Raw genomic sequence first — 57,671 nt, forward strand, 5'->3', positions numbered from 1 at the left:
TCATTGACTATAAAGAAGTAGTACAAATACGCTCTTGAGTTCTCAAACCACCACCACACCAGCAGACCGTCCCGAACCTCAGGAGCGGAACCGCCGTGCTGAGCAGCGAGATGTAAACTTACACGTCCTTGCCGATCCACGCAAATCGACCTTCCGTAAACACCGTGCAAACCGTTGAAAAATAACGTATCTCCCGGCGTGTCGAAAACACGGGAAAATCGAGTGATGAGCACCATTTCACAGCACAATCCCGCTGGAAAAACCTCAACATACCTCGCGACAGGTCAACATCCGGGCGTGTCGCACACGAGACGAACGAATGACAGAAAGGTACAAGACAAACAGCGGGCAAAACATCCAGCGGGAACAGACACAACACGACTACGCCTGACACACATCCAGCAACGTCAATTCGTCCGACCAACTTACGCCTTGCCACACAACCTGCGAGCGACTCCGTCTACCAGCGCTTGCCACAGCGCTTGCCACCATTGCCGGGCCTGCCACCGGCGCCCCACGGCCCGCGCCCCTCGGCATGCAGCACACCCAGATGATGCTTCATGGCGACCAGCATGATGTGCGTATCTTCCAAGCCAAGATGTCGTTCGCTTTTGGATGCATCCAACGCGCCCTGACGTTTGGCATACGCATCCAACGTATTGTTGCCGTGCGGATGCTCATCATCGGGAATCGACCCCTCATCCCAACGACGGCTCATCGGCAATGTGTCGATGATCGTGATATTGCCGGCACGATAGCTTTCCGCATATCCGGCGACGTTCAGCATGAAAAAGCTATGCTCGAACCGGGCGTTATGCGCAACATATGGCTGCTGTTCGAGTCGTTGCAGCAATCCGATCTGAGCTTCGGGCCATTCGTCGAACAGACGAAAGTCCGCGCTGGCGCGATCGCGCACGTCAATACCGGTAAGGTCGAGAATCAGAGGATTGCCAAGCAGCGCATTCTGCGCGGGAACGCCGAAGGAAAGACGTGCTTGGCCATATGCATCGCCGGTCTCGTAATAATCCTGTTCGTAGCGGTAGCCCGCGGGCTCGCCGGCAGGACGAGGCGAGATCATGTTCATGAATTCGAATCCGGCATCGATGATGTACACGCGAGCCGGATCCGTACCCGTAGTTTCGATATCAATGCCCATCACCGTGTCGACGTCACGGCCGGGAAGGTAGGCGTCACGCCAATCCGACTTTTTGTAATCCGCCAAACGTCGGTCCTGCGCGGCTTCCGCCGAGTCAGCGGAACCACCAGCGGATCCGAGGGAGCCATAGTCGAACACCTTCGAGCCTCCCGGACTCGTCACCCCGCTCAAATTCGCGCGTGACATGGCGTAATCGCTGGCACGCTTCTGCTCACGTTCCGCGGCACGACGTTCGGCACGGCCATTGACGATCTGCGCGGTACGATCCTGAATATCGTTAAGATTCACGAGGCTTTCCGCTCCGGCAACAGACTGCAGCACGGGCACTATCACCCGCTCCCGCCGCTCTTCGGCAATCGTCCACAATCCCATCGCAACACCAATGCGCCGCAACACGGCAATTTCGTCGCACAACCTACGGTTCGCATAGGCGAGCGCGCGAGGCAAACGGTATGAAGCGATCAGACGGTCGAAATCCGTCATGAAGGTGGTATTGCATTGCGCGATGATGGATTCGAGCCGGTCACGGACCGCTAAATCCTTTTTCAGCAGATTATGCAACTGTTGGACGGATGGTACCGAATCCTGCATGGGATCCGTTTTCTCCGAGGTCGACGAAAACGTGGTATCCGCGGCATTCAGAACGGCGATCAGGTCGATGCCTTGGCTTTTGGCGGCTCCGATGCCGTGTTCCAAGTCGAGAGACATGACCCAATGCCAGTCGATGCGCTCATTGTCGGCGTTTTTCGGCATCGATGCCGACCATTGGCTGATGTCTTGTTTGGCTTCGGTAAGCCAGGAACGGCCCGTCTTTGCTTCGTTCATACTTTGCATGGTAGCCGAGAGGGGGCGCAGTACACGTCGGCGCGTACAAAAAAACCATGATGCTTCTCGGATAGCGCAATCTTAAGTTTTTTGAGATTCGAAAGGTTATCTTGGGTTCGTTTTATTTCGTTGATTTTCGGTAAGAGAAAGAACAATGCTACGAAAAACGATTATGTTCACCAAGCATTCGTCGTCAGGATACGATCATGCGCGTTGCAGACGGAGCACGACGTCGCGTACGAAATCATTCCATCGCAACGCGAACGCCGATATTGTCGATAATGCTGCGAAATGCAAACATGGTTACGCTCATACGTGCGTCTGCCGTGGGGAGTGTGATGCGTGCGCGCGTTGCACTGGTTATGCGCATGGTGGTATGACGAAAAAATGACGGTATGACAAAAAGGGAGAGGCCTGTGGGCCTCTCCCCCTGCAGGATATTCCGCGGATTGCGCAACGATAGGATTCCGTGACAATCGGATTCCGCAGCGTTTTTCGCCGCGCATGTATGCGATTTGCGGCGTGCGCTCCTGGTTTACAGTTCGAATCCGAATTCGGCGGCGGCTTCGGTGGGAACCGGATCGTCGCACCAGAAATCCTCAAGATTCTCGTTGGTGGCGAGGCTGCGGATTTCCGCCTTGTCGATATACAGTTCGCCGCTCAGATGGTCGGTTTCGTGCTGGAAGATGCGGGCCGGCCAGCCGTGCAGATGTTCCTCATGCTGTTTGCCATCTTCATCCTGCCAGCGGGCGGTGATGTCGAGCCAGCGCTTGCGTACCGCCTGATAGCCGTCGAAGCTCAGGCAGCCTTCGTAGAAGCTGCGGGTTTCGGTGCCGATCGGCTCATAGCTGGGGTTGATGATGACGTGGAATGGGAATTCGGCCGCTTCGCGCGGGTCATCGTCATCGTCGTCGCGCACATGGTCTTCCACCACGGCAAGCGCCAGTCCGAGGCCGATCTGGGTTGCGGCGAGACCTACGCCCGGCGCTTCGATCATGGTGACGCGCATGGTTTCGATGAGCTTGTCAAGTGTCTTGCGGCTCAGTTGGCCTTCGTAGGCTGCGGTCTGCTGGCGCAGTACCGGTTCACCTGCCTGCACGATGGGAAGCAGCTGTTCCTTGCCGCCGGTTTTGATGAGTTTTTCGACCTCGCGGTTGAGCTCGAGGTTGACTTTCGAGTTACGTCCAAACATGGGGTTCCTTCGCGGATTGGTTCGGGATTTTGGATTGCCAAATACTGTGTATCGGCGGTGTGATTACAAGGCGAGTTCTTCGGCCACGACTTTGGCGAGACGGTCGCAGACCTCGTCGGCCTGCTGCTGGGTTTCCGCTTCAGCCATGACGCGCACGAGCGGTTCGGTGCCGGAGGGACGCAAGAGCACGCGGCCGGTGTCGCCGAGCATTTTCTCTTCGCGTTCGACGGCCGCCTGCACTTTGGCGTTGGTTTTGGCTGCGAGCTTGTCGACGTTTGGCACATTGATGAGGGTTTGCGGCAGTTGCGGGAAGTCGGATGCGAGTTCTTTGAGACTCTTGCCGGAGTTGACCACTTCGTTGCACAAGGTCAGTGCGGTGAGTGTACCGTCGCCGGTGGTGGCGAATTCGCGGTTGATCACGTGGCCGGACTGTTCGCCGCCGAGCGAATAGTCGCCGCGCAGCATTTCCTCAAGCACGTAACGGTCGCCCACGCCGGTTTGCACGGTTTTGATGCCCATGGAACGCAGGGCGAGCTTCAGGCCGAGGTTGCTCATCACGGTTACCACGAGGGTGTCGTGGTTGAGTTTGCCCGCGTTTTTCTTGGCACGTGCAAGAATGCCCATGATCTGATCGCCGTTGACCATATTGCCTTCGCCGTCTACGGCAAGGCAACGGTCGGCGTCACCGTCGAATGCCACGCCCAAGTCGACTCCGGAGGCTTTGACCATGGCCTGCAGCTGTTCGGGGTGTGTGGATCCGGCGTTCTTGTTGATGTTGTAGCCGTCTGGCGAAGCGTTGATCACGATCACGTCGGCTCCTGCGCGGCGCAACGCTTCCGGCGCGACCACGGAGGTGGCGCCGTTGGCGCAGTCAGCCACGACTTTCAAGCCTTTCAACGGTGTCGGCTGGGACTTGTCAGGCCCGATGGGGGCGATTGTGGATACCAGATGGTCGATATACAGGTTGGTTGCGGTTGCCGTGTCGTGGCTGATACGTCCCACGCCTGCACCGGTCGGGCGTTCCCAATCCTGGCCGAGCACGTTTTCGATTTCGTCTTCTTTGGTGTCAGGCAGTTTGAATCCGCCGCGTGCGAAGAATTTGATGCCGTTGTCGGGCATGGGGTTATGGGATGCGGAAATCACGGCACCCATTTCCACGTTCAGCACGGAAGTCAGGTATGCGACACCCGGAGTTGGAATAATGCCCGCGTCGATCACGTCGAATCCACCTGCGGACATGCCTGCGGACAGTGCCGCTGCAAGAAAATCGCCGGAAACGCGAGTATCGCGGCCGACCAGTGCACGGCGACGACCGTCGAATTCGCTTTTGTCTCCATCATCGCCAAGCACGCGCACCGCAGCATCGCCCAAATCCAACGCAAGCTGTGCGGTCAAAGCCCTATTCGCCAATCCTCGAACACCGTCTGTTCCGAACATACGTGGCATGAGTCTCAAGTCCTCGCTATCTCAAGTTATATTGCCGTGCACCATCGTACTCAACGGGTTCACCATTCAACGAAACAGTCGAGAGCATGTTGCGATACCTGCATACTGCGGTACGTAATGTTGCGCAAACCGCAGTATGCAACGGCGCGGGCTTTTCCGCAATCTCACGTTTTCGCAATATCGCGTTATTCGCGCAATACCGCATTCGACAGTTGCGCCACGAACAGGCCTTGGTCTCGAGTGACGATTTGGGCGCGACCGGGCGCCGCCTTCTTCGGTTTGACTTTGCCGATCAGCTGGCCTTCGTTCGAATCTCCGGACAGCAGAATGCCGGTCATGCCGAGATCATGGAACGTCTGCAATACCGGATCGTACATGGCTCGGCTCGCACCGCCGGTTCTGCGGGCCACCACCACATGCAATCCCAGATCGGAGGCCTGCGCCAAATATGGCACCAACGCACGCAGCGGGTTGCCTCGGCTGGTGGAGACCAAATCGTAATCGTCGACCAGCACGTAAACTTCCGAACCCGTCCACCAGGAACGGTCGCGCAACTGTTCGGCAGTCACGTCCTGGCCCGGAATGCGGGTTTTCAGGAATTCCGCAAGCGCGTCGAGACTTTCCGTAGCCTGTTCGTCATTGGTCAGGTACGCTCCAAAATGCGACTGCGGAATCTGCGCAAGATTCGCACGACGATAATCCAACATGAAAATTTTTGCTTTTCCATCCGGATAGCTTCGTACGATTTCGTTGATTATCACGCGAAGGAATGTAGATTTCCCCGAACCGGCGTCACCGAATAGGTAACAGTGCGGTTCGGTGTTGAAGTCGAACACCACTGGAGACAGTGCGTTCTCGTCGATACCGACCACCATGTTGCCTTTGGCGAGCTGGTTGGATGCCTTTTGACGCATGACGGAAGCCATCATCGCCTCGTACGGCAGGTTTTCGGGCAGCAACCGCAGCTTCGGACCATGCGGATGGCCTTGCCATGCGGAACGTACTTTGGCGATGAGATCGTTGATGCCGTCGGACACCGTCGCCGCATCATGCCCGCCATCGATGCGGGGCAGCGCTGCGAGCGTATGCAGTTTGTTGGCGCTCAGGCCACGGCCAGGCGCGCCCTTGGGCACGGTGTCGGCAACGTGGCGGTCGATTTGCGAATCGCTCGGATCGCCCAAACGCAGTTCGAGCTTGGTGCCGATAAGGTCGCTGATATTGGCACGGATTTCCATCCAACGGTTCGCGCTGAACAACACGTGCACGCCGAAGGTGAGACCACGGGCAACGATCTGCTGGACTTTGGTTTCCAATTCGTCATAGTCGCCGCGGAATACGCCCCAACCGTCGATGACGAGGAACACGTCGCCATATCCGTCGTCGACCTTGCCTTCGGCGCGACGGCGACGATACGCGTCCATGCCGTCGATGCGCTGTTCTTTGAAGAATCGTTCGCGCGCGTCGATGATGCCGCTGACTTCGGCAAGCGTACGACGGACTTTTTCATCCTCATTGCCTGCCGCGATGCCGCTGACATGTTCCAATCCATCCATGGAGGAGAACGCGCCGCCACCGCAGTCGATCACATAGAACTGCACTTCGAGCGGCGAATGCGTGAGCGCCAACGATGCGACGATGGAACGCAACATCATGCTTTTACCGCTCAACGGGCCGCCCACCACTGCCACATGGCCTCCCGCACCGGCAAGATTGAGGGCCATGACGTCTCGCCTCTGCTCGCGTGGCTTGTCTTCCAACGCGCATGGTACGACAAGCGCTCCGGCATTGCGCCACCTTGGCGAAATCAAGCCATACTCCTTGGTGACGGTCAGGTCCGGCATGAAATCGTCGAGCGAATTCGGCGTGACCAGCGGAGGCAGCCACACCACGTGCGCGGGATTGCCTTTGCCTCGCATCTGTTCCACCGCATACTGGAAGGTGGTGGTTTCGCCGTCCAACCCCTTCGGCACGCCCGACACGTAAGACGCGCGGAAGCGGGTGATGGTGCCGTCAGGCGATTTCAGATAGCCGATGCCAGGCAGGCTTGGCAGATCGTACGCGCCCGTAATGCCCAGCACGGCACGGGATTCGGTTGCGGAGAACGTTTTCAGACCGATACGGTATGACAGGTGCTCGTCAAGACCACGCAGCTTGCCTTGTTCCAAACGCTGCGATGCGATGAGCAGATGTATGCCCAGCGAACGGCCGACCGCGCCAATGCGAACGAACGATTGCACGATCTCGGGTTTCGCCTTCAACAGTTCGGAGAATTCGTCGACCACGACCAATAGTGACGGCAACGGTTTAAGATCGCTACGCCCGCCGTTGACACGCATCTCCTCATATTCGGTGATGTTGGCAAGGTTGCCCGCATCTCGCAGCAGCTCCTGACGTCGGTTGACTTCGCCATCCAGCGCGTCTTCCATACGGTCGACGAGCGACGCTTCCTTGCCGAGATTCGTAATGATGGATGAAATGTGAGGCATGCCGTCCATACCTGCGAAAGTGGCGCCGCCTTTGAAGTCGATGAGTACGAAATTCAACTGGTCCGGGGAATGGCTCAACGCCAACGACAGTACCAGGGTTCGCAGCACTTCGGATTTACCCGAACCGGTGGCGCCGACGAGCACGCCATGCGGGCCCATGCCATGCTGGCCCATCTCTTTGATGTCAAGGAACGCGGTACTGGTGTCGTCGAATAGGCCGATCGGCACGCGCAAACGCTCCTTGCCCACACGATATGCCCACAGTTTCGCCAGATCGATATGACGAATATCGCTGATGCCAAGCAGATCAGGCAATTCGGGGGATTTCTTGCGATTGACGGATTGTGAGGAATCGTCTCCGGTTTCGTTAACATGCACGCTCTTCAAGCGTTTCGCTATGCAGAGCGCCTCTTCCACAGTCAATTCGTCCGGTTGGATTTCCACAGGCTTGAGTGCCGTGGAAAACACTTCAACCATATTGATGTCGCGCTTTTCGAGAACGTTCAGTCCTTCCTCAACCACGGTCTGCGAATACAGCACACGAAGCACGTCATCTTCCTCGAGCTCCCCCCAATCATTCGGCATGTCGAACACGGTCACTCCACCGAGGCCGTCTTCAGCGAACAATCGGGACTCTCGAGACAATACAGTCCGGTCGAATCCATCATTGATCACCAAAACATGAGGAGCAATCTCATTATCTCCGGTACGCCTGTTGCGGTTCAGCACTTCCTCGCCTATCAGCGCATCAACTTCGCGCACGTTGCTCGTCAGCATAAATCCATGACCGTTATACGTGCCTTCCAAGTATTTCTCGTTCAGCACACGGTTATGAGGCAGCAACCGTACCCATTCCCACTGCCCCATGCGATCAGCGGATGCCAGTACGAGCACTCTGCAGCATTCAGCCGGATGCCAAACCGCCGCTTGACAGATCATGGCTCTTGCGAGCGCCTGCGTCTGGCTTTCGTCTCCAAGCAATTCCACACGCTTGTATTTCCTCAGGTCAATGCCGTAAGGCATATTGTGCAACGTTTTATGTGCAAGCATGAAACGATGCGCCGCCGATGCCGAAACCGGGTCGAGCTGCGCGAGTGGAGGCAATTCAGGTGATTCAAGCTGCAGGCACAATGGCACACTATGCGTGCCGCAACGTAATATCATGAAATCGTCGTCTGCGGGAACACGTTCCCAGCAACGTTCCGGTTCCTGGGCGATCGCCGTCAACGAGGATGGGGATGGAGCGTTCCACAATGCGGCATTGCGTTGTTTCCTTCCCGCGGTGCGCACGGTTTTGCGTATGCCAGCCAAATAAGTGAGATATTCACGTCTTGCCGCCGTGAGGTTCGCCATGCGTTGCGAACGTTGGCGGAAGCCGTTGACCGCCACGAATCCCAATGACGACACCATGAACATGCCGCCGGTAAGCATGCCGGTGAGTCCCGAATTGGTCATCAGCATCATGACCATGGCGCTGGCGGTGCCCAACAATGGCACCAACGATGTGAGCAGCGTGTTGACACCGTCGCTGGGTTCAAGCTCGGGTGGTGCCTGCAATACGATTTTTCCTTTTGGAGGTTTGGGACCTTCGAGCCTGCTGTTTTGTTGTTCCGCAGTAATAGCCATCAACGCCTCCTGCTTTTCGATGTGATGATGCTGCAGCCCATGTCTCCCAGTCCGATGCGGGATCCGACATGCATACGCGTTCGGACGTTCGGTTCAAGTTCCGTCTCTTCGCCGCTTTCGTCAAGCACTCGCGTACCGTTGGTGCTCGCTAAGTCAGTGATCCAGATTTGGTCGTCCACCAATTCGATCCGAGCATGGTTTCGTGAGACCGTACCAGTATGGTCAGGCACAGCCAACGCGATGTCCCCTGTCTGCTGCGGGGCTGGCTTGCGCCCGAGAATCAATGAAGAAGGCACGCTGAGAGTTCGCTTGGAGCCATCTTCAAAGAAGAGAAAGGTTTGGGGTTTCTCAGGAGGTGTCACTGGCACCGAGGCCGTCTGTTGTTCAACCGTTGTCCGAACCGGATACATCGGCTTTTCCGAAGGCATGGGTACAGGAGAAACCTGTTTTGCCGTTGGCATGGGAACCGGTTTGGACACGTCCGCCACTGTTTTGGGAAGAGGCACGGGAGGAGTGGGCTGCATCCGAGGCATGGGAACCGGAGGAATTTGCCTCGATACGACCGGTTGTTCCTCCAACGCCTCAACACGTTGATGAATATCGACGCATCCCAAAGATGCCAGTCTGTCTGCCCATCCCTGATGCAAATCATCCTTGGCGAACAACGGTGAGCAAATCACCGCAATCAGACCTATGACCAACGCAAGCGTGGATCCGATAAGCACACAATACTTCACAAGAATCCGGCCCATTCCGGCGGGCAAAGTTCCCGCCGTGACGTCACGCATGCCTTCCACGCGAACCGTACGCAAACCGAACATCATATTCCCCGGAGTCAGACCGCGCGAACCTTCTCCAATAGCCAGCACCGCAACCGATTCGAGCATCACCAGGAACGTGACGGGAATATTATGTCCGAGCAAAGCCGCAATCACGCCGCAAAGCAATACGAAACCGCAATCGACGAATGCGGCCGCACATTGTTTTCCGGCTCCTGCCGGACGACATCTCATTACGGAATTCGAATCCGACATCACAATCCCCTTATGTACTGCAACGCGCCAGCTGCGAAGAAAGCCGCCACAGGCGTGACCATCATGGACAGGAAGCACAACGCATCGCCGGCGCGAGACAATACAAGCGAATGAAAACCGCCTTTTTGCACAGGAATGGCATATACCAGCAGAACGCCAATCAGGCCAATCGCGCATACGCCGAACAGCCTCATGTTTTCGGTTGTCATGAAGCCCCAGGCCCTCACGCAGGCCATAGCCATCACCATCACCGCAGACAAACGCATGCAGTACCGTTCGAAAGGTCTGCCCGACCGGCGCGGCTTAAGGGTGAGAAAGAGAAACAGGGCCGCGGTAAGCACGAGAAAGCCGACAGCATCATACATCCGATGGAAATCGCAGAATGCGACCAATGCCGCGTACGGCAATACCAGCAGCGCCAAGCAAAGCACGAAACCGGTCGCGTATCGGGCCTGAAACGTCTGCATATCTTCACGAATATCAACTTGGGTCAATACACGGGCCTCTTCGGGAATGCCACCGCGCACCGTCCAACGACGTGTCATGTAGGCACGCCATTGCACAAGATAACGGTCCGGCACATGCACCACGATGTTCGGCAGCATTTGCAGACAGCATATGGCAGCGGCAAGCACCAAACCGGCAAGCAGCCGTACGTCCAACGAACACATCAGCGTTCCCGTACTGGCGAGCAGCAACAGCAACGATACGGCAAAGCATGCGGATATCACGCCATTAAGCACCGGCTGATCAATGCAAACCGTCATTAACGACATATTGAGGCATACGCAAGAAGAAGATAGGAAAACCGCCGCCGCGATCGGCTGAGCGCAAGGTTCAACGCAGCTCGCCGCCACACCGGCACACACCGACAGCAGCACAGCGCAAGCCATGGCAACCAGCGCAACGGTTTGCTCGTGTGAGCGTATGCTCACCACGCATAACCGATCACAAAACAGCATCAGCAATATGAGGCTTGCCACAAGCAGCACAGGCAATCCTCGCATCCGCTCGTCGCCACCGGGAAGCAACACGCTTTCGGACAGCACCGTAACGGCAATACCAGCAAAAAGCACTGCGCAGACGAGCGATACAATGCATATCGCCTGTAAGTCAGCTGGCTTGGTTTCTTTGTGCCGCATATTGGCTTTCCCACTCACGCAGACGAGTCATTCCTTTATCGAGCGCAACACGAGCCTGGGCCGCTTCATTATCTTCGTCGTCCGCATCCTCCACGCTATCTCGCACATAACTCATATTCTGCGCGAGGTAACCACGTACTTCACGCGCTTCCGGAGACTTGTCAATGCCAGCAAGGATGTCTTCCTCACAGGTTTTCCCCATGTCGATACGCTGCTGCAATACTTGCCAAGCGCGCCCACATTCACCTTTACGCCGCTTATTTTCAAGTTCTTTCGTTTTTTCGGCTATTTTTTCATCTATTTGAACTTTCTCTTTTTCGAATTTCGCCCGCTGCTTGTCAAGCCGGGCAGACAGTGAATCCATTTGGTTCATGAAAGCTTCGAATTCCGCTGATGTCATTCCACTTCTCTTTTCTTCGCACATAAAATTGTCGTACCGAGGTCATCGTCCGTTTCGCAATGCAAGTCATAACGATGCGGTTGGAAGGACATGACGATTATCTTCCATCGGACGATCCACCGGATGCCCCGGCAAACGCTACGTCATTCGACGTACTGCCAGTTCCACCGTTCGACGTGCCTCCGCCAAAAACGCTCAGCATGCCCTCTGTTTTTACGGAAAGCCGTTGCATAACCATGAGGCATACACACAATCCGTTAAGGGCTTCATACAGATTGTTAAGATATTCCACGATATCGGATGCCCATTGAATCGCCTGGGTGACTTCCGCAGCGACAGTGACCGTAGCGAGCACCGGACCGGCTCCAGGAATAATCAGCTCACCCGCAATAAGCTTCAACAGCGAAATGATTTCACTCAACGTGTCGAATATCAGATTCAATGTTTTTTCCGCATTGTCCGCCAAAGCGTTCAACGCCTGGGCCATTTCCGAACATGGCTCCGGAGCTTCCACAAGCGCGTCGGCCACCGCCTCATTGCGAACAACATATATGTCCGCGGCCTGCCCAGACCACACTGTCTCGTCGAGACTATTGGAAATTTCCAATAACGCCGTCTGCACTTCAGGCAGTGTTTCAGCCAGCGACTGCCATTTTCCCGCAGTATCGCGAAGCTCATCCCAATCGCCGAAGAATGGTTTCCTGACCCACTCATCTATAGGACTGACACCAAACAATGCCTTGCAAATGAAGTCAACACCTGAGATGGCAATGCGAAGCGTAGTAATCTTGCTATCCAGCGTTTTCGCCAAATCATGCGCACTTTGACGAGTCAAATCCCCTTCCAAAGATTCTGTGAACCTTTTTGACGCATCCTCGAACTTCTGGCTTTTCCTTCCGATGTCTTTCTTATCAAATCCTGTTTTTTCCAGGATTCTCCCAACCACTTTGTCGGCTGACGTGTAGCCAAATTTCTGCCCGGAAAGGAGGGCTGAGGCAGCCTTTCCCACTTTCCTACTGTCATAGGCCTCGCCGACTTTTTGATAAAACTTCAAGTCGCGTTTAATGTCGCTTAAATCGTCTGGAACATCGATGGTAATCGGGCCGAAATGCAAGTCGTTGGCAGAGCCATCATCTTCTTTTGCAGCCATACTCTTCCCCTTGTGTATAGTTTGAATGTGATATTTACCCGGTTACGGCCGGATATGCTTTGCACAGCATCCTGTTTTATTGAATCGTCGTGCGTTCAGGTAGCTGAATGGTTTCTCTGTCTTCGTACAAGGCACGAAGCTCATCCGCCGTTCTTCCCAGAGGATCTTTAGCTGCGATGCTTTGCCAGGCTTCATCCTCGGCTTGCTTACGCATGGCTTCCCTTGCCGCTTCGGAATCTCCGACGCGGACGGCGACATCGTAATCGCCGTCATTGTCGTAGTCGAGGGCAACGTACCGCGAATCTTCATCCTCATATACGCTGAAACGGGCATTCGCGCCTGAATCGGAGTTCATGGACACGTCATCCACGCCATCGTTGTCCGCATCCAGATCAAACGAAGCGGATCCTGTTTTGCTTGCATCAGAAGGCATCGGAATGGTGGAATTGTCACGCTTTGTCAGAATAACGGAACCATCCGCCCCAATCACGGCATGCGTATTGCCATCAATGAGATTCAGAGAGTAGTCGTCTTTGGCGTTTCCATCCACATCCAATCCAATCGTGGTTGGTCTTGTTGGAAGTGGAACCTCATTGAAAATCGGATAAGTGTTCGATTCCGCCGCATCACGCGCACCATCAGATGTTGTTTTTTTCTGATCATGGCCGAATTCTTGCGATCCCGACGCCATTGCACCAGAACCTGTCGCAGATGATGCCGGACTTCCTGCCGCTTCGGAACCATCGTCGGATCGACCATTAAACTGATCCACTGGCTGATATTGCTTGCTTTGCAAGGAATCAGCTCTTGAGCCACCACCATTGCCAAAGCTGCCGCCATAGCCGGAATTGCTGCCTATTCCGCCATTTCCCTCGGACCGTGCGTTATGAGGATCCGAGGAATCCAACTTGTCATCCACCTGCTGAAGCAGTTGCAGAATCTTCTTCAGCGCTTCAAGTATCTCCTCTTCAGTGGTGGTGGAATCTTCTACGGTCCCCTGTATGGCCGAAGCAATCAATTTCAGCATTGCTTCAACGTTGGCCAAGTATTCTTGCGTAGACTGCTTCGCCGCTTCATACGCCGGTTCCAGGCATTTGAGAATCAGCCCGAAATTCGGGGTTCCCGCAGACACAAACTGCGCTTTTGCCATAGCGAACTGTTGTGCGGCCTGTTCATAGTTTTTCGCCGACGTTTCCAGATCGGACGGGTCAACGCATATGCATGAGGAAGACACTGCCTTCGCTCCTTTCCTGTTCAACAAGAGAACGTTTTGTTCAACGACGTGCGGTCATGCGCATAGCGCATTCCGCCCATGCCTCATTCACCGGGACGCCTGCGGTGACCTGCCATGGCCGCCAACGGCTTGGGCTGGAATTCTTCTTCCTCTTCAATGGTCGGAGCAATGTAGCCCAAGGAGTTGCGTCTCTTATCCTTGCTCTGAGACGCACCGCCACGCCCCATACCCATCATTCCCGGAGTGTTTGCACGAGATGACGCCGCAGCTTCGGCACGCGCAATTTCTCCCTTGCGCAATCCCGCAGCCATACCGGTTGCACCTTTGATCGACGAGGATGCAATGGACGCCTTGACCGGATTGTTCGCATAATACGAACCGACGCCGGAGCCAGAAACCGCTGCCATGGAAGCTTCAGACAGTGCTCCGGAACTTGAACCAGCTCCACCTGCGAGCTTGGATACGGCTAACGCTCCACCGGCACCGATGCCAGCGCCAGCGCCAGCCGCCACCGCAGTACGCCCGATTCCGGAACCCGATCCCGCAGAGCCTCCGGACATGCCGCCATGGGCGGAACCGGAACCGTTATAGCTCATATCGCTATCCACGGCCATGTGGTTCCGATACACGTAGCGGCCTGTCGCCGGATCGTATACGTATAGGTTACGGTCAAGCCAACGTCCGCTTGCCGGATCATACACGTATTTGCTTGTGTCGATCCATTCACCGGTGTTCGGGTCAAACACCCGACCATTATGGCTATTGTTATTGTCACCGCCCGTATCGGCAGCGTCCGTAGGGTTGTTACGTGGAGGAAGAGGCGGCGTAGGGCTCACGTTGGGCCGGGAGATTGAGGCCGAACCTGATTTGGGGGTATTGGAGAATTTCGATGATGCGACAGCCGCACCGCCAGCGGCCGCGAGACCAGCGCCACCTGCTACGGCAGCTGAGATTCCAGTGTCGCCAAACGAGGTGGGATACACACCATCGTTTTCCGAAGAATTGTTTTCACCATCCTGTGCTGGCCACAGGCCGTTGATATCGACAACGGGAGCAGACGGTAAATCATTTCTAGGACACTTCTGCTTACATTCTGACTTAATTCGCTGGTATTCCTTCTTTGCAGTCTCCTCTCGTTTATCGGCAAGCATGTTTGAGATCAGGCTGACGCCGGCATTTCCAATTATCCCGGTTAATGTTCCTAATCCGGGAACGACAATATTCAATGGCGTTTCAGCCGCTTTAATAGCTTGTTCAATATCACTGGTCAACCTAGTGCCGGGCAGCTCCACATTCCTCGCATCGTCGATCGCCTGATTGTATGCGTCAACAGTCTTAAATAGTTTACGCAAGGCTGTTGGTATGTCCACATCCTCAATACCTTCGGAAATTCCTTGAGCGCATTCCAAAGCTACCTTTTGGGTTTCGCCCCCAAAAACATAACCTTCTTCAAGTTCCTTTTTCATGGTTTTGAGTTTCGCGGCGGCATCATCTATGACTCGTTCAAACCGTTTGAAATCGTCAAATTCCTCAATAGACCACTTGGCGGTATTGGCGATATCTGACAGTTTTTCCTCATATGTTTCCATAAATCTTCCTCTCGTGTCTTCTTACCCGCTATCGTTTATTGCCTAGGCGGCAATGGCGGTTGAGGAACGTGCTGACCGACCTGCCCGTTCCCAGCCTGCGTTGGAGGGTACGCGTATCCGGCCGGCGCACCGGCGTTCGGATACGAGCCAGCGACGGGAGCGGACCGCGCCGCGGGACCGCCATACGATGGCGCCACACCATACGGGACCGGCGGAACACCGGCCCCACCGACGGTTCCAACCGGCACGGCACGGCCCGCATCCCTCGCCCTCCGCATCCTGCGGACCAGCACCGCCGCCAGCACCACGCCAGCCAACACCAGCACACCGGCACCCGCCAGCACCACGGGAACCACCCACGACGGCACCACGGACGAACCCGAAGCATCCGACGCCATATCCCCGGCGACCTTCCCATCCTCCTCATCGGCCGTGGCCGTCGAGGAATACTTCATGCAATCGCTCCCGCCGTCCGCACGGCACGACTCCACCTTCTCCCACGCGGCCTGCTGACGCTGCAGCTCACGACCCACCAAGGACGCCTCGACCGTAACCGAAATCCTCTCCCCGTTCGGAGAGAACACGTCGGTATCCGCTACTCCATTCCTCCCCAATGGGGATGGATACTCGTACATGCCCTTGGTCTCCTCATGCTCCCCGCTGGTCTTCACGGCCCATTCCAGGAGCGGGTTCACATCCGGGTACCGGGTCGGATCGACCGACAGCAACTTGCCTGGATCCACGATCCCGAAACCACGCTTGTGTTCCGGATCCAGTTTCGGCCCGCCCGACGCGTTGCCCTTCGTGTTGCGAATCAGGGACTGCAGGATCTGGTTGCCCGTCGCATCCGGCCACCGCTGCATCACGAGCGCGAGATACGCGCTCAGATTCGCCGCCGCGGTCGACGTGCCGCCGCCAGTCAAATCCATCTCACGCGAATCCGTGCTCCGGTAGGACGGCACGCCCACGCCCGGACTCAGCACCGAAACGTTCCCGTCCATCACATCCGACGACTCCTGCAGATTCCCCGCCGAATCCACCGCGTTCACCGTCACCACACCGGGGAAATAATCAGTCGTGCCCGGAGCGCCCACCAGATCATATAGGCCAGCCCAAGAGCCATTGGACCTACCTGAGACCATCACCACGCCATGGCGCAGCGCATACAACATATAGTCTCGGAAAATAGCATCACTGACATCCCCATACCCGAACGACATATTGATGATCCTCGCGCCGGAATCAACCGCATCACGAACACTCGGACCTATTGTCTGCACAGTGGATTCGTTATTCTGAGTTCTGCAGGCAAGAGGCATATTAAGCTCTCCCAGATTGCCCTTTGAGTCCGCGTCCAGCATATAGGCAATCACGGAAGCCCTAGAAGCGATGCCTTGGATACCGGAACCACCATCCCAGCCGCTACCGTTACCCGCAATCAGCGACACCATGTGAGTGCCATGCGTCATCATGTATCCACTGGACGAAAGGACCGTTGGATCATCCGTGGAAACCGGCTCGGAGGAAACGGAACCATCACCGGTTTCCAGATAGCAGGGCTGGCCGCCCTCGGTCACCAGCTTGTACGACACGTCCGCGCCCGCCAGCGCGGGATAGTCGGACACAATCTGATTATCAAGCACGGCGACCTTCACGCCCTTGCCGGTGATACCCGACGCCCATGCGTCGCGCACGCCCATACCATCGACACGCCAATCCACACCATCCGAAGCCACCGCCGACGGCACACACAACCCCACACAAGCCAACACCGCCGCCAACGCCGACACCACGCCGCGCACCTTTCGCACATGCGATGCACACAAATCTCGCGTCATCAATAACCCCTTCTCGTATGGAAATAACAAACGCAACACGTCACTTAATCAGCAAATTCAAAGAGTCTTCGGCGGTAGCGGAGGAATCGAAAGCACATTCACCACACTATCCACTAATGACAGCAGCGGCTCAAACGCCTCATCGCTCTCGTTCTTCTTAGAAGTCTCGTGTATGTCGGATGCTTTACCCTTTGTTTTTCCAACAACAGGTGCAGCCTCCTGAACTGTTACCTCAGCCTTATCGATAGAAGCCACCTGCTGTTCTTCGGCCTGTTCAAATATTTTCGCAGCGCTGCAAACGCGCTGCGAGAAACTACTCATGGCTTCGCCTATATTCGCTCCAGTTCCCTGTAGCAGCTGGGTATACGCGGAAGCGCTCCTCATGAATTCCTTGCCAAAAGCAGTATCGCGGCTATACGCTTCCTGGCCGCAACGCCCTGCAGATTCAGAAACCGACTCGCCATATGAATCCATGTCATTCGCTATCGCACGCGCATTGTCAACATCCGCTTTGATCTCAACTACCATACCCGATCCGCTCCTCGTCAACACCCATATTCCCAACCGGAAAGATTCCGTGTGCGCCCCACACCTTTCGTGGAACACACACGGAATCGCACGACATCAGAAACGACCCGCCGAACGCGCGTCAGACTCCACGTACTGCTGTGCGATCTGTGAGGTGGCTTGGGAAATCTGGCCAAGAATCTGATTCATTTCCTGCAACTTGCCATCCCAATTGCGTTGCGCCTGATGATATGCCTCACGAGCGGAACCGTCCCACTGACCAATCAAAGCGCTCACCTGGCTATTGAGGTTTTCAAGCTCCTGAGCAATGCTCTTGGCATCGGCAGCGATATCGCTCGCCAAAACATCCACCTGCTCCGGACGAACCGAAAAAGAACTTACCATAATATGTTTTCTCCTTGAGCTTTCTAGTTCAATTCGATGATGTCAGCCAAGCAACGCCTGCAACTTGGACGTACGGGACTGGTTGTCTTCCTCATTCGCAGCCTGATCCTTGGCTGTACCCCGTAGGTTATCCGAAAGATCAATGAGAATATTGTTCAAGGACGTGGCCTTCTCCTGCCAACTGGACATCAGCGCGTTGAACGACACGGCCGCGTCACCACTCCAGAAAGAGCCCAGCTCCGCCATCTTCGCTTCGATATCTTTGATTCGGTTCTCGATACCCGAGCGCGCATTGTCGACCGCAGTGGCACCCTTTTCAATTGCCCCTTCTTCGGCTCTGATCTGTTCCGCCATCTTGTTTCCTTCCTTGGAGGCATTCTTTCTTAGGGAAGCCACAATGAGACACGACTCCCCCAAGGAATAACAATAACAGCAATAACAAATTCAGTAAAATTTAAGTTCATTAAGTATCCAAAACCCGAGATGAACTCACGTCAATCGTTTGACGTTAACTTAAAAGTCACTTGGGCATAGCAATTTTACTGAAAATTAAGCAATTTTTTCAGAAACAAATGACAATCACTGCAAAAATGCAATCATTTTTCTCAATGCCTTATAGTTGTATTGTTTATAGACACGATACAGCGCCTTACGGCATTCTCTAAGGAAGAGCATGAACATCTCCCCGCCACCGCTCCCGCACGGAAGACAAAATACCCCATCTTCACCCCCCATCAATACGACAGATACACTCCAAATCACCGTCTCCTATAAAACGCGCACAATCGCGCTGCGGGTGAACGACGGCCCCATCATCGCCGATCTTCTACCAGACATAGCCCGACGACTCGGCATACTCGATCCGTCGATCGTGTACGGAGGGTACAGGCTGCTCACCAGCGACGGCGATCCACTCTCCCCCGCAAAGACTCTTCGCGAACAACACGTTCCAAACCACTCCACGCTCACGCTTGAGCCCGGAGCATCATCAGACACCGACATCATTTACGATGACGTCGTAGAGGCAGTAGGCGCCAGCGTACAGCACGTATACCGCCCTTGGACCAGCGACCACACCACATTCACGTCACTTGTCATCGGCCTCGGCATGCTTGTTATCAGCGCCGGATGGATCGCGCTTTTCCCCGCATCCATATGGGCATCGGTTCTCGCATTTGGATTCAGCGCAATACTTCTAGCGCTCACAGCCGCATTATGCGGCAAAAACCTGCTCGTGCAATCAACCGCAATCGGACTCATCGCCAGCATTTTTACTGCGATTGGCGGATATCAACTCGTCAACCTGCTCGCAGGCAAACAGCCACTGCATGCCCTGCCACTTCTTGGAGCGAGCCTGGGACTCGCCGCCGCAGGCATACTCATGAGTCTCGCCGCATCCAAAACACGCCCATACAGTTATATTCCCATTTTGATAGGTGCCATCTGCGCCATACCAAGCGTCCTCAGCACACTCATGCCGCAGCAGATGGGGCATATCTGGATCCTCACATCAGCCGTAACCGCACTCACCGCGAGCGCCCTGCCTTGGATGTGTCTGTCTTTTGCAAGAATCAGCGTAGACAGTCCGCATAGCGAATCGGAAATCTTCGCGCTTCCTAACGACATTGACTACCAAGACATCAAACGTAGATATATAGCAGGCTCGACCATGCTCTTCATCGGACGAATCTGCGTCGCCGCGCTGCTGCTCATAGCGGCACCGCTCCTCAACACGTTGGACACGCCACTCGGGTCAGCATTATGCCTCGCCGCATTCCTCGGCATGCTGCTCGATTCCAGGCAGATCTATACGTTCCGCGAAATGTGCGTAACCGTAGGCGCCGCAGGCATAGGAATCATCGTGACCGGATCGCTCAGCGTGCAAACGCATCAGGAATTCAGCATTCCGCTGATTCTACTCATGCTCGCATGCGCCTTCGCGACCATACTGTTCACCTATGTCTTACGCAAGCATACGCTATTCGCCACACGCGTGGCGGACGCCGCAGAAACCATATGCATCATGCTTATTTTGCCGCTCGCATACCTGGCAATCACGCTGTAAGGACGCTCATGGCCAACAAGAAAGACCTTGCCGAAGCTCAAAGCTACTCGCGCCGCAGACTTGTCACCGCTTTCAGCAGCGGCATTCCAGACGGCGTGGAACTCACTCCGAAGAAAAACCAGTCTCCCGTAATAGTGGGTGTAGGGCTTACCGTCATAGCAATACTTGTCAGCCTTTTCTACGGCATGGTAAGTCCATCATTGCCAGACGGTTGGGAGAACAACAAGCTCATCGTCGCAAAAAACTCAGCGGCACGATATGTCAGTTCAAATGGAACGTTGCACCCCGTCATCAATGCCATCAGCGCACGACTGCTCATTCCGTCATCCGACTTCAAAGTGCTCACGGTAGCCGACGACCAGCTCAAAAACATTCCCATCGGTTCCACCATAGGCATCCTCGGCGCGCCAGATTCGCTACCGGAAGAAAACAATCTCATCGCAGGATCCATCAATAGCTGCGTCTCCGACAGCAACATCACAACCACGCTCAGCAACGCTTCGTCTCAAGTCACAGACACGGCAACGGCAATTGTCGCCAATGTGGACGGCATCAGCTACCTCGTCAACGGAAGTCACCGATACCAGCTTCCTCAGGAAGCAACCTTACGAGACGCGTTCCTCAGAGCATTCGGCATTCCCGAAACCGCTTCCACCGACGCAACCGCACAATGGATCAACCTGTTCGAGCAAGGAAGCCCGATCGAACAAATCTCGGTGGACGGAGCAGGCAACAGCATTACCGTCCACGGCGTTGAAGCGCTGGTCGGCAGCGTAGTCATGCAGCAAGGCGATGCCAAGAAAACCAAATATGTGGTTCGTTCCGATGGATCGCTTTCCCCACTCACCGATTTTACCTACGGCCTGTACATCACGGGAAAAACGGATGAATTCACACAGCCGAACGTTCTCAGCGCGGCCGACTTCCAATTCTTCTCAAACTCCACCGAATCCGCAATTCCGGAAGATTGGCCCTCCGAAGAGCTATCGGCAACATCCGGAAACGTCTCCGCGTGCGCAATCTACAATTTGGAAACGGCAGGAAGGAAAAAAGCCGACACTCATGTAAATTTAGCAGTCAAACAAAACAACCCAGCACATAGCGGCACATCCAAAACAAACCCGTCAAGCAATACCAGTTCAACAGTGAAGCTCAAAGGCGGCACCGGAGCATTACTGCAGGCCTCCATCGGCACATCCGACAAAGGCTACATTTTCGCCGTGGATTCCACAGGAACCGCGTATCCTATTGCGAATGCCAACAAAGAAACCCTCAAACGGCTTGGATACGCCAAAAACGACGTGCAAGCCATTCCCCGCGCATGGATAGACCTATTTAGCCAAGGCGTCGAACTATCAGCCCAAGCAGCAGGATCCGCTCCAGGAAGCAACCAATCCAGCGCATCGCAAACAAACGATGGCGGCAATGCGTCGTCATCAACCGCCGATACGACCACTGACGCAGCCACTAACGCAACGGATGATCCTGAAACAGGCGCCGCATCGGCAGACGCGCAAGCACAATGCCAAGCCGGCGTCGAAAACTACATCAATGACGCTCCCTGGACCAACACGCTCTTCGACTTCGAAACACTGCACCGTCAATCCACGGGCAAAGGCGTAACCGTGGCGGTAATCGACTCCGGGGTAGATGCGGATAATCCACATTTGGCAAACGCCGTAACACCTGGGGTAAGTCATATTTCAGGAGACGCCACCAACGGCATGACCGACATATACTCCCACGGAACCATCATCGCAGGAATCATCGCGGCGCGTGCAGTAGACGGGTCGTCCGTAGAAGGATTCGCCCCAGACGCGACCATACTGCCGATCCGCATATTCGAATCACTCCACGAAGAAAACGGAAAGCAAACCGGCGGACCAAGCATGGAAGACGTCAGCAAAGCGGTAATCGAAGCCGTGGACCACCATGCGCAAATCATCAATATTTCATTAAGCGACATCACCGATCTTCCTCAAATGAGGCGAGCCGTGGATTACGCAGAATCACATGGCAGTCTCATCATCTCCAGCGCAGGAAACCGGCTCACGTCAGCCAGCACCAAGGACGGACGACGATTCCCCGCAGCCTACAGCCAAGTCGTAGGAGTCACCGCCGTGGATACGGATTTGAATATCACCGACGATTCCGTCCACGGCACCCAAGTGGACATCGCGGCCCCCGGCGCATACGTTGCCTCAACCGTCCCCGGCGGCGTGGACTGCCTTTACGCCACCGACGCAGCCTCAACAAGCTTCGCGACCGCATATGTAAGCGGCGCGGCAGCCCTCATCGCCTCACAATATCCGAATGAAACACCCGCACAATGGCGGCAACGACTGCTCGTTTCAGCGAATCGACCAAATTCCGACCAGCGAGACAACAACATTGGATGGGGACTGGTGGACCCACAAACCGCGCTGAACATAGCGCTTTCCGACAGTCTTCGAGGCCCGACTTCAACAGGTGGCATGCACGCCCAGAATAATGCCGAAACGTCCATGAAACCGCTTGTATTGCACAAAATCCAAGATCCTGATACGAATTTCAAACGATTCGTGGAAGCTGCCAGTATCGCCGTGTCTTGCGCGTATATGGTGGCATGGCTTGTACGGACCGCGCGAAAGACCGCGCGAAAGAACACTTCGCAAAGTATATCAACAAATGAGCATAGTTTTAACTAGAATAATTAGATATTTTCAGATAGTCATTTGAAATTAATGCCGATCTGAACACTTATTCATAGAGAAACGAACGGCATCCGCCTTATGCAGTCCCTCGCGAAGTAATCACTCGCCCATAGGAAAAGAAGATCATATTAGCGTCCCATGGCGCTGACGCCCATTCAGCTCGTTTTGCCACCGTACGACAGTCCGCCGGAATACACCCACATGCCGTAGTGTGCGGCACGCGGATCGTTCTCCAACGGAAACCGCGGGTCGCACTGGTCCGGCCAGACGATGTCGCCCATGCAGGGTGCCGGGATTTCCCGCTGCAGCTGCTCGTAGTAGACGCGGTAGGCGCGGAACAGCTCCAGCTCCGTGTACGGCTCCAAGGCGCAGTGCATGGCGACATGCGGTTCGCGGCCCGCTTGCAGCATTCGGTTGATCCACGCGTACAGGTACCCCTTGTAGACGAAGAATCCCGGCTTGTGGGGGAACGTGTTCATCAGGTCGAGCATACGTTTCGAACATGAACCGTTACGCAGGTCGGCGTATGGCGTCCATGCCAGCTCGCCGACGCTGCATGCGGCGTATTGGAACAGGTTCAGGTCAACGGTCAACGGGAACGGGGCCCTTACGGCGACCCCTCTTAGACCGAATCGTGAAATCATCGGATCCACCGATCGGAAACGATACCGTCCCCCATCGGCGAACTCGTCATAGTACAGAGGCTCGCTGTCCAGAACGACGCCATCCCAGCCGTCGCGATGATGGGCGGAACGACAGTAGCAGTGTTTTTCGTACAGTCCACCGGTCCAGCCGCGTATCGGCTCGTTCCAGCCGCCCATGCACATGTAGACCAGCCATCTAGGCAGGGGATAATAGGAGCCCGTCGAGCCGACATCCTCCACCCAGCCACGCTCCTCAAGCGAATACGGGTCGTCCACCTGACGCCAGCCGAAAAAACCGTCTCGTTCCGATACCAGAGACATATTTGGCTCCCATCTGCAAATTAGTGAGAATGGATTCGGCCTGACCGTTATGGAAACCAGCTTTTGTTTGGGATGGCTTGTTTGGAGGCGAACCAGCCCGGACTGGCAGCGGGATAAGCCGCGCCGCCGGTCCGGTCTTGTAAGGCAATATCACAAGAGTGATATCAGATGCAGTTATCAGAAGTAGCTACTAAGAATAGCTACCGGAAGTGGCATTTAGAAACGGCATCAGAGGGACGCGTTGAAATCACGCACCTTGAGCGTGCGATGCGACGATTCGACATTGCCACGCACAATGCGCTGCAACGCGTTGTCGGTGTCGGCATGCGAAGCCAGCCAAGCATCACCGAGATCCATCAGCGTGGCCGGATCGGCATAGCTCGGATACAGGCCTTCCAGCAGAGCCTCAGCCATGTGGAAGGTCTTGTTCTGCCAAATCCAGTCGGCAACCTCGAAATACTTGGCCGCATACGGTTCAGCCAAGTCGACGCGCGGAGTGGAGGCGAAACCACGGGCCACGGATTCCAACTGCATGTTGGTCAGCTCATCGTTGTGCAAAGCCTCGTTCCAAGCCCATTCCTTGGCCTCCGCAATGCCTGCGACCGCACGCGCACCCAATGCGAACTCACGGTTCTCAGTGGTTTCACGCTTGGCGAGTTCCGCGTCGATGTCACTCTGGCCGATGGCGTTGATTGCGCTCAGCGCGTTGATGATGGTCCAACGGAAATTATTGTCGATCTCCAAGCCATCAAGCTTCACGGAACCATCGAGCAGACCCTTCGCATTCGCTTCGAAAGCGGCGTCGCCCGGCTCGCCATAACCCAAGTAGGCGGTGATCAGCTGGAACTGCTCGTCGGAACCGGCTTCGGCAGCCTGAGCCAGCTTGAACAGTTCGGCAGCCACATGCTCCACCACTTCGGCACGGTCGGCCGGAGCGGTGTAATGCCATGCGGTGGTGCTGACCTGCGCCAAAGCGTAACGGAACGTGGTGGACTCATGTTCCGTGGCAAGCGCAGCCAAAGAGGTTTCGATGAACTGCTTTGCCGGCAATTCGCCGTCGCGGGTCATATCCCAGAATGCAAGCCAAATCACGGAACGAGCCAACGCATCGTCGAAACGATACAGGTTCTCCGCAGCGAACTTGAGGCTCTTCTCGTCGAAGCGCAGCTTCGTGTATGTCAAATCGTCGTCATTCACCAAAATCAGCGCCGGACGTGCCTTGCCGGCAGCCGCTTCGACAATCGTCAGTTCGCCGTCAACATCAAGTTCGAACTGGTCGGTACGCACGATCTTGCCGGTTTCCGGATCCTCATTGTAGAAGCCGACAGCCAGACGATGCGCGCGCAGCACCGGATGCTCAGCCGAAGCGGACTGGCGCAACGCAAGCTGGCGAATCGTGCCATCCTCGTTTTCCTCAACTTCGGTGGCGATGGTGTTGATGCCGGACTGTTCAAGCCACTGGGCGCTCCACGCCTTGAGATCGCGGCCGGACGTCAACTCGAGTTCAGCCAGCAGATCGGCGAGCGTAGCGTTGGAGTACGCATGCTTGTTCAGATAATTGTTGATGCCCTTGAAGAACTTCTCACGACCCACATAGAACACGAGCTGCTTCAACACGGAAGCGCCCTTGGCATAGGTGATGCCGTCGAAGTTGACGTACGTGTCGTTCAGATCGTTGATCGGCGCGACGATCGGGTGGGTGGTGCTCAGCTGGTCCTGGCGCAGTGCCCAGCTCTTCTCGCCGGAGCTGAACGTGGCCCAAGCGTCCTTCCATTCCGTGGCTTCGGCAGTGGCGAGAGTGGACGTGAACTCGGCGAAGGATTCGTTGAGCCACAGGTCGTTCCACCACTTCATGGTCACGTAGTCGCCGAACCACATGTGTGCAAGCTCGTGCAGCACGGTGACCACGCGGCGCTCGGCATACGCGTCGGTGACCTTCGATTCGAACACGTACTGGTCGCGGATGGTGACCATGCCGATGTTCTCCATAGCGCCGGCGTTGTATTCCGGCACGTAAATCTGGTCGTACTTGGCGTACGGATACGGCACGCCCCAAGTCTTCGCATAGAAGGCGAAACCCTTCTTGGTGATGTCGAACAGGTAGTCGACATCCTTGGCGAACGCTTCGGCGAGCGCCTGACGGCAGTACATGGCCATCGGCACGGTGCGACCGTCTTCGTTGGCGTATTCGGTGTGCCATTCGGCGTACGGTCCTGCGCAGATGGCGGTGAGGTAGGAGCTCATGGTCGGCGTGGATTCGAACACCCACAGCTTGGTGGTTTCGGCTTCGTGCGTGCCGAGCGTGCCCTCTTCGGTAACGGTTTCATTGTCGGTCACGGATGCGGCAGGCATGTTGGAGGTGACGATCCACGACTTGGCTGCAAGCACGGAGAAATCGAACACGGCCTTGATGTCGGGCTGGTCGAACACGGCATACACGCGGCGGGCATCCGGCACTTCGAACTGAGAGTACAGGTAGATGTTGCCGTCGGAAGGGTCGACGCTACGGTGCAGGCCTTCACCGGTGTTGGAATACTGGCACAGTGCCTTGACGGTCACTTCGTTGTGCGCTTCGAGGTTCTTCAGTTCGATACGGCTGTCGGCGAACGCTTCGGCCGGATCGAGAGTTTCGCCGTTGAGTACGATTTCGCTCACTTCGGTGGCGATCAGGTCAAGGAAGCTGGTAGCTCCCGGCTCGGCGTCGAACGTGATGGTGGTTTCGGAACCGAAATTCTTGGCTCCACGGGTCAGATCAAGTTTGACCGTGTAATGAACCGGTGCTGCGATAACGCTTTTGCGTTCTTCCGCTTCGATTCGGGTGAGATTTGCTCCTGGCATGTCACTCCTTATTTGTGTTGAGATTCCTATTTATTGAATAGGAGACGGCGCAACCGGTTGTGCCGGTTACGCCGTCCTTCTTTTGATTATGTAATCAACAATTATTGACGATCTGTCGATATTTCAATATTATTCCAATATTGATTTCGCTGGAATCGGCGATATTGCGAAAAATATTGACTATCTGTCGATTCATCATTGCGCTGCGTTCAATCCCATCGCTTCGTCAACATCCTGTGCGATATCGGCTACGACCGGAACGATCATCGGCTTGCGATGCAGCTGACGTGCGACCCAGCTACCCAACGTACGACGCATGATCTGCTGCAACTTGTATGTATCGTGCGTGCCAGCCATCATCGCATCCTGCAATTGCTCGACGATCTGATGACGAACCTTGTCGAATTCGCTTTCGTCTTCGGCCACCGCGTTGAGATAGATCTTCGGACCTGCGACAACGTCAGCCGTTTCCGTATCGACGACGACGAAGCTCGACACGAAACCTTCCGTGCCAAGAATACGACGCTTCTCAAGCTCATCCTCGGTAAGTTCGCCAACGGAATCGCCATCGACGTACACGTAGCCGCATGGCACGGAACCGACAACAGCAGCTTGGCCGTGGTACAAATCGACCACATCGCCGTCTTCGGCAAGCACCACATTCTGCGGATCGACGCCCGTCTTGACCGCGATCATGCCGTTGGCCACCAAGTGACGGTTCTCGCCGTGGATCGGCATGGCGCACTTCGGCTTGACGATGTTGTACATGTACAGCAGTTCGCCCTCATTGCAGTGGCCGGACACATGCACGGCGGCATTGTCTCGATTGACCACACGAGCGCCAAGCTGCACCAGCTTGTTGATGATCTTGTACACGCCATGCTCGTTGCCCGGAATCAGGGAGCTCGCAAGAATGACCGTGTCGAATTCGTTGATGGTGATGTCGCGATGATTGCCGTCGGCGATACGGCCAAGCGCAGCCATCGGCTCGCCTTGGGAACCGGTGCACATGTAGACGAGCTTGTCGTCCTGCACATCATGGGCCTTCTTCAGGTCGATGACCGTGTCTTCCGGAAGTCTCAAGTAGCCCAAATCCGCAGCGATGGACATGTTGCGAACCATGGAACGGCCCACGAACACCACCTTGCGACCGTACTTGTGGGCGGCGTCGACAACCTGCTGCACACGGTGCACATGGCTGGAGAAGCTGGCCACGATGATCTTGCGCGTGGCCTGGGCGAACGCCTGATCAAGAGCTGGGCCAATGGTGGTTTCCGGCTTGACGAAGCCTGGAACCTCAGCGTTGGTGGAATCCATCATCAGCAGATCCACGCCCTTTTCGCCGAGCTTGCCGAACTCCACCAAATCGGTGATGCGATGGTCGAGCGGCAGCTGGTCAAGCTTGATATCGCCGGTATCGATGAGGCTTCCGGCCGGAGTCTGCACGAACACAGCCAGAGCGTCCGGAATGGAATGCGTGACGTTCACGAACTCAAGATTGAACGGACCGACCTTCAGCTTGTCACGACCCTTGACCTCAACCAGTCGCGGATTGATGCGATGCTCCTTGCACTTGGCTTCAACGAAAGCCAACGTGAGCTTGGAACCAATCAGCGGAATGTCGGGGCGGAGCTTCAGCAGATACGGCACGCCGCCGATATGATCCTCGTGGCCGTGGGTAAGCACCAGAGCCTCGACCTTGTCGAGACGATCCTTGATGTAGTGGAAGTCAGGCAGAATCAGATCGACACCCGGCTGCTCCTCTTCGGGGAAAAGCACACCGCAGTCGATGAGCAGCAGGTGGCCGTTGTATTCGATCACGTTCATGTTACGGCCGATTTCGCCCAGGCCACCAAGCGGCACGATGCGCATGGAGCCCTTACGGTACTTCGGCGGAGCGATCAACACGTCATCCTGCTGGGGCGCGGTGGTCTGCGGAGCAAGACGGGAATTTCGACGGCTTCCAGCAGAAGAGCTTGCCGCGCTGGAGTTCTTCGTGTTCTTTGCGGCCTTCACGTTTTTCGTGCTCTTCGAGCCCTTGGAGGAGCCGCTGCCGTTGCCGCGAGAACCGCCACGAACGGAACCGGACGCATCGCCCGCACGATTGCCACGGCCACCGCCACGGCCAGAAGACTTCGCCTTCTTGGAAGTCGTTTCAGCCTTGCTGACCTTCTCAGAGCTCACAGACTTCACGGATTGCACATCCGCGGTCTGCGTGTTTTCAGTGCGCTTGGCAGCTTTGCTGCCGCGCTTGTGCGTAGTTACTGTTTTGGTTTCTTCTATAGCCATTTCCTAGTTGGATTTCTATTACTAATTGTCTCCGCCTGTGCGGAAACGAGGAATTCAGTTAGTTTGCCGTATTACGGCAAACCCAGCAAACTTGTGATCGCAACAATGCCCGGAATCAGCGCAATCGCCGACAATCAAGCGCTTCGCAATCACAAGTTTCGCAATCACAAGTTCTTCAATTACAGCAAGCCGGAAGCGCGCATGCCATCTTCCGCGCGCTTGATCTCAGCCTCGCCCGGACCGACGTTCGGCAGACGCATCGTCGTGGAGTCGAGAATGCCACGCACCTTCAGCGAAGCCTTGGCCATAACAGCCTGGAAACCGTTGCCGTTCATTGCTTCGACCAGTGGAGCAAGCTGCACGGCAATGCGCTGAGCCCCATGAATGTCACCGCGGTCGAATGCGGCAGCCAAATCGCGCATCGGACCGGAAGCAGCATGTGCGATCACGGAAATAATGCCGACTGCACCAACCGAAAGGAACGGCAGGAACAGACCGTCATCGCCCGAATACCAAGTCAAACCGGTCTCCATACGCTTACGCACGGCACCCGCGATATCTCCAGTGGCGTCCTTCACCGCCTTGACGTGACCAAGCTCAGCCAAACGACGGTAGGTTTCCAACTGAATGTGCAGACCGGTGCGGCCAGGCACATCGTAAACGATAATCGGCTTGTCCGCGGAATCATTGACCGCCTTGTAGTGACGGAACACGCCTTCCTGCGACGGGCGCGAATAGTACGGAGCGACCACGAGCACCGCATCGGCGCCCGCCTCCTGAGTCTGCTCCACCATGCGCACGGTGTGGGCGGTATCGTTGGAACCCGCACCGGAGATAACGGGCACGCTCACCACATCCTTGACGGCCTGAACCAGCTCGACCTTCTCCTCCATGTGGGTGGTGGGAGACTCGCCCGTAGTGCCATTGACCACAAGGCCATCGGCACCATCGGCGACAAGCTGCTTCGCAAGCTTCTGCGCGGCCTCGAAATCAACGGAACCATCGGCCTTCATGGGGGTGACCATGGCCGGAAGAATACGTCCGAAAGGAGCAGGATCAAGAAGATGCATAGTACCGTCAGTCATAGTGCCAACGGTACTTCCCGCCACGGACGCCGAAGCGCCCGAGTTCGCGACCATATCGCAATATGAACTGCCTTCCAGAGACCAAAATCCCCCACCCGCTGGAACAATCCTCCCGTCAACCAGCCTCCCAGAGACCCAAAACCTCCAGTTAATGGAACAATCCTCCCGCTGCCAAGCCTCCCACAGTCCAAAATCCCCCAGCAAGTGGAAGAATCGGTACGCTTAGCCGCATACTCAGGGGGATTCAAGCCAAATGACTTCACGATTTTGATCTGGTGACCGCACGATTTCGGAATATCGCACGATTTTGCTTTCCTGACCGCACAACACTCCAAAACAGTGCGATCACCAAGAGGGAAAAGTGCGCCCACCAAAACAAACTCAGGCAAGGTATTGGGTGGGGTTCTGCTCGAACTTGGCGGCGCAGCCCGGGTTGCAGAAGTAGTAGGTGGTGCCATTGTATTCTCGGGTGGCTGCAGCGGTGGCCGGATCCACGCTCATGCCGCAGACCGGATCTTTGGCGGGCGCGCTCTGATTGCCGTTGGCAGTGTGGCCGCCACAGCAGGAGTGCGCGCCGCCCATGCCTTCCATACCCTCGTGCATACCTTCCTTCTTGGCCTTGTGATCACTGAACAGTCCCATGATGAATCCTTTCTGACTATGGTTGTTGTGATTATTATCGTTCGGGTTCGGCTGGCGAACCTGATACGTCTTATTTGCGGCACGCACCGCCTTGTCTGGATCGAACAGGCGCAGTCGGCTCGCGTTCGTCACCACGCATAGCGACGAGAATGCCATGGCCGCGCCCGCGATCATCGGATTGAGCATCATGCCGGTGAACGGGTATAGTACGCCCGCCGCAATGGAAATGCCGACGCTGTTATAGCCGAGCGCAAATCCAAGATTCTGCGCGATATTGCGCATGGTGGCGCGGGTCAAGTCGAGCGCATGCACCAAACCCATCAGCGAGCCATTCATCAATGTCACGTCTGCGGATTGGATCGCCACATCCGTACCGGTACCGATGGCGAATCCCACATTCGCGCGGGCAAGCGCCGGAGCATCGTTGATACCATCGCCGACCATCGCCACCGTATAGCCTTGCGCCTGCAGTTTCGCGATTTCGTCCGCCTTGTTTTCCGGGCGCACTCCCGCGATCACATTGCCAACGCCAACTTGATTTGCCACGGCACGCGCCGTCGTTTCGTTGTCTCCAGTGAGCATCACCACGTTGACGCCACGCGATTTCAAAGCTGCGATGGCCTGCTGCGAATCGGCTTCCACCGTATCCGCAACGGCCACGATTCCCGCAAGCTCGCCGTCGATTGCTGCGAGCATCGGCGTTTTCCCTTCCGCCGATAGCCGTTCCATGGTTGCGATAATGTCGTCAAGATCCTCGTTGCCGACACTCGGCATGGCCACGTCAAGATCGTCGATCAGATCGGTATTGCCGACCGCAACGTTGTACATTGCGGTTTCGGGAGAAGATATGGATAATTCGAAGGTCACGGAAGATGCAGAGGATTCGTCGGCTGCAACAGTCGGATTATTTGCAGATATTAACGGCAACGCGACGTGCGCAGTGACGCCCCGACCGGAAATCGCACGGAATTGCGTGGTCTCGCCTAACGTAAGATGCCTCTCTTGCGCGCCCGCAACAATCGCGGCGGCAAGAGGATGTTCGGAATCCCGTTCGGCACTGGCGGTAATCGCCAGCAGATCATCCGGCATTTTGCGCCATTTTCCAAGCGGAAACACGTCGGTCAACGATGGCTTTCCAGCGGTGATCGTGCCTGTTTTGTCAAGCACGACGGCATTGATTTTGCCGCAGGTTTCCAATGCTTCGGCGGAACGGATCAGCACGCCCATCTGCGCGGCACGACCAGTCGAAACCGTTACGGAAAGCGGCGTGGCAAGACCCAACGCGCACGGGCATGCGATCAGCAGCACCGAAACCGCAGCCACCAACGCATGCACCACGCGTGGTTCCGGCCCAAACGCAAACCACAACGCGCACGACCACACGGCAATCAGCACCACAATCGGCACGAAAATGCCTGAAATCTTATCCGCCATGCGCTGCACCGGCGCTTTTGAACTTTGCGCGGATTGCACCAATCCGATAATCTGCGCGAGCACCGTGTCTTTGCCGACTTTCGTGGCACGATACCGCAGCGATCCAGTGCCATTGATGGTGGCGCCGGTCACGGAACTGCCGGCCTGCTTCACCACAGGCATGGATTCGCCGGTAATCATAGATTCGTCAACAGCCGACGAACCAGCAATAACCACACCGTCAACAGGAAGTTGTTCGCCGGGGCGAATCGCAATAATATCTCCGACCGCCACCTGCTCGACCGGAATTTCCTCTTCAATTTCACCTCGTACCACGCGAGCGTTTTTCGGCTGCAATCCCGCCAACGCGCGCATGGCCTCTCCAGTACCGACACGAGCGCGCGCTTCAAGCAATTGGCCGACCAGCATCAGCGTAATAACCACACCAACCGCTTCAAAATACGGTTCGCGAGCATTCTCAGGCAGAATCTGCGGAATAAACGTGACCACGCACGAGTAGGCAAACGCACATACGGTACCCAGACTGACCAGCGCATTCATTTCCGGCGAACGGTGAATAATCGCCGCGAAACCACTGCGGAAAATCGGTAATGCGGCATAGCACATCACCGGCAGCATCAGCACAAATTGCACCCAATTCGGCATCGGATACAGCATCAACATCGTCGAACCGAATACTGGAATCGTAACGATGGCTGACACAATAAGACGCGCAATCAGCGTTCGCATCTCACGAGATTCGGAAGAATCGTTTGACGAATCAGAAGAATCTGAAGAAATATTGGAAGATTCAGCGGATTCATACGATTTTTCATCAACAACAGTTTGTTGCGATTGCATATGAACGTGAGATTCAGCAGTATTCGTGCTCTCTTCCGATTCCGAATGTTCTTTCGGCATTGCGGCATGATGTTTTCCCGGCACCACCCGTAATGTGCCATGCAGCATGTTCATGCCACATGCGAAACCGTACTCCCCCGGTTCGTTAGGGTGAAGCGTCAATGTCGTTGTGCGGAAAGCGGGCAATGCCAGGTCGACACCGAAATCGGAGAACACCACGTGCGACGAGCATTCACCGTCTTCTTTGCGATCGAATATCAATCGCAATGGCAAACCGGCCTCAGCTTCGATGATTGCCGGACTATACCCACCTTTGACTTCGACAACCGCCTCTTGCACGCCGTTATCGACACGAGCGCGAAATGCTTTGCGCGGCGCGAAGAAGAACCATAACACGGCTGCCGCCACAATGAACGCGACAATGACGGCAATCAAAGCCTGCATATTCTCACCAACCTTATTCACGTTCACGTCTCAATGACTATCATCACAATATACCCCTATAGGGTATATTTGCAAGAGAAAAGCGGTATCTTCAGCGGTAAGATCAAGATTTCAGCGTTACGAGGAGCAGCATCATGAACGCAACCCATCACGGATACGCGGACGACCAGAAGAAAATCATCGCGCGCCTCAACCGCATTGAAGGGCAAGTGCGAGGCATACGCCAAATGACGGAAAACGGCGAATACTGCATCGACATCCTGACGCAGATATCAGCCGTGAACAGTGCGTTGAAATCGGTAGCGCTGCTGCTCGTCGACGATCATCTCAACCACTGTGTCAAAGAAGCCATCGAAGAGGGCGGGGAAGTTTCCGAAGCGAAAATCGCCGAGGCAAGCGCGGCCATAGCACGCCTCGTGAAATCGTAGACCGCAAAACATGTCAATCCCCGATCCAGCAAGCGAAAACTCACCATCGCCGCCAAATCGGGGATTGTATGATCAGACCAAGTTCCAGACCCCATAGATTTACGAGGTAGATTTACGAGGTAGATTTACAGGTCGAGGAAGTTGTCGAGGCCGACGGTCACGCCTGGGTATGCGCCGGTGGAAACCTTGCGCACGGCCAGCAGCACGCCCGGCATGAAGGAGATGCGGTCGAAGCTGTCGGCACGAATGGTCAGCTGCTCGCCGTCATTACCGAACAGGGCCTCCTCATGGGCGTTAAGACCGCGCAGACGTACGGCGTGCACGTGAATGCCGTCAACCACCTGGCCACGGGAGCCGCCATCGGTTTCGGTGGCATCCGGCACAGGGCCAAGACCTGCGGCCTTGCGGGATGCGGCGATGCCCTGCGCGGTGTGGAATGCGGTGCCGGACGGAGCATCCACCTTGTTCGGGTGATGCAGCTCGATCACTTCAGCGGATTCGAAGTACGGAGCCGCAACCTTGGCGAAATAGTCGGCGAGCACGGCGGAAATGGCGAAATTCGGCGCAATGAACACGCTCTGGCCCTCGCGAGGCGCGGCAGCGAGCGCGGCACGCACCTGATCGAGCTTCTCGTCGGTCCAGCCGGTGGTACCCACCACCACGTCGACACCTTGCGCCACGAGTGCGAGCACATTGTCAAGAGACACGCTCGGCACGGTGAACTCCACCACCACGTCAGTGTTGCCGGGGGTGATTTGGGTGAGGTCGTCGCCGGCGTCAAGCGCGAGCGCCAATTCGGTGTCGGCCGCGTTGTTCACGGCATCGACCACATGGGAACCCATACGTCCTTTGGCGCCAACTACAGAAACCTTGATCATTGCAGCTCCTTCAAGCATGTCGCACGTACGAGCGTACGAACAGCATTTTCAAATCAGTCTCACTCATTCTACTGAGGAATGTTCCATTTACGAATGTAAAGAGACGCTTCGACGCGTCACCGCCCAGCCGATCAAGGCGAACGGAATCGAAGCGAGCACGAAAATCCATGGCAGCATCAGGCTTATGTCGGGGCTGAAATGGTCGAGCATGATTCCCGTGGTCATCGAACCGAATGACGCGCCGATGGTTCCCGCGGTGCTCACCCACGCGAGGCCTTCGGTCAGCGATTCTTCCGGCACGGTCTCCTTCATAACGAGATTGCCCGAAGCGAACACCGACGAAACGGTAAGACCCGTAAGGATTTCAAACACTCCCATCATAATCAGATTGCCTTGGCACATGTGAATGATGAAGAAGCCTACCGTTATGATCGCGAGGAACGTGATCATATGGCGCCAGCGGGAGCCCCTCAGCTCGCGCGTGCCGAAAAACAGCGCGCCTATGCACGAGCCGACCGCCAACATCGCAAGCTGCACACCAAGCAGGGAATCAAGATGCAACGCTTTCATAACGGCCGTCATCGACGTATCGAATGCGGTGAAACTCATGTTGAACACGATGAATACCATCAAAAGCGGAATCACGCCCGCATAGGTGAGCACATTGCGTTTCTTGCGATTGTCATTCGACTTCAACTGCGCGACGGTCAGTTTGTCTTGTTGTTTGTCTTGTTGCACGGAATTTGCGCCGCCATTATTTCCAGTATTGCCGTCAACCGCCAATCGCACGTCCGCATCGTCGGAAGATGCCGAAACAACAGTGATTTCACGTACTACCGGCGGTTGCGTGTCACGCAATGCGAAGAACACCGTGCCGCCGATCGCGCACGCAATCGTCGGCACAAACAACTGCGAAACGGGATGCACGGAAGCCGCCAGGAACGCGGCCAGAATCGGTCCGAAAATGAATACGATCTCATCGATGGCGGATTCCAATGCATACGCAGTGTTCAGCAATGAGCCGTTGCCGGTACGGTCAAGCACATACGTCCAACGGGTACGCACAAGCGCGCCGAATGAGAATTGCGTGAGCCCCATCACCACAGCCAAGGCGAACAGCAGTGGAATCGGCACGCGCACCAATGCCGCGAACGCAAAGCCAAGCATGGCGATGATTTGCACGACAAGCACCACCGATCCGACCTTGCGCTGGCCGAATCGGTCGAACAGTCGTGCGTACAGTGGCGTGACCGCCGCCGTGGAAAGCACATATGCCGCGCTCATCACGCCTGCGATCGTCCAATTGTCATACAAATGGTTGAGTGCGAGGATAATGCCAAGGCTCATCATCGACATCGGCAGTCGCGCCAAGGCTCCGGAAGCACAGAACGCTTTGGTTCCCGGAATGGAGAACAGTACGGAATATGGCGACTTCGGGATTTCGGTTGCGCTGGTGGCAGCCATGATTATCGCTCCTTAACTTTCGTTGCGTCCGGCACGTGTGCCCGCCCACACATGCTGCACGAGGGTAGCGGCGCTCCTCCACAACGCTGCCCATAGTGCGTTACCCTACGGGCAGGCTGGAAAGCGCCGCACGTTCGGCGCACCAGCACTAGTCGTTGTCGGATTGTTCCGGAATTCCGTAGCTCAACTCGGCAAGGATCTCTTCTTCTGTTTTGTCGGCGGCATTGAGCTGTCGATCGCCCTCAATGGGTTCACTCAGATAGTAGAGGCAGGCGTCGATAGCGGTGAGCGGTACACCCTCCATTGCCGACAGCAAGATACGATACATATCCAACTGTGCTAATTTTTTCTGAATTTCCTCTTTTTTGCGAGGTTTTTTTCCAGTTTTCCAATCGACAATAGTATATTGTTTCGACCGATCCACCCCATCGAAACCCCCGAAGAACACCGCGTCGAGCTTGCCGTTGACGATGGTGCCCAATTGCGGCACGTTGACGACGATTTGCCGTTCCGCCCACGCGGGCTTGCGCCGTGCCCATGTCGACGTTGCGAGACGCTGTTGCCAATCGAATATCCCGTTATTGTCTGCCCCATTATCGTCTTGATTGTCTTGCGATTGCGCCGCATTGTTGCGTCGCAGCTCGGCAAGCATCGCCAATCGCGATTCAGCTACGCGAGTACCGCCATTGCCGCTCGCGCCAACGCCAATGCCGGCATCATTCGCATCGGCCATGATGAACCGTTCCGCCCAAGCATGGAACTGCGTGCCCAGTTGCGCGGCCGGAGACGCTACGTTCGGTATCGGACGCACCAGCCCACGCCAGTAAGTGCGGGCGCCACGCTCGTCCATCATGCCTGCGCGCGCCTGCAGCGAGGTGACGTTCTGACGACCTGACGCAAGAATCCTCTCGCCCTTCGCACGCACCGCGCTGTCGAACGCATCCTGCGACGCCTCTCCAAGCATGTCAGGCATGAGATTGCTGTCGGCCACCAGCAATTGCGCGCATCGCAGCAGCGAAGCACCCGTATTTTCGCAACGCCCAGCACCTTCGCCACCGACAGGCTCGCCAACTTGCCCGCTGGCCCGTTCGCCAGCCCGCCCATCAGTCTGCCCGCCAGCATTGTTCATCGCCGAATCCACCTGCAACGCAGACAAACGCAACGTCTGCAGGGTCTCATCGCTCAACTCGCACGGCCATGGCAGGAACTGGTTGCCTTCCGACGGCTCGAGCGGCGCATTCCAAGCGTCGCCGACCACCGCATCTTCAAAATCGCGGGCATGCTCGCCCACAAAAAATCCATCCGGCAACGGCGCATCGATCGAATGCAGACTGGTCATGCCGTTTTCGGAGGAATCGACATCCTCAACTTCCGCAATATCGGCCAGGTTGCTCGGCTCAGCCGCTCTGGAAACGATATTGAGCATGGAATCGCGCACTTCCACTAGGAAATTCGACGGTTTGGACACACGTTTGCGATCGCCCACGGCACGCGGATCACGGCTTTCCGCATTCGTTGCGCTGCAGGTGAGCAGCGCCTCATGACGGGCGCGAGTCAACGCCACATACGCGAGGCGACGCTCGTCGGCATGCAACCGACGGCCATACTCCTCGATTTGCGTCAAATACAGTCCGTCCGGATCAATACCTTCCATGTCATCGACGCTCATATTCCGCAAGGTGCCGAACACTTCGTCGTCAATGATTTCCGCATCCTCCAGCATTTCCAACGCTTCCAACGGATTTCCACCCACAAGCGCGTCATGGGGGAATCGCGGCAGAATATCGGCGTCCACACGCACCGGAACCGGCACCGCAGCAGGATCGGTCAGCCACGTTTTGGCGGTCTCATGATATTCGGGCGGCGTCCACACGCCATCCTGGAAACCGTTGAGATGCTCTTCATCAACGACCACACGCAGATCGCTGCCCTTGTTGGTGGGGAATCCGCCATCGGTCATGCCGACCACGGCCACGGCATCCCATTCAAGGCCCTTCGACTGGTGTACGGTCATCAGCACCACGTCGACAGGCACATCGGGAGCCACCGCGTTCTCCTCGCGTGCGTCGCGCAGCGAATCCGCCCATGAGATGAACGCGCGCAGGCTCGGCGTTCCCTGCGACGCGATCTCCTGCATATACGTGTCGACGAGCTTCAGCAACGCATCGATCGGCGATTTGGCGAGCGCCACCCGGGATGCGGCGAGCGTGGCATCGGCCTGACCGCCGCGCATATGCTCGGCCAGCTGCATGTCGATATCGAGATTCAATGCGACGATGGCCTCACGAACCACTTCCGGCAACGGGTGGCCAAGCATGCGCTGCACCTGACGGATCGCATCCGCGGCGCGAAGCACTTCCTTCGTCCCTTCACGACTCACCCTGCCGTCAATGAGTTCCGCGAGATCATCACGCAACATGAGGTCCACAAGGAAAACCGCATTCGGCACTTGATCTCGATATTCACGTACGATGGCACGGATTTCAGCATCGGAAGGACCCGACTTGGGAGTTACTCCATAAATTCCCAGATTTTCCGGTTTTTCTTCCTTGTTGGATTGCTCCTGCACGATTCCAGCTGAAACAAGCGCACGATACCGGCACATCGTGTTCACCTGTTCCGCGGTATCGGCGAGCGTCTGCAGATCGTTGGCGCTGATGGAGAATCGCGGCGTGGCCAGCAATCGCATAAGCGCCGCACTGTCGGTATGATCGCTGACGACGCGTAGCAAAGCGAACACGTCCTGCACCGCCGGGCGTTCCAGCAACGCCGACCGCCCCACTACCAGCGTGGTCAGGCCTGCGCGTTCGAGCGCTTCCGCGAATTGCGACATGACTCCTTTGGAACGGAACAGCACCGCCACGTGCGGACGATTGTCTTTCATGCCATTGTCGAGGTCGCGCGAGGAAGGCGTGTGCAGGGCGATCGCATGTTTGGCGAAGCGCACGACCGCGTCGACCTCCTGCCCGAACGTGTCGAACGCAAGCACGCCCACCGTTCCTTCGGGGGCTTCGTCGGTATTGACGAGCGCCGGAACGTCGACTTCGCGCATCAGCGAGCTGCTGAGGCGTCTGGCAGGCAAGCGGAGCGGTTTGGTGAGATTGTTCGCCGCTTCGAGCACCATGCGTGAGTTGCGCCGTGTCACGGTCAATGCGAATGGCCTGCTGGTGGCGTCCATGCCGAAATCGTGTTGCAGCATGCGGAATGCGCCAGGGCTCGCCCCTCGCCATGCGTAGATCGATTGGAAGGGGTCGCCGACCGCGTTGACCGCGCTGCGATGCGTGTCGTCCACGTGGAACAGCACGCTCAGCAGTGCCGCCTGCGTGGTGGACGTGTCTTGGTATTCGTCGAGGAGCACATGCGAATAGCGTTTGCGGTAGGCCGCTCCGATGGACGGGAATCGGGAGACAAGCTGGAATGCCGCGATGGTGAAATCGCTGAATTCCGCCATATTGCAGGCGCGTTTTTCGGCATGATAGTCAAGCACAAGATCGAGCAGCAGGTCGCGTTGCTTGGCGACGAATGCGAGTTGCGCGCTGTTGAACACGCACATATCGTGCCCGAGTTCGCGGTATTTCTCCAGTTTCTTTTCGTAGTCCGCGTCGGAATCCTTTTTCAGTCGTTTCGGCAGCTTTGGCGATTTCGGCTCTTCCGTTGGCACGGTTTCGCCGTCAAGCGCCTTGGCGATCTGTTCGACGAACGCCTCATCCCAGTCGCGCACGCGTTGCACGGCTTCGTCGAAGCTGGTGCAGTCGTCGCCGATCATGGCGCCGGAAATGGCGTTGGACAGGGCGAACACGTTGCCCGCTATGGTGTTGAACGATTTCAGATCGCCGTCGAACGCCATAAGATCATCCATATGCCTGTCAAGCACGGTGTGGATGAGCTGCATGGCACCTGCTTCGCTCAATGGCTGCGTGTTCTGGTCAAAGCCGACAAGCAGTCCATATTGGCGCACGATGGATTGGAAGAAAGCGTCGTACGTGGAGACTTCCGGTTTGAGGAACGTCATGTTCGCTGATTTCAGGCCGCGTTCGCGCTGGTCGCGAGTCACGGCCGCAGACACTCGAGACAATAGTTCCGAGGCCGCTTTGCGCGTGAAGGTCAGTCCGAGGATCTTTTCGGGGCTCACCCCCTGTTCGATCAGCGTGATGATGCGTCTGGTCATCGTGTAGGTTTTGCCGGATCCAGCGCCGGCCACCACCACCACATCCGCATACGAGGGCGCTTGGACGACGGCAGCCTGCTCAGGACTGTCGGTGAACTTCATGGTTCCGCTCATGCCGTTCTCCTTTCGAATACGGTGTTCTGTTCGCCCGCACAGGCCGGGCAGATCGTAGTGTTTCTGCAGTATTTCACATGTTCCGTCGTCGGTCTTGCGGTGATTTCGTTCGCCCTGCTGGCCGCGGCCGCATAGAAGACCCTCGCGATCATGGTGAGGGACCATACCGCCATCGTGCCGCGTAAGCCAAGGAACTCATTCCAATGCTCGTCGCTCACTTCCAACGGAGGAAGCATGTCATCGAGTCCGTCGTGGAAATCCTTGTCGAGTTTTTTGACGTAATAGCGCGGTATGAATTCGCCGGTATTGAGACTTCCATTGGCGAACAGCGCCTGCTGCATATGCGATTCGGCGGCGGTGTCGCCATACGGCGCAGGGTATGCGTGCTTGGCTACATGGAATAGCGCGCTTTGCGTGATGTTCGGCGCGTTCGCCACCGCCTGCGCCCCGCGCATGCCGCTTTCCTCGGGGAATACGAGTCCCAGCTGATAGCAGACGAGCTGCAGATCGTTGAACAGGCCTTCGCCGGTCGGACTGACACCGGTTTTGTAGTCGATCAGACGCACCTGCTGCGTGCCATCCGCCATTTCACGCCGTTCCAAACGGTCGATCCTGCCGGTCAAACGCACGGTGAGATACTCGCTCATGCCGGTTTCCGGCCATCCTCCGACCAACGCTCCCATAATGGCGATCAATTCGTTCCGTGAAATCGCGTGAACGCCGTCCATCGCATTGTAGGCGTCGAGAATATCGTCGAAATCGAATTTTGCGGTAAATTTCAGCTCAGGTTCGGCTTTCGTAAGTTTTCCAACGCTGAATGCATCATTATTTTTAATCGGATAATCACCATGATTCGATTGCACGAAATACGTGGCGATGTTACGCAACGCCTCCTGCGCCTGCTCATCTTTCTTCAACGCCTGATACCGTTGCGCGGGATCGGCAATGGCGTTGAAATCACCGCATAGACGCTTGTATTCGGCATACATCCATTCGGTGATCGCATTGATATTGTCCACGTCGCTGATGGCGGTATGGTGTTCCGGCATATCAAGTCCGGCTTCGGTGGCCTGTTGCGCCACCTTGTGGATCAGCGAGCCGAAACTCGTGGCGACGCTGCCCATGCGCGGGCCGGAGAAGCGGTTTTCCAACATCCAACACACCGGGCACGCCCACAGATTGTCTACCGCAGAAGGAGACAAAGTCACCACGTCGGATCGCCGCGATTTACCGTTTCGGCCCGACGTCGAGCTTTCCGACGTGTCGCTCATGCCCGTCCGCATGACGGCCGCGATCTTCCGCATGGTGGCCTCGACCGTCTCCCCCATAAACGGCCAACGGTCAGGGTCGGCCGCCGTAACACCATGCGAAGCCAGCAATGCCAACGCTTCCGCGGCATCACGCGCCTTCGGGCTGTCCTCAGGTTCCGACGCAAGCACGCTTCGGGCGGCCGCGACCAGACCACGGGGATCGGTTTCCAGCCCCGCGTAATCGCCTTGGCCGCCGACCGACGCATATTCTCGCCGTTCCATATCGGCGTCGCGATCGCGGTCGAAGCACTCCGGCATATATCCGTATAGAAAATCCGAAGGCACATTGTCGTCATTCAGCACGGCGCTCACCACCACACGCTCGCTGGCACGGGTCAACGCCACCAACAGGCTCTTCTGCTCGGAGGCGAGCACCGACGCCAGTTGCGCGTCCTGCCTGCCCGCCGGAGTGACGATCGTGTCGGACAATACGCCGTGCAGCATCACATCGGCCAGTTCCTCACCGCCGAACAACGTGTTGCGTGGTGTGAGATTCGGCCACTGCCCCTGCTGCAAAGCCGGCAGAAAAACCAGATTCCAGCGCTTTCCCGCCGCTCCTGCGGGAGTCGTCAGGGTCACCGCCTGATCAATGGGCGCGGTATGCGCCAGCGAATCCGCCTCAATGGTCAGCAAACGCACCTGTTCGATGAACGCCTCGATGGTGTGTACCGCGAATTCCCCGCTTGACTCGCCGCCTGAAGCATAGTTGAACAAACGCATCGCCGCGTCAAGCCGATCATTCGCGGCACGGCCGGCAGCCGAATGCTCCAGCGCCACACGCTGCCAGACTTCCGCCTTGCCGCAGGCCCTCCATGCGCAGTCCAACACATATTGCGGTTCACGCGAAACCAGTTTGGCTTCCGACTCGCATGTTTTGTCAAGAACCTTCCACAATGATGCGAACGCCTTGATCTGCGGATCCGCGCCCAGCACGGAGGCGATCGCATCGACCACGCGATCGGTATTGCCCTCCATAAGAAGCACGTACAGCGCTTCCATACTCAGCGCGAAATCGCCTTCATGCTCGTCTTCATGCTCACTATCATGCTCGCCATCGGCGCGAATCGCATGATAGTCCGTCATATAATCGCGCCAATCTTCCATCAAACGAGGGAGCAACGCCTGTTGTTCGACGGCAGCGTCCGCCGCATCCTCATAATCTTCGAAATCATCTTCGTCGTATTCTTCGGCAGCATCCTCATCATGGTTCGCAGCCTTGCTTTCCACAATCGAAGCGAGCGAAACCAACGCGTTCATCGCGGATTCGATGGATGCGAGACGGGCCGGACGCCCCTCATGCCGTTGATCACCACCGACCGTAATCAGCGGAGATCCCATAATCAGCGCCACGCGCGAACGAATATAGGATCCGGCGGTCTGCAGGTCCATGGTCGAAGCCGCGATCGTCTGGTTTTTCAATTCGGCCAACTCGATCAACGCGAACAGACCCTGCACGAACGGCTCATCCTTCAACGGCCGGGTCACGCTGGAATAGCGCACGGGAACGCCGTCAGCGCGCAACCGCTCGCCGAATGCGCGCACGGTGGCATTGTCGTGCGCGATCACGGCCATGTCGTTCCATACACGGGAACGTTGCAAATGCTCAGTTTTGATCTTCCACACCACGTCGTCGAGCTCTTCGGAAGAGGAACGGTACAAGGCCGTTTCCACACTGCCGTCGGCCGGCGTGACACGAGCGCCCGTATCGTCGGCCGGCAACGTTTCGATGGGCATCGCGCCTGGCATATCGCTCATTTTGCCGGGACGATCGGGCAGAGGCACGTCCGTCGACTCCGTGCTTGCGATCGACAGGCTCACTCGCGTCGCGACAAGCGTGCGATAGTCGCCATGCACGCCTTGCTGGTTCGACACGGTTTGCGCGGTATCGCCTTCGTGCGCCGTTTGCAGACCTTCGATGCGTTCAAGCCTCGCTCCCATGCGCGTCTGCGCCTGGTTGAACAGATATTCCGGATATGATCCTCGGAACGTCTGCACGGCTTCGTCGGGATTGCCAACCAACAGCAGGCGCACCCCGCGTTCATGCAGGGCTTCAAGCAGTGCGAAACCAGCCAACGTCGTATCTTGAAAATCGTCGACGATCAGCATGTTCGCAATATCGGCTTCCTGTATGCCAGACACGGCTTCGGTGGCGTCGATCATCAGCTGCGACGCGTCGAGACGATATTCGCCAGGATAAGACGAACGGATCGCCTCATTGTATTCCTCACGCAAGGCGAAGGCGAGACGCCATTGAGTGCGCAGGCGTTCGCGACGTTCGTCAAGCATGCCGTCCCTGCTGGCCGCACGGGCGATCAGCATGTCTTCGAACTGCGGTTTCGCGCCAATCTCGTTCATGCGTGCGAGCATGTCGCGCAATTGGTTGGCGAATGCGTCGGTGGAATCGTCGGCCACCAGTCCTGACCATTCGGAAACCGCGAAATAGGTGCGCAGCAGATCGCAGGTGGCGCAATCGTCGCCATGTTGCCTATGCTCCACATGCGAAGCCAGTACCTTGCGGATGATCACATCCTGTTCCGCACCGTTCAACAGTTTCGGCAACGGTTCGCCTTGACTTGATCTCACGGCCGTCAGCAGACGGAATGCGACGGCAGGCAACGTAGTGACCGGTCGCGCCTGCGACACGGCCGACAATTCGCGGATCGCCCGATCGCCCAACGCATCAGCGATCTGCCTGCCAGACACCGTCATCACGGCATTCCCGTCACCATACCGCCTCATTGCGGCAACCAGCATGCCCAGCGCAAACTCGGTTTTTCCACTGCTCGGCGCGCCCGCAACCAACGTGACGCGGTCAAGGTCTTCCAAATTCATCATGCCTCCCAACACTACTAGTCTCGCCCTCCTTTACCTGACAAATCCGGAACCTGCAAAGTTGTCTCGAAGCCAACCTTTATCCAACACGATCTGCGGTGCAACCACTCCTTCGTGGCATCTGCAGCAACGCCGGCAACACATCAATGGTCATTTCCATTTGAGCCAGATGTCCGTCATCCAGCAACTGAATGTATGTACCCTCATCGTCGCCACGAAGGCCGTCTCTTAAGGTTCGCACGTTCTTTCTATCACTACGACTTCTATTATTCAGCCACAACATGTCTCAGATGCCCGTCTTTGTATATGGACATTTTGACCCCTTGCTGATAGGTTTCTGGGTTGGTCTTCAGTTAGGATAGGATCCAGAGAGAGCGGCCGAAAAGCATACGCACCACGAGGAAAGAGAGCATATGGAAGCCATGAACGGCATTCCCCCTCAAATCCCTGGGTATACATTCGCCCAAAAGTTGGGTTCAGGTTCCGAAGCGAACGTGTATTTGTACCAGCAGCTTTCCCCCAGCCGACAAGTGGCCATCAAAGTCAGCAAGGGAACGCTCGATCCGCGCGCGGCGGCGCGGTTCCGTTCCGAAGCGAACTTCATGGGCAGGATCTCCTCGCATCCCTACATTCTTTCGGTGTACGAAAGCGGCGTCACCACCACGGGCAACGGCTACACCGTATTCGAATACGCTCCGGGAGGCAATTACAAGACCTTCCTGGAATCCAACAGGCTCAACGCAGACCAGATGCTCACCGTCGGCATCAATCTGGCGAGCGCCCTTTCCACGGCGCACCGCGAAGGCATCATCCACCGCGACATCAAGCCCAGCAATATTCTCATCAACACGCATGGCATGCCCATGCTTGCCGATTTCGGCATCGCGGGAACGATTTACGGGCGTCCCGGCATCGGCTACACCATCGCGTGGGCTCCGCCGGAAGTGCTTGCGAAGAACGGCGGAGGCAACGAATCCTCCGACATTTATTCGCTGGGAGCAACGCTGTTCGCCATGCTGACGGGCCAGTCGCCGTATGAATACGGCTATTCCGCGGCCCTCGGCTCGACCAGGGGCAAAGAACGCGGTGCTCTGCTGAGAAACATCATTCTCACCGATCCGCTCCCTAAGCTCAATAGGCCGGATATTCCCCCGCAAGTGGAGCGGATCTTGCGCAAGGCGTTGAATAAAGCGCCGGAGGACCGGTATTATTCCGCATACGATTTCGCGCGTGACATGCAGCGTGCGCAGCAGGAATTGTATGGCCATGCCACGCCGACCACGGTCGAAGGCGAACCGCCGTTCCCGCAAAATCTGTACGCACAGTCCCAGGCGAACAGCCAGGCAGCCGCGGTTGTTCCGAAACAGCGCAACACTTGGGCCAAGCCTCTTGCGATCGTCGTTTCGGCGGTTGCCGCGATCACGGCCGTCGCGTTGGTGTTCGCGTATGTGATCTTGCCGAATATGGATTCGGCTTCCGACAACAGCAGCGTGCAGATCAAGACTCCGGGAACGCACGATCAGGACAACGATTCGCCTGATTCGGCCATCACCACAAGTAGCGTGCCCAGTGTCGAGAATCTGGCCGGCTCATATTCCGCCGACGGCGGCAGCGTGCAGTTCACATGGGTGAACCCCGACCCTCAGGACGGCGATTCGTACGCATGGTCGCTGGTAGGCGATGCAGGAGTAGACCCGAACGCCCAAGGAACCACCACCACCGACACGCGCATCAGCATCAAACCCGCCGACGGCTCGCAGACCTGCATCCAGGTGAGCCTCATCCGAGCGGACCGGCAGATGTCGCAGAATCCTGCGATCGCGTGCGCGGCCAAACCATAAGCATCACCATACTTCGCAACCGGACCGTCCAACGGCATATTTTCAATCGCAAACGGCATATACGGACCGATCACAACGACAATCGGAACATTCAGGGAAGAGCCAGAAATGGGCAAACGCAAGAACGGTGCCAACCAATCGGCGCAATCATATGAACGTCAACTACGTTTCGGATCAATGGTACGCAAACTGCTGTTGCCGTCGGGAAGCAGACGGTGGATCACGCCGATCGTCATGCTGCTTCTGCTGCTGGGCATCATCGCGGGCGCGTTCATCGTCAGTTCGGTGACGCAACGGCATGTGCAGCTCGACGACGGCACCGTGTGGATCACCTCGTTGAAAGATCGCAAGGCCGCACGATTCAATGCGAAGAACAAGGATGTGGACGCCGGAGTCTCATCCGCAGCCTCCCGTTTCGACGTGGCACAGCATGATGGCGACACAGTGATCTCCGAAGGCACCAAAGCCAGCAATATCGCGGCTTCCACCATTAGCGAAACCGGCAACACCGCCATCAAAACGGATATCGAAACCATTGTCGGAGGCGATACCGCGGCTTTCATCAACACCAAAACCGGCAATGTGTGGGTGGGATCCGCTGCCGATGTGAAATCCGTCAACCCCACCACCGACAAGCCGAACATGAAACTGGGATCCGGCGGAAAGATCGCGGTGACGCATGACGGAACCGTATACGGATACCGAACTTCCGATGGCGCGGTGCTGAGCATCAAAGGGCCGCAGGGCACGCGTGAGCAAGTCGGCACGATCGAAGGCGCCCCGCACGCCGAATCGTTCACCATCATCGGCAAAACCCCGGTGGTGGCGGCGAAAAGCACCGTGTACTGGCCGCAGGGAAGCGCGACCATCAACCTGCAGGGCGATATGACGCTGCAGGCCCCCTCCACGGACGGCAAGCAAAACGGATGGGTGGCCGTGGCGACGCCGCGCGGACTCGCAACGGTGGATCTCAACACCAAAAAGACCGCGGAAACAACGAATTCCGGCAAGGGCGAGGCCGCCCAACCGGTGTCCACAGGCGGATGCGTGTTCGCCGCATGGGCGCAGAAAGCCAACAATTACGCCAAAGTGTGCTCCGTAGACGGTTCGGATACGGCATTCGACACCCTGACCAACATCAACGCCACTTCGGAACTGATATTCCGCACCAACCATCGCCTGGTCATACTCAACGACGTGGTCAACGGCAACGTTTGGAATCCACAGGAATCCACCAAGGTCATCAAAATCCAATGGAACAAGGTGGAAACCAAACAGTCGAAGCAACAGGAACAGAACAACGACAGCGCCAACAACCGGCATAATTTCAGCAAGACCTGCTCGTCGCAATCCGGCCAGATCAAAGCCGAAGATGATTCGTTCGGCGCGAGAACAGGATCGCAGCAGATCCTCGACGTGCTCCGCAACGACGAACAGACCGACTGCTCCGTACTGCGCATCACCTCGGTAAGCGCCCCCGACGGCGCCAACATCAGCGTTTCCCCCGTATACGACGGACGATATCTGCAGCTCGACGCTTCCGCGGCATCCGAAGGATCCGTATCGTTCAGCTATGAAATCTCCGACGGACGCGGGCAAACCTCCAACGCCAACGTAAGCCTCACACTGGTAGGCGGGGATGACAACGCGCCCCAGCAAACCGATACGCCACCGGAAATCGACGTGGAACAAGGAGCGACCTACACCACCAACGCGCTGGGCAGCTTCTCCGATCCCGACGGCGACCCGCTCACCCTCGTATCCGCAACCCCGCAAAACACCGACCAGGTGACCGTTTCCACACGCGCCGACGGGCAGCTCGTGTTCAACGCGGGATCCATGTCTTCCGGACGCGCCGGCATCGAAGTGACCGTTTCCGACGGCCAGCAGACCGGCACCGGCATGGTGTATTTCTCAGTGAAACCGGCCAACACGCTGGCCGCGGTGATCGATCCGGCCGTCAAGCAGACCACGCCAGACACCCGCACCACCATCGCGCTCAAACAATACGTGCATGGCACCTCGGCCGAACCCGCGCAGCTGACCGCCGTGGAAACCCCATCCGGCGCATCCACCACCATGAACGCCACCGATATGTCGTTCACCTTCAGCGCATCCAACCCCGGCACCTACTACGTGCCCTACACCATCACGCAAGGATCCATCCCCTCGACCGGCCTGGCCCGCATCGAAGTGCAGGCCGTGGCCGGAGACTCCGCCAAGCCCATCGCAGCCAACGACGTGGCACTGCTCGGCGCCGACAACACCGCAATCGTGGAACCACTGTCTAACGACGTCGACCCGATGGGTGGTGTGCTATCCGTGACCAGCGTGACCGCCGATGCGGCGAGCGGCATCAAAACCGGCGTCGTAAGCAACAAGCGCGTCTACATCACCGCACGGCAGGTACCGACCGAGCCCGTGCAGATCAAATACAGCGTCGCCAACGCGGCAGGCACGTCAACCGGCGTGATCGTACTGCAGCCACCGGCACTGACCACCTCCAACTCCGTGCCGAAAGCCGACAACATCACCACGCAGGTACGCACCGACGGCATCGTCTCCATCGACGTGCTCGACCACGTGACCTACTCCGACGGCACCACGGTAAGCCTGCAAAACGACCTGCAATACGACAAAAACACGTTCAAAGGACTCGTATTCGTATCAGGCAACACCGTACGATACCAAGCATCCGACCAAACCGGATCCTTCCCCGTAACGTACACCGTCAAAGACAATCTCGGCAACGCGGCATCCGCCACAATCACCATCAACGTGCATCAAAAAGACGCTTCCAACAAGGCTGCGCCAACACCATCCGACGTCGAGGCGCAAGTCGCGGCCAGCCAAAAAGTCCAGATCCCGATCACCTTGACCGGCATCGACGCCGACGGCGACGACGTGCAGCTGCTCGGTCTCGGCAACAAGGCGCCGACACTCGGACGCATCAGCGAAGTCGGCGCCACCTACCTGGTATACGAAGCCTATGCCGACTCCACAGGAACGGACACCTTCTCATACGCCGTCGAAGACTGGACCGGCCAACGATCCCAAGCGCAAATCCGCGTAGGCGTATTCACATCCGGCACCGACTCGGGCGTATACGCGCGCGACGACGAAATCACATTGCGCCCCAACACCGCAGCAACCGTGCCCGTGGCGCAAAACGACATCTCCGGAGACAACACCGACCTGGCCGTCAGCGAAAACGTCGAATCGCAAGACATCAGCAATGTGACCGTGGCGGACAATACGCTCGCCTTCACCACTCCTCAGCAGGCGGGCACCTATTACGTGGTGTATACGGTCAAAGACAAGGCAGGATTGTCCGACACCGCGACATTGACGGTGAACGTGGACGACAACGCCACCATCGAACCGCCGACAGCATACGACTACCGTGTGCCATCTTCCGCGACGATCGATAAGAAATCCATCGACGTGGACGTTTCGCAATGGATCGCGAATCCTTCCGGCAGCGCCGACGAACTGCACGTGGCCGTGGATGATTCCGCCACCGACCATGCGCATATCAAGGGCGGTGACAAGTCCACGACCATTAGCGTGGAATTGACGGATGAGGCGCGAGCCGTGCCGTACACCGTGACCAACACGACATACAACATCACGTCCACTGCGTTCATCCAAGTGCCCGCGTACGGCGTGTTCCCGCCGACCCTTCGACCGAAGGCGCCGGCATTGAAGGTGAACGCACGCGAGACGATCACCATCAATATCGCCGATTATGTGCGCGTGGGCGCAGGCAAGACCGCGTATGTGGACGGCGCCGATTCGGTGAGCGCCACGAAGGCCGCGGACGGCGACCTGTATGTGAACGACCAGACGTTGAAGTTCACCGCATCAAAGGATTACTCCGGTCCCGCGTCCATCACCTTCACCGCGGTGGATGGCAAACGCGACAAGAACGACAAGGTGAAAATCATCAATTCGGCGGTATTGACGTTGCCGATCACCGTGATCGGACGTGACATGCCCGCGCCGACGTTCTCCTCGTCCACCATTGACGTGGTCGCAGGAGAAAGCGCCACCACCATCGATCTGACCGCGTTGACCCATTCGGCGTCCGACCTGTATGACGATGAGAAGCAGTACACGTATTCGGGTGGCACCGATTCCGACCAAGTGAGCGCCAAAGTGAGTTCGAACGGCAAGCTGACCGTGTCCGCCGACAAGACCGCTTCGCCGGGAACAACGGTGAACGTGCCGATTTCGATTCAATATTCGAAGGGCACGGTGAGTGCGGGCGTCACGGTTCGTGTGACGGCCTCCAACAGGCCTTTGGCACGCATCAACGCGAAAACCGTGAAAGTCAAGGCAGGATCCAGTGAGGAAGTGAACCTGCTGTCCGATGCGTATAATCCGTTCCCCGATTCCGCATTGACCGTGACCGGATGCACGTCCGATGGCGCGTCGAAGCTGACCGTGGACTGCCCGTCCAACGGTGTGGTGTCGATCAGCGCCTCGTCCGATATCGGCGCGAGCACCAACAAGGTGATCGTCAACGTGCGCGATGCCACCAATACGAAGGAACGTGAGGTGACGGGCACCATCAACGTTTCGGTGATGGACAAGCCGGATGCGCCGCTGCTCTCCCCCATCGCCGGAGACCCGCAGGATGGCGCGGTGAATCTGAGTTGGACGGCCGGCTCTTCGAACGGCAGTCCGATCAGCGAATACAAGGTGTCGTGGGGCGGCGACGGTTCCGGCGAGAAATCGTGCGGATCCGTGACCTCCTGCCAAATCACCGGCTTGAAGAACGGCAAGACGTACTCGTTCAAGGTGCAGGCCAAGAATGAGGTCGGCTGGTCGAAGGAGTCGAATGGCGTGGAAGGCACGCCTGACAAGCTTCCGGACACGCCGACCGATGTGAAGGCCGAAGCTAGCAAGAACACCATCACTGTCACATGGAAGGCTTTGGAGGGTAATTTCTCCGCCGTCGACAAGTATCAGGCGACGTTGAGCGGTCCTAATGTGGCGAATCCGGTCCAGGAAGTCACTGGCACCAGCATCACGTTCAAATTCGACGACAATGCGATCACCGACGGTGCATCCTATACCGCCACGGTCAAGGCGCATAACAAAGTGAACTGGAGCCAGCCCTCCACGGCATCCAATGCCGTTTCGCCTTGGGGTACGCCTGACAATCCGACTATTTCCGCCGATCAATCAGGCGACAAGATCGTGGTGAGAGGGCGGATCAATGACGCACGTAACTCGAAATACCAGTCGATTACGGTAAGCATCGAGGGCGAAGACAAATCCGTGGAGACAAGCGCCAAGGATTATTCCGTCGAATTCGACATTAAGAACGAGTGGTACTACAGAAAACTTAAGCCGACGATTACCGTGGTTACGGAACGCAGTGGCTCATTGCGCAACGAAGCGTCCGTTTCGACTTTCACAGCAGTCGATCCTCCAACCAATGTGAAGCTGGAACTCAACAACAACACATGTGTGGCGACCTGGTCCAGAAAAGGTGGACGCGTCACAGGTTTCGTTGTAAAGGCCAAGGGTTATTACGATGATGATGTTCATGAGAGCAGAGCCGAATGGCCGCTTTCCGGTGATTGGAGCACCTGCGATACGGTAAGCGTGCAACAGTACTTCATCGACACCTCACATCTCAGCGACCCAGCAATCGCTACCGATAATACCGTCGGTAACAAAAAGCCAGCGGAAATCACACTGCCATCCTCATTGACGTGGGATACACAGAACGCCAACATCATTCATGTCAATGGCGGTAGTTGGGAGGCCCACGGGCGAAGTGTCAAAGGCCAGATCGTTATCACTCCGGCAGGGGAAAGCTCGCATACCTACGATTGGCCAGCTAACGGCACACTGGATGTTTCCGACATCACCAGTCCTTCCGGTACCAGATGCGATTGGGAGGTTCGCGTGATCACCACTGCCGGGGAACCAGAAATCAATGCGACCAAGAAAAGCTCTGATCCCGTGACCGGAGTCCGATACGAGGAGAAAACCGATCCGGAACCGGGACCAACCCCTGATAATGGAGAGACGCAATCCTCGATAGACACCAATGCTTCAGCCATCTCATTACGAACAGGGTTGGCAGGAAAACAGGCGCGAGGCATCTCATTCACCGTCAAATAAGCAAATTCAACATCACAACCAATCATCAATACGATCAATAGAAGCAACCAAGGAGTACCTATGAGCAACGAAAACGACGACGCCACCCAGCTGGGTTCCATTGGGCGCCATATGAGCAAGCCGCAACAGCCCGGCAATCCGCAGGCACGCCCCGCATTCCAAGCTCCAAGCCTGCCGACGCATCCGCAGGAACAGGACGGAGACGAAGAGGGCACGGTACTCAGCACGCATAACGCAACCCACTACGCCGCCAACACGTTCGACGCCGACGAGGAGGGCACGGTACTCAGCACGCATAACGCAACTCCTTCCAGGCCGACGAGGCCTACGGTTCCAATGGCGCAGCCCATGCAGGCGCAACCGACGCAATCCGCTCCAACACAACAGCCGCTACCACAATCGCAATCGGCTCCCGTAATGGCAACGCGCCAATTCCCGCAGACTACGGCACCAAGCGTCAAGCCTGCGCAGCCGGCCATGGCTTCTTCCATGATGTCCGCGCCGCAGGCCGACATCACCGAATTCCATGAACTGTTCGCCCAACTGGTCGGCAACGTCTCCCAAGTCGTGGTCGGCAAGGAACAGCCGATCCGCCAATGCGCCACCGCCATGATCGTCGGTGGCCACATTCTGCTCGAAGACAATCCGGGGACCGGCAAAACGCAGCTGGCCCGCGGCCTCGCCAACTCCATCGACATGTCGTTCAAACGTATCCAGTTCACTCCGGATCTGCTGCCGTCCGACGTGGTCGGCGTAACCTACTACGACCAGAAGAACGGCGAATTCGAATACCGCGAAGGTCCGATTTTCGCATCCATCGTGCTCGCCGACGAAATCAACCGAGCCTCGCCAAAAACGCAGTCCGCACTGCTCGAGGTCATGGAAGAGCAGAAAGTCACCGTCGACGGCGAAACCCATGCGGTACCGCAGCCGTTCATGGTCATCGCCACTCAGAACCCCATCGAGCAACTCGGCACCTACAAACTGCCTGAGGCGCAGATGGACCGTTTCCTCATCAAAACAACCATCGGCTATCCGAGCCATGACGTAAGCGTGAACATCCTCAAGCAGGTCAACGTCACCGACCGTGCCTCCACCGTACATGCGGTGCTCACCGGCAACGACGTGCTGCGCATGCGCGCCATCAGCGAAACCGTGCGTCTCGACGACGCGATCATCGAATACATCGTGCGCTTGGTGGAAGCGACCCGTCACAACGAACGCATCCAAGTCGGATCGTCCATGCGAGGCGCGCTCGCACTGACCCGATGCGCCCGCGTGTGGGCCGCGTCCAGCAATCGCGGATACGTGGTGCCCGACGATGTGAAGCAACTGGCCGTCGCCGTGCTCGCACACCGCATCACGCTCACCGCGGAGGCCACATTCGCGGGATCCACCCCCGAACAGATGATCGAACAGATCCTCAATGAAGTGCCTTCACCGACCGTGGGCGCCACCGCCTGAAACACACGGCGCAGCCAGCCGCGTACGGCACGGCACACGCAAAGCGCACACCCCACACGAAACGTTCGTAAACCCCCGAAAGGTCAAGCATGCGACAATCCAAAACCATGCAGCGCAGGAGAACCATGCAACGATCCCTGCGACGCATCAAGCATCGCATCAAACGACTGGTCACCTCATACGTGTCGCCGCTCGGATGGGCCGTGACCGGACTCGCCATCGCCTCACTCATAGCGTTCACAATCCTCAGCTGGCATGAACTGCTGACCATGGCGATCGTGTTCGCATGCATGATGGTCGCCGCCATCATGCTGTCGCTCGGCAACACGTCGTTCACCGCCACCATAGACGTGTCCAGCAGGCGCGTCACCGTGTCAGACACGGTGAAAGTCGATGTGTGCGTCGACAATCCAGGGCGCACGCCAACCACATCAGCACGCGGCGACCTGCCCATCGGAGACAGCCACGAACGATTCTCCATCCCCATGCTCGCCGCCGGCCAATCACGCCAAACCACCGTGGAATTCACCGCCGTCTCCCGCGCGGTACTGCCGGTCGGCCCCCTGTCCATACGCAAAGGCGACCCATTCGGACTCGTACGACACGAAAAGAAACTTGTCGACCAAATCAACGTGTTCATCCACCCGAAAACCGTTATGCTGAACACACTCAACGCCGGAATTCCGCGAGATCTCGAAGGCCAGCCAAGCGGCGAAATCGTCGACGACGACCTCGATTTCTACGGACTGCGTGAATACGAGCCAGGCGACGACGTACGCAACGTGCACTGGCTCAGCTCCGCAAAAACAGGCGCACTGATGATCCGTCAATACGAGGCGACCCGACGCACCGACACCGCATTGACCATCAGCGTGAACCCCGACGACTATGTGAGCTCCGACGAATTCGAACTGGCGGTATCCGTCCATGCCTCCATCGGCGTGCAATGCCTGCTCCAAAACCGACCGGTGACCTCACACGCGGGAACCGAACACATCATGCCACGCAACTCCACGGAATTCCTTGACGGCTGCAGCGCCATCTCCCCCGATATCAGCGACAATCCGAATCTGGCGCAAACCACCCTCGCCCATGCCCCCGACTCATCGTTCTACTACATCACCGTCGGCAGGCTCAAAAACATCGACGAAATCAAACACATGGCGCTCACACTCCCCCGATCCGCAACCTGCGTGGTACTGCAAACCGCCATCGGACAGCCACGCGCCATCAAACGATACGCCGATTTCACCCTGGCGACCGTAGGAAACCTAGACGATCTCCCAATGATCATGGGGGTACTGGAATGAGCACCACAGGACTTTCCACCCGCAACACCAACACCGGCGACACCGGCCGCACCACCGGATTCGGCAACACCTTCACCGGAACCGGCACCGGCTCATGGGCCGACTCCACACACTCCGTCATCTGGATGTCACGAGACGGCAAATCACAGGCACTCCCCTACCTACGCCGGACACGCGCCTCGCAATACGCAAGCCTGCTCGTCGCAGCCCTACTCACCCTCGCCGCCGCCAGCAACCTCATCGACGTCTACGGATCGGCCACATCCTGGGCGCTCGCCGCCATTCCGGCCACCATCATCGGATCTCTCGTGGCGCTCGCAGGCACGGTTCCGGCACTTCGTCTCTGGTGGCAGATGCTGTTCATGGCCGTCGCCCAGCTGGTTGTCGGCCCTGTACTGTTCCTCAACGACACCACCATCGCCCATATTGTTCCGACCTTGCGCACGCTTACACAAGGCTGGATGAACATGCTCGGATCGTTCAAATTCATTCTGTCGGTCGAACCTCCTACCGGTACCGCCGATGGCTGTTTGCTGGCCGTATGGACCATCTGCCTGTGGTTCGCGCTACTGACCGGCATTTTCGCAGTGACTGAAGATGGCCGATTCACCATGATCGCCATTATTCCCGTTACCGCCAATCTTGCGATTTGCGCGCTGCTCGGCTCATCTTCCGGCTATTACCGCATGTTCGTAGGCACCATAATGGCGCTCATATTGGTGATTTGGATCAGCGCACGTTGGAAATTACTGGAATTGGGACGTTGGCTCAGTTCCGTCGTGATCGTGGTGCTTTCCGTCGCATTGGCGATTGGAGGATGCCTCGTCGTCGATCAGGACCGCACCATTCTGCGCGACCATTATGATCCGCCGCTTAGCCCGTACAATTACACCAGTCCGTTAAGCGGCATGCGCTCGTACATTACAAACAGTAAGGACGATGTGCTCCTCACCGTCGAAAACCTGCCCGCTGGATCAAGCGTGCGACTAGCGGTCATGGACCGTTTCGACGGCAACGTATGGAATCTGTCCGACTCCACCATGTCGTCGGACTCCTCCAATTACCGACGTGTCGGCACCTCCATCACCAACAATGCCGAAGGCAAGAAATTCACCGCCACATTCACCGTGGACAAAGGACTCAGCGACTACTGGCTGCCCATGGCCGGAGCCGCATCCAGCGTGACATTCGACAACAGCGAAAACTCCGACTTGTTCTACTACAACAGCGACACCATGTCGGCCATCTACCCCTCACGCACCTCCGAGGGTCTCACCTACACGGAAACCGGCATCATGCCAACGGTTCCCACCGACAAACAGATCGCCAAAACAGACGCGGCCGCCATCAGCCAGCCAAAAGCCGAAGATGTGCCCGACTGCGTAGACAAACTCGCCACAGCCATCGCCGGAGGCCAATCCAAAGGCGGCGAAGCGGCCCAGGCCTTAGCCGAAAAGCTCAAAGAATCCGGTTGGTTCTCACACGGATTAAGCGGCGACTACCCGTCAACCGCAGGCCACGGCAACTACCGCATCGACCAACTGCTCGCCGGAACGGCCATGGTCGGAGACAGTGAACAATACGCCTCCGCCATGGCATTGATGGCACGCAGCCTAGGTCTTCCCAGCCGTGTGGTACTCGGATTCCTGCCAAAAGACGACGAAGGTGAAATCAGCGAAAGCCGCACCGAAGAACAAGGAACAACCACCATCACGAAATTCACCGGCAACGACGTGACCGCATGGGTGGAAATCAAACTGGACTGCTACGGTTGGGTGGCGTTCTATCCAACGCCAAAGGAAACCAAAGTCCCCGACGAAAACCAGAACCTCACCCCACCGAATCCGCAAACCCTGGTACGCCAGCCCCCGGTACCACTCACCGACCCGCTACGCGACGACACCCAGGCCAAAGGCAAGTCCTCAATCGGCGGAAGCATGGCCGACGAAACCTCAGCCAACCTGTTCTGGCAGCATTTCGGCAGAATCGCAAGAAAAGTAGCCATCTACGGAAGCCCTCTATGGACGCTGCTCATCATATGCGGTCTCCTGCTCGCCATCAAAGCGATCGCACTGGCACGATCAAGAAAACACGGCAGCACGCAGCAGCGTGTGGCAGCCGGCTGGCAATCGGTCGCCGCGCTCGCACGGCAAAGCGGACTCGACATTCGAGGCACACGCAGCGAACAGGCGGTTTCGATCGCGAATCAGATGGATATTTCCCGCGAGACCTTGCTCGCTTTGGGCGCGCAAGCCGATTACGCGGCCTTCTCCGGTAATTTCGTCAACGAAGAGCATGTGCAGCAGTATTGGCGCGATATTGTACAGGAACGCAAGTACATGCTCAAGTCATTGCCGACGTTACGCCGATGGCGTGCCAAACTTTCGCTTGCCGGC

The 57,671-nt window shown here is 56.9% G+C and carries 32 protein-coding genes (1 of these 32 running past the window's edge); 8 read left to right on the forward strand and 24 right to left on the reverse strand.

Annotation, left to right across the window (positions count from 1 at the left end; translation table 11 throughout):
• From KSY55_RS07275 to KSY55_RS07345, 15 genes are all read right to left on the reverse strand, one after another.
• Positions 1-236 (reverse strand): hypothetical protein (locus KSY55_RS07275; protein ID WP_217749650.1); only part of this gene is annotated, 236 nt, incomplete at its 3' end.
• Positions 237-460: 224 nt separating this feature from the next.
• Positions 461-1,990: a DNA polymerase III subunit epsilon gene (locus KSY55_RS07280; RefSeq protein WP_117502139.1), complete on the reverse strand. Its 1,530-nt coding sequence runs from the start codon at positions 1,988-1,990 to the stop codon at positions 461-463.
• Positions 1,991-2,516: 526 nt separating this feature from the next.
• Positions 2,517-3,173, reverse strand: coding sequence for a peptide deformylase (locus KSY55_RS07285; RefSeq protein ID WP_217749651.1), 657 nt, complete (start codon positions 3,171-3,173; stop codon positions 2,517-2,519).
• A gap of 63 nt (positions 3,174-3,236) precedes the next feature.
• Positions 3,237-4,619, reverse strand: coding sequence for a phosphoglucosamine mutase (glmM, locus tag KSY55_RS07290; RefSeq protein WP_217749652.1), 1,383 nt, complete (start codon positions 4,617-4,619; stop codon positions 3,237-3,239).
• A gap of 185 nt (positions 4,620-4,804) precedes the next feature.
• The gene (gene eccCb / locus KSY55_RS07295) at positions 4,805-8,731 is read right to left on the reverse strand and encodes a type VII secretion protein EccCb (protein WP_254881887.1); all 3,927 of its coding nucleotides are present in this window, start codon (positions 8,729-8,731) and stop codon (positions 4,805-4,807) included.
• Entirely contained in the window at positions 8,731-9,765 is a 1,035-nt protein-coding gene (locus tag KSY55_RS07300) for an FHA domain-containing protein (RefSeq protein ID WP_171843161.1), read from the reverse strand. Before KSY55_RS07300 ends, eccCb begins: the two co-directional genes overlap by 1 nt.
• The gene (locus tag KSY55_RS07305; protein ID WP_065437333.1) at positions 9,765-10,907 is read right to left on the reverse strand and encodes a hypothetical protein; all 1,143 of its coding nucleotides are present in this window, start codon (positions 10,905-10,907) and stop codon (positions 9,765-9,767) included. The genes KSY55_RS07300 and KSY55_RS07305 overlap by 1 nt, the downstream gene beginning before the upstream one ends.
• A complete protein-coding gene (locus KSY55_RS07310) occupies positions 10,879-11,331 on the reverse strand; it encodes a hypothetical protein (protein WP_226557125.1) in 453 nt (150 codons plus the stop codon). Before KSY55_RS07310 ends, KSY55_RS07305 begins: the two co-directional genes overlap by 29 nt.
• A gap of 73 nt (positions 11,332-11,404) precedes the next feature.
• On the reverse strand, positions 11,405-12,457 hold the full coding sequence (locus KSY55_RS07315) for a hypothetical protein (RefSeq protein ID WP_065437334.1): 1,053 nt from the start codon (positions 12,455-12,457) through the stop codon (positions 11,405-11,407).
• A 76-nt stretch (positions 12,458-12,533) separates the two neighbouring features.
• Positions 12,534-13,607, reverse strand: coding sequence for a hypothetical protein (locus tag KSY55_RS07320; RefSeq protein WP_134862825.1), 1,074 nt, complete (start codon positions 13,605-13,607; stop codon positions 12,534-12,536).
• Positions 13,608-13,774: 167 nt separating this feature from the next.
• On the reverse strand, positions 13,775-15,280 hold the full coding sequence (locus KSY55_RS07325; protein ID WP_117675755.1) for a hypothetical protein: 1,506 nt from the start codon (positions 15,278-15,280) through the stop codon (positions 13,775-13,777).
• Positions 15,281-15,315: 35 nt separating this feature from the next.
• On the reverse strand, positions 15,316-17,118 hold the full coding sequence (locus KSY55_RS07330) for a S8 family serine peptidase (RefSeq protein WP_144140039.1): 1,803 nt from the start codon (positions 17,116-17,118) through the stop codon (positions 15,316-15,318).
• Between the two features lie 57 nt (positions 17,119-17,175).
• Positions 17,176-17,646: a hypothetical protein gene (locus tag KSY55_RS07335; RefSeq protein WP_022245614.1), complete on the reverse strand. Its 471-nt coding sequence runs from the start codon at positions 17,644-17,646 to the stop codon at positions 17,176-17,178.
• A gap of 96 nt (positions 17,647-17,742) precedes the next feature.
• Positions 17,743-18,030 carry a WXG100 family type VII secretion target gene (locus KSY55_RS07340; RefSeq protein ID WP_004221394.1) on the reverse strand — a complete coding sequence of 96 codons (288 nt, stop codon included), beginning with the start codon at positions 18,028-18,030 and terminating at the stop codon, positions 17,743-17,745.
• 42 nt (positions 18,031-18,072) lie between these two features.
• A complete protein-coding gene (locus KSY55_RS07345; RefSeq protein WP_022245615.1) occupies positions 18,073-18,384 on the reverse strand; it encodes a WXG100 family type VII secretion target in 312 nt (103 codons plus the stop codon).
• A gap of 403 nt (positions 18,385-18,787) precedes the next feature.
• Between KSY55_RS07345 and KSY55_RS07350 the strand changes: the two genes are divergently transcribed.
• Positions 18,788-20,095 carry a type VII secretion protein gene (locus KSY55_RS07350; RefSeq protein WP_333491234.1) on the forward strand — a complete coding sequence of 436 codons (1,308 nt, stop codon included), beginning with the start codon at positions 18,788-18,790 and terminating at the stop codon, positions 20,093-20,095.
• An 8-nt stretch (positions 20,096-20,103) separates the two neighbouring features.
• Positions 20,104-22,782, forward strand: a complete 2,679-nt coding sequence (gene eccB / locus KSY55_RS07355) for a type VII secretion protein EccB (RefSeq protein ID WP_217749653.1) — start codon at positions 20,104-20,106, stop codon at positions 22,780-22,782.
• A 161-nt stretch (positions 22,783-22,943) separates the two neighbouring features.
• Here the strand turns inward: eccB and KSY55_RS07360 are convergent, their stop codons facing one another.
• The 5 genes from KSY55_RS07360 to KSY55_RS07380 form a co-directional block, all read right to left on the reverse strand.
• Positions 22,944-23,753, reverse strand: coding sequence for a hypothetical protein (locus tag KSY55_RS07360; RefSeq protein WP_004221377.1), 810 nt, complete (start codon positions 23,751-23,753; stop codon positions 22,944-22,946).
• A 228-nt stretch (positions 23,754-23,981) separates the two neighbouring features.
• Complete coding sequence (gene pepN, locus KSY55_RS07365; protein ID WP_217749654.1) at positions 23,982-26,591, reverse strand: aminopeptidase N; 2,610 nt, start codon at positions 26,589-26,591, stop codon at positions 23,982-23,984.
• A 195-nt stretch (positions 26,592-26,786) separates the two neighbouring features.
• Complete coding sequence (locus tag KSY55_RS07370) at positions 26,787-28,607, reverse strand: ribonuclease J (protein ID WP_368041974.1); 1,821 nt, start codon at positions 28,605-28,607, stop codon at positions 26,787-26,789.
• Positions 28,608-29,059: 452 nt separating this feature from the next.
• Positions 29,060-29,965 carry a 4-hydroxy-tetrahydrodipicolinate synthase gene (dapA, locus tag KSY55_RS07375; protein ID WP_033524364.1) on the reverse strand — a complete coding sequence of 302 codons (906 nt, stop codon included), beginning with the start codon at positions 29,963-29,965 and terminating at the stop codon, positions 29,060-29,062.
• Positions 29,966-30,346: 381 nt separating this feature from the next.
• The gene (locus KSY55_RS07380; protein WP_217749667.1) at positions 30,347-33,325 is read right to left on the reverse strand and encodes a heavy metal translocating P-type ATPase; all 2,979 of its coding nucleotides are present in this window, start codon (positions 33,323-33,325) and stop codon (positions 30,347-30,349) included.
• Between the two features lie 134 nt (positions 33,326-33,459).
• Between KSY55_RS07380 and KSY55_RS07385 the strand changes: the two genes are divergently transcribed.
• Positions 33,460-33,753 carry a metal-sensitive transcriptional regulator gene (locus KSY55_RS07385; protein ID WP_022245621.1) on the forward strand — a complete coding sequence of 98 codons (294 nt, stop codon included), beginning with the start codon at positions 33,460-33,462 and terminating at the stop codon, positions 33,751-33,753.
• A 125-nt stretch (positions 33,754-33,878) separates the two neighbouring features.
• On the opposite strand, the gene dapB is transcribed toward KSY55_RS07385, so the two are convergent.
• From dapB to KSY55_RS07405, 4 genes are all read right to left on the reverse strand, one after another.
• Positions 33,879-34,631 (reverse strand): 4-hydroxy-tetrahydrodipicolinate reductase, encoded by a 753-nt coding sequence (gene dapB / locus KSY55_RS07390; RefSeq protein WP_217749656.1) that lies wholly within the window; start codon positions 34,629-34,631, stop codon positions 33,879-33,881.
• An 87-nt stretch (positions 34,632-34,718) separates the two neighbouring features.
• The gene (locus KSY55_RS07395; RefSeq protein WP_217749657.1) at positions 34,719-36,095 is read right to left on the reverse strand and encodes an MFS transporter; all 1,377 of its coding nucleotides are present in this window, start codon (positions 36,093-36,095) and stop codon (positions 34,719-34,721) included.
• A gap of 148 nt (positions 36,096-36,243) precedes the next feature.
• Complete coding sequence (locus tag KSY55_RS07400; RefSeq protein WP_217749658.1) at positions 36,244-40,377, reverse strand: ATP-dependent DNA helicase; 4,134 nt, start codon at positions 40,375-40,377, stop codon at positions 36,244-36,246.
• Positions 40,374-44,522: a PD-(D/E)XK nuclease family protein gene (locus KSY55_RS07405; RefSeq protein WP_217749659.1), complete on the reverse strand. Its 4,149-nt coding sequence runs from the start codon at positions 44,520-44,522 to the stop codon at positions 40,374-40,376. Before KSY55_RS07405 ends, KSY55_RS07400 begins: the two co-directional genes overlap by 4 nt.
• 410 nt (positions 44,523-44,932) lie before the next feature.
• Between KSY55_RS07405 and KSY55_RS07410 the strand changes: the two genes are divergently transcribed.
• The 5 genes from KSY55_RS07410 to KSY55_RS07430 form a co-directional block, all read left to right on the forward strand.
• Positions 44,933-46,360, forward strand: coding sequence for a serine/threonine-protein kinase (locus tag KSY55_RS07410; protein ID WP_134854572.1), 1,428 nt, complete (start codon positions 44,933-44,935; stop codon positions 46,358-46,360).
• A 108-nt stretch (positions 46,361-46,468) separates the two neighbouring features.
• Positions 46,469-52,501, forward strand: a complete 6,033-nt coding sequence (locus KSY55_RS07415; RefSeq protein WP_217749660.1) for a tandem-95 repeat protein — start codon at positions 46,469-46,471, stop codon at positions 52,499-52,501.
• Positions 52,502-52,561: 60 nt separating this feature from the next.
• Positions 52,562-53,965, forward strand: a complete 1,404-nt coding sequence (locus KSY55_RS07420) for a MoxR family ATPase (RefSeq protein ID WP_072043652.1) — start codon at positions 52,562-52,564, stop codon at positions 53,963-53,965.
• Positions 53,966-54,072: 107 nt separating this feature from the next.
• Positions 54,073-55,275 carry a DUF58 domain-containing protein gene (locus KSY55_RS07425; protein WP_217749668.1) on the forward strand — a complete coding sequence of 401 codons (1,203 nt, stop codon included), beginning with the start codon at positions 54,073-54,075 and terminating at the stop codon, positions 55,273-55,275.
• Positions 55,272-57,671 carry the 5' portion of a transglutaminase domain-containing protein gene (locus tag KSY55_RS07430; protein ID WP_217749661.1) on the forward strand. The gene runs 84 nt beyond the window's last position, so the window shows 2,400 of its 2,484 coding nt (coding positions 1-2,400); its start codon is at positions 55,272-55,274; the stop codon falls past the right edge of the window. Before KSY55_RS07425 ends, KSY55_RS07430 begins: the two co-directional genes overlap by 4 nt.

This window comes from Bifidobacterium sp. MSK.13.1 (genome assembly GCF_019131435.1).
Taxonomy (GTDB): Bacteria; Actinomycetota; Actinomycetes; order Actinomycetales; family Bifidobacteriaceae; genus Bifidobacterium; species Bifidobacterium pseudocatenulatum.

Excerpts from the sequence above, each read along its gene's own strand:
- KSY55_RS07385 (WP_022245621.1), top strand. The coding sequence starts at position 33,460 with ATGAACGCAACCCATCACGGATACGCGGACGACCAGAAGAAAATCATC.
- pepN (WP_217749654.1), bottom strand. The coding sequence starts at position 26,591 with ATGCCAGGAGCAAATCTCACCCGAATCGAAGCGGAAGAACGCAAAAGC.
- KSY55_RS07380 (WP_217749667.1), bottom strand. The coding sequence starts at position 33,325 with ATGCAGGCTTTGATTGCCGTCATTGTCGCGTTCATTGTGGCGGCAGCC.
- KSY55_RS07320 (WP_134862825.1), bottom strand. The coding sequence starts at position 13,607 with ATGGCAAAAGCGCAGTTTGTGTCTGCGGGAACCCCGAATTTCGGGCTG.
- KSY55_RS07405 (WP_217749659.1), bottom strand. The coding sequence starts at position 44,522 with ATGATGAATTTGGAAGACCTTGACCGCGTCACGTTGGTTGCGGGCGCG.
- KSY55_RS07305 (WP_065437333.1), bottom strand. The coding sequence starts at position 10,907 with ATGCGGCACAAAGAAACCAAGCCAGCTGACTTACAGGCGATATGCATT.
- KSY55_RS07345 (WP_022245615.1), bottom strand. The coding sequence starts at position 18,384 with ATGGCGGAACAGATCAGAGCCGAAGAAGGGGCAATTGAAAAGGGTGCC.
- KSY55_RS07340 (WP_004221394.1), bottom strand. The coding sequence starts at position 18,030 with ATGGTAAGTTCTTTTTCGGTTCGTCCGGAGCAGGTGGATGTTTTGGCG.
- dapB (WP_217749656.1), bottom strand. The coding sequence starts at position 34,631 with ATGATCAAGGTTTCTGTAGTTGGCGCCAAAGGACGTATGGGTTCCCAT.
- KSY55_RS07325 (WP_117675755.1), bottom strand. The coding sequence starts at position 15,280 with ATGGAAACATATGAGGAAAAACTGTCAGATATCGCCAATACCGCCAAG.
- KSY55_RS07420 (WP_072043652.1), top strand. The coding sequence starts at position 52,562 with ATGAGCAACGAAAACGACGACGCCACCCAGCTGGGTTCCATTGGGCGC.
- eccB (WP_217749653.1), top strand. The coding sequence starts at position 20,104 with ATGGCCAACAAGAAAGACCTTGCCGAAGCTCAAAGCTACTCGCGCCGC.
- KSY55_RS07310 (WP_226557125.1), bottom strand. The coding sequence starts at position 11,331 with ATGTGCGAAGAAAAGAGAAGTGGAATGACATCAGCGGAATTCGAAGCT.
- KSY55_RS07300 (WP_171843161.1), bottom strand. The coding sequence starts at position 9,765 with ATGTCGGATTCGAATTCCGTAATGAGATGTCGTCCGGCAGGAGCCGGA.
- KSY55_RS07280 (WP_117502139.1), bottom strand. The coding sequence starts at position 1,990 with ATGCAAAGTATGAACGAAGCAAAGACGGGCCGTTCCTGGCTTACCGAA.
- KSY55_RS07335 (WP_022245614.1), bottom strand. The coding sequence starts at position 17,646 with ATGGTAGTTGAGATCAAAGCGGATGTTGACAATGCGCGTGCGATAGCG.
- KSY55_RS07285 (WP_217749651.1), bottom strand. The coding sequence starts at position 3,173 with ATGTTTGGACGTAACTCGAAAGTCAACCTCGAGCTCAACCGCGAGGTC.
- KSY55_RS07400 (WP_217749658.1), bottom strand. The coding sequence starts at position 40,377 with ATGAGCGGAACCATGAAGTTCACCGACAGTCCTGAGCAGGCTGCCGTC.
- KSY55_RS07395 (WP_217749657.1), bottom strand. The coding sequence starts at position 36,095 with ATGGCTGCCACCAGCGCAACCGAAATCCCGAAGTCGCCATATTCCGTA.
- KSY55_RS07415 (WP_217749660.1), top strand. The coding sequence starts at position 46,469 with ATGGGCAAACGCAAGAACGGTGCCAACCAATCGGCGCAATCATATGAA.
- KSY55_RS07330 (WP_144140039.1), bottom strand. The coding sequence starts at position 17,118 with ATGACGCGAGATTTGTGTGCATCGCATGTGCGAAAGGTGCGCGGCGTG.
- KSY55_RS07425 (WP_217749668.1), top strand. The coding sequence starts at position 54,073 with ATGCAGCGCAGGAGAACCATGCAACGATCCCTGCGACGCATCAAGCAT.
- eccCb (WP_254881887.1), bottom strand. The coding sequence starts at position 8,731 with ATGGCTATTACTGCGGAACAACAAAACAGCAGGCTCGAAGGTCCCAAA.
- KSY55_RS07315 (WP_065437334.1), bottom strand. The coding sequence starts at position 12,457 with ATGGCTGCAAAAGAAGATGATGGCTCTGCCAACGACTTGCATTTCGGC.
- KSY55_RS07360 (WP_004221377.1), bottom strand. The coding sequence starts at position 23,753 with ATGTCTCTGGTATCGGAACGAGACGGTTTTTTCGGCTGGCGTCAGGTG.
- glmM (WP_217749652.1), bottom strand. The coding sequence starts at position 4,619 with ATGCCACGTATGTTCGGAACAGACGGTGTTCGAGGATTGGCGAATAGG.
- KSY55_RS07410 (WP_134854572.1), top strand. The coding sequence starts at position 44,933 with ATGGAAGCCATGAACGGCATTCCCCCTCAAATCCCTGGGTATACATTC.
- dapA (WP_033524364.1), bottom strand. The coding sequence starts at position 29,965 with ATGACTGACGGTACTATGCATCTTCTTGATCCTGCTCCTTTCGGACGT.